This is a genomic window from Rhodococcus sp. G-MC3 (assembly GCF_030063335.1).
Lineage (GTDB): Bacteria > Actinomycetota > Actinomycetes > Mycobacteriales > Mycobacteriaceae > Rhodococcoides.
In genome coordinates, this window is sequence record NZ_JASISW010000001.1 from 57,672 (window position 1) to 115,342 (window position 57,671).

Here is a 57,671-nt window from a genome sequence, read left to right on the forward strand (position 1 = left end):
ACCAAAGCTCTCATAGCAGGAATTCCCACGCGCGAACGTATTGCCCTCGGCCAGAACCCGTACGGGAGCATCGATGCGATGCTCGACGACTGTCGCAAGACTGCGGTGGACGAGTCCATGGACGCGCACGGTGGCCCGGTTCGATCTGCGGACAACTTCGCACGCCTGTCCACAGCGGTCAACACCGACACAACCGAGCGCACCTCGCGCATCGTGTCGCTGGTTCGTCCCATCTTGACCGACGCGCTCGATCTGCGTGCCGTGCTGGAACGCACACGGGGCGACGCCGCCGATGACGTACGGGAACAACTCGCGGGCCTGGTCTTCGACGGGTTCGTCCTCGAATTCGGTTCGGACCGACTCGCCGACCTTCCTCGCTATCTCAAGGCCGCCAAGGCCAGACTGACAGCGCTACCCAGCAGCGCCGCCCGTGACGAACAGGGAATGGACGTGCTGGACCGCGTATACGACGCCTATGACCGACTCTTGAAGATGCTGCCGGAAGCTCGGCGCCAGAGCACCGCCGTCCAGGACGTGTTCTGGATGATCGAGGAACTCAGAATCGGTCTCTTCGCGCAGGGAATCAGAACCGCCTACCCAGTGTCGGAGAAACGCATACTCAAAGCAATCGACGTCGCTGGTCGCCGATGAGCTGACTCGGGCGCCGACCACCGATATTTCAGTCTGCGGCGGGGTCAGTCGACGGCAGTCGTCTCTCGGTGGGCGCGAAGGTCCTGAATTTCCTTTTCGAAATCTTCTGCGGAGCTGAACGAGCGGTACACGGACGCGAACCGAAGATAGGCGACCTCATCGAGATCGCGAAGCGGACCCAGAATCGCGAGCCCCACCTCGTGGCTGGGAATCTCGGCCGAACCCGAAGCGCGCACGGCATCTTCGACCTGCTGCGACAACAGGTTCAGCGCATCGTTGTCCACGTCGCGTCCCTGGCACGCGCGTCGGACGCCTTTGACAACCTTTTCGCGGCTGAACGGTTCGGTGACGCCACTACGCTTGACCACGGCAAGTACCGCGGTCTCCACCGTGGTGAACCGACGCCCACATTCCGGGCACGAACGCCGACGACGAATCGCCTGCCCCTCGTCCGCCTCGCGCGAATCCACCACACGAGAATCGGGGTGCCTGCAGAACGGGCAATGCATGAAGGAGCCTCCGTCGTAGCCGATGCATTCCCCCTGTTGATGCTGGGGAGGTGCAAGCTTCGAGGATACTCGGAGCGTCACATACGCCACTCGATCACCCAACAGCTCCAGCGATCGACTGCGCGCAGGCGTGACACTCGCGGCCATGAGAACGGAAACCTAGTACTCGGTAACTCAGCGCTCGGTGGGCGAGACGAGCTCTTGTCCGGCGGACACCGACGCCGAGTCCATGTCGTTGAGCGCGAGCATGCGGTCCACGACCTGCTGCACCGGCTCACCGGGAGCGACACGCGCGGCAACGTCGCTGAGAGTCTCGCCCTGCTGAACAGTGACCGCCCCCGGTTGCGACGCACCGTCGAGCGACTCGGCACGCACGTTCGCAACGAAGACGAACGCCAACATGACCACCGCCGTCGCCAACACGCCGACGGCGGTTGCCTTCCACGAGATCTGCTGATCAGGACCGGACTGCTGCTCGGCATGGGACTGCTCCGTGCAGGTATCGGCGAATTCGCCAAAACGGAATCCCTGAGGTGCCGTAGCTCCCACGTAACGCCTGCGCTGGGCTGTGCCACGCCGCTGGGCAGCTGTGTCCCGGCGCGGAGCTGTGTCCCGGCGCGGGGCCTGAACACCGGCAAACTCTCGAGTCGAGACGGGCTGCTCGGTCGTGATGCTCATCGGAACCTCCACTGGGTATTCGAACATTGCAGTAGTCGAACACTGCATATTCGGTTCATTCGATCAGGCGTTCGATGAACGCTTGTTCGAAAGTTCTATCACGCCACTCCGACAAAGTCAGCAGAAAACGCGACACGGATCGAACAGATGTTTGATCGAACAGCGTTGACGGGCTAGATTCGTGTCAGAAACCACACGTCACATCCACACCACGCGTTCGATCCCGAGACATTCACATCGGGATCGACGTACACCGACATCGGTGCTTTCGCACCTGCCAGCTACACAGCCGGATCACAGAACCGCAGACAGACGGCTGCACACAGACAGACGGCAGGCGCAGACGCAGATGACAGTTCCCACAGGACTCAGGAGGACGCACAAATGAAGGACGACACCTCGCCGGGTTCGACGAAGTCGACGCCGAGATCGGACGGTTCGACGAAGTCGACGCCGAGATCGGACGGTTCGACGAAGTCGACGCCGAGATCGGACGGTTCGACGAAGTCGACGCCGAGATCGGGCGCACAGTCGACAGGAAAGACTGCGGGCAAGCCCGCTGCAGTCCCGACCGCGAAGGCGTTCGAGGGCGAGGGCACCGACATCAACGCGGGACTCACCGATCGCCAACGCAAGGTACTCGAAGTCATCCGCGCGTCCGTCACCGAACGCGGCTACCCACCGAGTATCCGCGAGATCGGCGATGCAGTGGGACTGACCTCGACGTCGTCGGTCGCGCATCAGCTGCGCACTCTCGAACGCAAGGGCTTTCTACGCCGCGATCCGAACCGGCCACGCGCAGTGGATGTTCGTGGTCTGGACGAGGTACAGGCCGATCATGCGGCGGCCGTCGCAGACGGGTCGGCCGCGGCCGAGGACCAGTTGCCTACCCCGACCTTCGTGCCGGTGCTGGGCCGTATCGCGGCAGGTGGACCGATTCTCGCCGAACAGGCGGTCGAGGACGTCTTCCCTCTTCCTCGTGAGCTGGTCGGCCAGGGCTCGCTCTTCCTACTCAAGGTGGTCGGCGAGTCGATGATCGATGCCGCCATCTGCGACGGTGACTGGGTCGTGGTTCGTCAGCAGAGCGTCGCTGACAACGGCGACATCGTTGCAGCGATGATCGACGGCGAAGCCACGGTGAAGACGTTCAAGCGAACCAAGGGCGACGTGTGGCTGCTGCCACACAATGCCCTGTTCGAACCGATTCCCGGCAACGACGCCGCCATTCTGGGCAAGGTTGTCACGGTGATGCGCAAGCTCTGACGATCGAGCCTCCCAAAATATAGACTCCGAAATTCGAACGCAGGAGTAGCGAGAAGGGCCCGCAACCTCGTGGTGGTTGCGGGCCCTTTCGTCGGTCTCGAAGTGTTCTACAGGTTCAAGCCCCGGCCGATGATCTCCTTCATGATCTCGGTCGTACCTCCGTAGATCGTCTGTACACGAGAATCCATGTACGCCTTGGCGATCGGGTATTCCTTCATGTATCCGTAGCCGCCGTGCAACTGCAAGCAGCGATCGATCAGCTTCACCTGATTCTCGGTCGTCCACCATTTCGCCATTGCTGCTTCCTGAACCGTCAAGGTTCCGGCGTTCAGCAACTCGATGAACTTGTCGACCATGATGCGAGTGGCGGTAGTTTCGGTCGCCAGTTCCGCGAGCACGAAGCGAGTGTTCTGGAACTTCCCGATCGACTTGCCGAATGCTTTCCGGTCGCGGCAGTACTGAATCGTCATCTCGAGTGCCGATTCCATCGCGGCGGCTGCGACGACTGCAATCGAGAGGCGCTCCTGCGGAAGGTTCTGCATGAGGTAGATGAAGCCCATTCCCTCTTCGCCGAGGAGATTGGCTGCAGGCACCCGGACGTCGGTGAAGCTGAGTTCGGCAGTGTCCTGCGCCTTCATGCCGATCTTGTCGAGGTTTCGCCCCCGCTCGAACCCGGGTGCGTCCCGCTCGACCACGAGCAGACTGAAGCCCTGGGCTCCCTTGTCCGGGTCGGTGCACGCAACCACGATGACGAGGTCGGCGTTGATTCCGTTGGTGATGAACGTCTTCGACCCGTTGAGTACCCACTCGTCGCCGTCGCGCACTGCGCGGGTTTTGATGCCCTGAAGGTCGCTACCGGTTCCGGGTTCGGTCATGGCGATCGCGGTGATGATTTCGCCGGAGCAGAATCCGGGGAGCCAACGCTGCTTCTGCTCCTCGTTCGTCAGGTCGATGAGGTAAGGGGCCACGACATCGTTGTGAAGCGTGAAACCGATCCCGCTGTAGCCGCCGCGAGTGGTCTCCTCGGTGACGATGGCGTTGTAGCGGAAGTCCTTGACGCCGCCGCCGCCGTACTCCTCGGGTACCGCGGTACCGAGGAAGCCTTGCTTGCCTGCCTCGACCCAAACGCCGCGGTCGACGATGTTCTGCTCTTCCCACTGCGCGTGGTTGGGGGCCACGTGCTGGTCGAGAAACTTGCGGTACGACTCACGAAAGAGGTCGTGCTCGGCTTCGAACAGTGTGCGGTCCACTTTTTCTCCTTCGAAATGCTGGTCATGCCTGCTTCGACACTACGACCGTGAGAGCGCACCAGTCGATGACCGAGTCGTGCGCGATCGGTGACCGAACTAGCGACTCCGGATGCGAGAAACTGCTTTCAACACTGGATAGCCGACGAGGATGCCCACCGATCCCCACGCGATTCCGCCGAGTTCGACGGACCCGACCGTCAACGTCAGGTCGCCGATACCCGCCACCAGTGCGGCGGCAACGACGGTGAGATTGACCGGATCGGTGAAGTCCACCTTGTTGTCCGTCCAGATACGAACACCCAGAAGGCCGATCAGGCCGTAGAGCACGAGTGTTGCTCCGCCGATGACGCCCGACGGGACGGTGAAGACGAGAGCGCCGAACTTCGGCGAGAACGCCAGTACGACTGCGGTGGCGGCGGCAACCCAATACGCCGCGGTCGAGTACACGCGGGTGGCGGCCATGACGCCGATGTTCTCGGCATAGGTCGTCGTGCCCGAGCCGCCCGCAGCTCCGGCAAGGGTGGTGGCGAGGCCGTCCGCGATCAGGGCGTCGCCGGCGAGGTCGTCGAGGGACTTGCCGGTCATGGCCGATACCGCTTTGACGTGCCCGACGTTTTCGGCGACGAGCACGATTACGACGGGTAGGGCGATGAGGATCACCGACAGATCGAACGTCGGTCCGCGAAACTCGGGCAATCCTATCCATGCCGCCTCAGCCATGGCGTCCAGTTTGACGGAGTCGATCTGCCCGATCACCGCGGCGAACACCCAGCCGATGACGACGCCGACGAGGATGCCGAGACGGCCGAGCAATCCTGGGCCGGCGATGGTAACGACGAGAATCGCCAGCAAGGTCACGGCCGCGACGAGTGGTTGCGCCTCGAAGGACGACGTTGCCGCGGGCGCCAAATTGAGCCCGATCAATACGACGACGGCACCGGTGACTACCGGGGGCATGACCGCCTCGATAATCCGGCCGCCAGCGAACTTGACGATGAATCCGATTCCCGCGAGCACGATTCCGACGGACATGACGGCGCCCAGTTGAGCTGCTGGTCCGTCGGCCTGCGCGGCACCGAGTGGCGCAATGAACGCGAAGGACGAGCCGAGGTAGCTCGGGATCCTCCCCCGCGTGATGACCAGGAACAGCGCGGTTCCGATTCCCGAGAACAGCAATGTGGTGGTGACGGGGAAGCCGGTGACCGTCGGAACGAGCAATGTCGCACCGAACATGGCGATGACGTGCTGCATACCGATCCCGACGGTCCGCGGCCACGACAGTCGCTCGTCGGGAGCCACGACAGCACCCGCGGCTGGTGTTTTTCCGTTGCCGTGCAGGGTCCATCCGAAATTTCGACTCACGGCATCGAATCCTAGAGCCAGCCCGGTCCCGAGCTTGCGGTCAGTTCAGAATTGCAGCAACGGCGGCTCGTGCTGCGGTAGAGCTGTCCGTCTTCAACGCGGCTGCCGCCGCCTCTTTGCACTGCGCGAGGTTGACTGTGGACAACTTTGCGCCGACATGAGCGACCGCGGCCGACGCCGCCGACAGCGATGTGATGCCGAGACCGACGAGGACGCAGGCCAACAGCGGATCTGCTGCCGCTTCCCCGCAGACACCGACAGGCTTGCCCACGGCAGCTCCAGCCTTTGCCGTGTGCGCCACCAACGCGATGACAGCGGGCTGCCACGGATCGGTGAGCGCGGCGAGCTGTGAGGACATGCGGTCGGCCGCCATCGTGTACTGAGCCAGGTCGTTGGTACCGATGGACAGAAAGTCGACATGCCGAAGAATGTGCTCGGCGAGCAATGCCGCTGCCGGAACCTCGATCATGACGCCTGGTTTGAGCCCGCGGGCGCGGGTGTCCGCGGCGAAGGCCTCGGCCTCGGCCGCTGTCGCAATCATTGGTGCCATCACCCACGGGGCTGAACCGGTGGCTGCTGCGGCGGCGGCGATACCGTCGAGCTGGCGATAGAGAATTCCTCTGTCCTGCTCGGCGATCCGTATTCCACGGATTCCGAGTGCGGGGTTCGCTTCGGCCGCGTGGTTGGCAAACCGCAGTGGCTTGTCCGAGCCCGCATCGAGGGTTCGAATGACCACCTTGTGGCCGGCGAACGCGTCGAGCACCTGTCCGTATATTTCGGCCTGCTCGTCGACGGTCGGTTCCGTGTCTCGGTCCAGAAAGCACAGTTCGGTACGAAACAGACCGACACCGTCCGCGGCGGTCATGCGAGCGGCGCGCGCACCGGCACCGTCCTGCACGTTGGCAAGGATATCGACGGAATGTCCGTCCGAAGTTCTGCCGGGGCCCGTCCACTGCGACACGCGGTCGAGTTCGGCGCGAGCTGTCTTCACGGCAGCGTCAGCGAGTGCGGCATCGGGTTCGAGGACGATGTCTCCGGTGATTCCGTCCACCACGGCTGTGGTCCCCTCCGGCACGTCGTCGAGTCCGACTACCGCGACGACACAGGGAATTCCGAGCTGACGCGCGATAATCGCCGTGTGGCTGGTGGGGCCACCGAGCGATGTCGCAAGTCCCACGATCAACTCCGCATCGAGTCCCGCAGTATCCGCGGGTGCAAGATCGTCGGCGAACAGTACGGACGGGACCGTAGGCGTGGGTACGCCTGGCTCCGGTGAGCCGAGAATCTCGGCGACCACACGGTCGCGGATGTCGCGTAGGTCGGTCACTCGTTCGGCCATCAATCCGCCTACCTTGACGAACATCGCGGCGAACTGCTCGGTCGCGGCATCCGCAGCGGCGGTCGCCGGGCTACCCGTTCCGATGAGCTTTTCGGCCGCTTTGAGCCACCCACGATCTTGTGCCATGGCGGCATTGGCCGAGAGCACCTCCGACGCTGCTCCCGTAGCCAACTCCGCACGACCGCGCAGTCTTCCTGCCACGACAGCGGCCGCGGCGCGGAATCGCTCCAGCTCGGTGCCACGATCGAGTTCGTCCACCACCGATGCGGCGGAGGGCACCTCGGCGCGGCGACCCGGCCGAATGACAGGCCCGTAGCCGACGCCGGGAACCACCGGCGCGCCCCGCAACACCGACGAGCCCCGCAGTGCCGAGGGCCCCGATAGCGATGCGCCGGTTCCCTGAGTCTCGGTTCGAAGCGTTCCCGTCATATGTCCTCCTGAAAGTCGGGTGTGGCCCAGCCGGTTGTAATCGACTTGTTGTGATCAAGATTACTCTTTGGTCTTGACATGTCAACAGATACGGGCGTAAAACAACATAAGACAACATTAATTCGGAGGGAGGCGCAGGTGTACGCAGAAGAACGTCAGCAGTCCATCGCAGAACTGATCAGCAGCCGCGGCCGTATCTCCGTTGCCGATCTGTCCTCAACTTACGGTGTCACCACCGAGACAGTGCGGCGCGATCTGGCTGTACTCGATCGGATCGGCGTCGTACGCAGGGTTCACGGCGGCGCAGTTCCGGCGTCGGCACTCACCTCCTCCGAGCCAGGAGTTGGCGAGCGTGAAAACACCCGCGCCGAACAGAAGGACGCCATCGCAGCGGCTGCATTGGCATTTCTCCCGCCCTCCGGTGGTAGCGCAGTGCTGGACGCAGGCACCACCACGGGTCGCCTCGCTGCGCTGCTGACAAGCGACCGAGAACTCACGCTCATCACCAATTCGATTCCAATCGCGGCACGAGTCGCGCCTTTGAACGGTATCGCTCTTCGTATTCTCGGCGGACGAGTACGTGGCACTACACAGGCAGCCGTGGGTGAGGAGGCACTCGCAGCCCTCGAGTGGCTGCGCGTGGACGTGGCGTTCATCGGCACGAACGCGCTCAGCGTCGGCCACGGCCTGTCGACACCGGACAGCGACGAGGCAGCCGTCAAACGCGCCATGGTCAAGACCGCCAATCACGTGGTGGTACTGGCCGATTCGACCAAGATTGGGCGCGAGCACCTCATGAGCTTCGCCCGCCTGAACAACATCGACGTACTCGTCACCGACGAAGAGATCGACGACACCGACCACAAGAGCTTGACCGACAACGGAATCGAGGTGGTGATCGCATGATCGTCACATTGACGGCCAACCCCAGTATCGACAGAACCGTCGTGCTCGACTCGGAACTGATCTGCGGCGGCGTGAACCGTGCACGTGCCTCCGTGAGCGACCCCGGAGGGAAAGGCGTCAACGTCGCTCGCGTACTCACCGAGGCGGGTGTGCAGGCGATGGCAGTGCTGCCTGTTTCCGACGGTGATCCGCTACTGAAGGCTCTGACCGCGAGGGGCGTTCGCCACTGCGCTGTCCCCACCGACGGACTCGCCAGGACGAACATCACCATCAGCGAACCCGGCGGAACGACAACCAAAATCAACGAACCCGGTGCCACTCTCACGGAAGCGACTAAAACCGCTCTGTTCGACACGATCGTCGACCTGGGCAGAGATGCCACCTGGGTTGCGCTTTCCGGGTCACTCCCCCCTGGCGTCCCCTCCCACTGGTACGCCGACCTGGTGCGCGCGCTGCGCAGCACTGCATGCAAGGTGGCAGTGGACACCTCGGACGCGCCCTTGCTGGCGCTCGCTGCGTCCTTTCCCGAGTCCGCCCCCGACCTGATCAAGCCGAACTCCGAGGAGCTCGCTCAGCTCACCGGCGCCGATGCCGGCGAACTCGAGCGCGCAGCACGAGCCGGAGACCCGACTGCCGCCGTCGAGGCCAGCCGAATCCTGCTGGCACGTGGCGTCGGAGCGGTACTGGCGACCTTGGGCAGCGCCGGGGCCGTACTCGTGACCGACGAGGGCGCATGGTTCGCGAGTCCGCCGTCTATCGATGCGATCAGCACTGTCGGTGCGGGTGACTCGTCTCTGGCCGGCTACATCCTCGCCGACATCGAGAGATGCGCGCCCGGGGACCGGATCCGCCGGGCAGTCGCCTACGGAACTGCCGCGACAGCACTTCCCGGCACCACACTTCCCACTCCCGACCAAACCCACCCCGACGCGGTGACGGTGAGAGCACTCGACTTGCCCGGTCCGACATCTCTACCCGCACAATTGAGTTCACTTCCCAGTTCCACTCCGTTCGACACTCAGACACTCTCCTAGGAGCCGTGATGTCCACACCCACCAACGATCCCGCGATCATCGCGGAGGATCTCATCCTCCTCGATGCGGACCTCGGCGACACCAAAGATGCTGTCATCGAACGGCTCTCCGAACTGCTCGCAGCTGCGGGCCGCGCAAGCGAGGCCGCACCCCTGCGCGAGGCAGCCCTCGCCCGCGAGGCACAGTCCGCGACCGGCCTACCCGGCGGAATCGCCATCCCCCACTGCCGTGCCGAGGCAGTCACGTCTGCATCCCTCGGGTTCGCTCGACTTCGCCCCAAGGTCGATTTCGGAGCTCCGGACGGCCCCGCAGATCTCGTCTTCCTCATCGCGGCGCCCGCAGGCGCCGGCTCGGCACACATGAAGCTGCTCTCGAGCCTGGCCCGCGCCCTCGTCAAGCCGGAATTCGTGACGTCCCTGCGTAATGCGCCGACAGCAGCCGACGTGGTTGCGCTCGTCGCCGGCGTCATCAACCCGGCCGCTGCCAGCCCGAAGAAAGACGTGAGCACGACGAAAGCTGCGGTTCCCGCCGCAGCTGCATCGGCCGCGGCGTCCGCCCCGAAGCACATCGTCGCCGTCACGGCATGCACGACAGGCATCGCTCACACGTACATGGCAGCGGATTCACTCGTGGCAGCGGGCGATCGAGCAGGCGTCACCGTCCACGTCGAGACCCAGGGATCCAGCGGCAGCACCCCGCTCGACCCAGCCCTGATCGCCAGCGCCGAGGCTGTCATCTTCGCCACCGACGTCGGAGTCAAAGGCAAGGAGCGGTTCGCAGGCAAGCCCGTCATCTCCTCGGGCGTCAAGCGTGCCATCAACGAGCCCGACGTCATGGTCACCGAAGCTTTGCGTGCAGCGAACGACCCCAACGCATCACGGGTATCGGGAACCGCCGCGGAGGCAGGCGGCTCGAACTCTGGTACAGGTGAGTTGGGCTGGGGAACGCGGATCCGTCAGATCCTGCTCACCGGCGTCAGCTACATGATTCCGTTCGTCGCGGCCGGCGGCCTGCTCATCGCACTTGGCTTTCTGCTCGGCGGATACGAGATCAAGGACGTCGCCGAGGACATAGTCGTCAACAATTCGCTTACCGCGCTTCCGGACGGTGGGCTCGCTGCGTATCTCGGCGCAGTACTGTTCGAAATCGGCGCGCTGTCGTTCAGCTTCCTGGTCCCCGCGCTGGCCGGCTATATTTCGTATGCCATTGCCGATAGACCGGGCTTGGCACCAGGATTCACCGCAGGTGCCGTAGCTGTTCTGGTCGGCGCAGGTTTCATCGGTGGTCTTGTCGGTGGTCTGATCGCAGGCTTCGTGGCTCTGTGGATAAGCAAGTGGAAAATCCCCGCAGTCCTCCGCGGCCTCATGCCGGTCGTGATCATCCCGCTCTTCGCCACCCTGATCGTCGGCGGCATCATGTTCCTGGTTCTCGGCAAGCCACTCGCCGCGATCACCAGTGGTCTCACCAACTGGCTCAACAGTCTCAGCGGAAGCTCGGTCATCATCCTCGGCATCATCCTTGGCCTGATGATGTGCTTCGACCTCGGCGGACCGGTCAACAAAGCAGCTTATGCCTTCGCAACGGCAGGCCTGTCGGTCACCGACACTGCGTCACTTCGCATCATGGCCGCCGTCATGGCCGCCGGTATGGTTCCCCCACTCGCGCTTGCTCTGGCTTCGGCTGTGCGCCCGAGGATCTTCACCGAAGCGGAACGCGAGAACGGCAAGGCAGCATGGTTCCTCGGTGCCGCGTTCATTTCCGAAGGCGCGATCCCGTTCGCCGCAGCCGACCCGCTGCGCGTGATCCCCTCGATGATGGCCGGCGGAGCAGTGACCGGCGCTCTCATCATGGCCACCGATGTCACGCTGAGTGCACCGCACGGAGGAATCTTCGTGTTCTTCGCCATCGGACAACTGGTCTGGTTCCTCGTTGCCCTGGCAGTCGGCACAATCGTCTCGGCCTTCCTCGTCGTGTTTGCCAAGCAGTTCATCAAGGGTAAGAACTCTCCTAGCGAGGCAGCGCTCGATCCCGACGTCGTCGCCGTCTGATTCACCCCGGTACATCATCACCACTTCAGAAGGAGACCCGAATGCCCAGCACCACAGTCACCGTCGGATCCGCGGTCGGCCTGCACGCACGTCCCGCAGCGTTGATCGCCGAAGCAGTAGCCGACGCAGGAGTCGACGTGACACTCGCAGTCGACGGTGAGGAACCGGTCGACGCCGGATCCGCGCTCATGATCATGACCCTCGGCGCCGTCAAGGGAACCGAAGTCACCGTCGAAAGCGAAGACCAGGCGGCACTGGACAAGGTCGCGGCACTCGTCGCTGCCGATCTCGACGCCTGAGACCTCGGTCAACCACGGCTTTCGTCAACCAGGGCTTTCGTCAACCAGGGCTTTCGTCAACCACGCCTTCGCGCCAGTCCGAAGACGTAAACGATCGACACCAACGCAAGAACACCGGCGGCGGCTATCGCGCCGAGCAGCCATCGACCACCCGATGGCGACTCGGGCGGTACCGCCGCCGGTGTCGTAGGGACCAAGGACTGCGCGCCGGGGAGAAGTTGGATCGGCGGCAGCGGTCCATCCGCTGCTTCCGAGGCGACCAGGAGATTCCCGTCGTCGTCGAACGTGATTGCTTCCCCCTGCGGCTGCGGGGGTAGCGCGATGACGGTCGGTTCGGCAGTCAGAGCCTTCGCGACGTTTCCGCCGGGGACGGGAAACAGGTAGATATCGTTGTACGTGCGAAGCGCCGCGACCGAACCATCGCGGCTCACCGCTCCCCCGGTGGCAAGGATCGACCCGGTGATGAATGCAGGCCCGCCCACGGTCGGGGTGCGCTCGAATGCGAACTCCCCCACCTTCTTCAGCGGAGTCGGCCCAGGCGATGGGAGTTGGTCTACGCTTTCATCTTCGCTCGGAACATAGATTCCGCTCGCACCCGAGACTTCCTTGGTAACGATCACCGGTCGGCCACCCGGCTCGATCAGCAGCGTCTCGGCATCGTGCGGACCATCGGGATATGTGAAGCGATGCAGTTCGCCCTCGCCGCCGGCAGGATCCATCCGGGTCAACGCAACGGTGTCACGCCGGGCGAGGTTGTCCCCCGTGTCGGCGAGCCACAGCTGACTGCCGTACGAGCTCAAATCCTCGACGTCGTAAGGATCGACAGGGACGTCGATCCATCTCGCGACCGAGCAGTTTTCGCCGAGTACTGCGAGCCGATGATCTGTTCCGCTGTCTCCGATCGCGTAGAGAACGCCGTCGATCGACGTCAACCCCGAAAGTTCTTCGAGCCCGGAATCCTGTGGAGTGCAGTACGTCTCGAATTGCGCTTGTTGAATCTCCGGTGCCGCGGCAGCCGGTGCTCCTATCAGAGTAAGTGCACCGACCACTACGGAAACAGCAAACCTACGCATCCGTCAGGCAGTGACGGCGTCGTACGCGAACTCCGTCAACACCGACGCCAGCGCGGTGGGCACGCGTGCCTCGACCCGTGTGCCGTCAGGCTCGTGCGAGGACTTCGAGATTCGCCCCTCGGTATGGATTCGGGCAACCAAATCGCCCCTGGTGTATGGAACGAGGACGTCGACCTCGGCCTCCGGCCACGCGAGGATCTCCCCCAGATGGTCGCGAAGCTCGTCGATTCCCTCCCCGGTGCGGGCCGAGACGAATCGAGCGCCCGGCAGAAGACCACGCAACTGGGTCAGCTGAACCGGATCCGCAGCGTCGATCTTGTTCACCACGATGAGTTCCGGTGGCATCGTCGATTCACGTTCCTTGACGACATCGACGACTACCTCTCGCACAGCCTTGATCTGATCGACCGGGAGTGGATCCGATCCATCGACGACGTGCAACAGCAAGTCCGCGTCGGTCACTTCTTCCAGCGTCGAGCGAAACGCTTCGATCAACTGTGTCGGCAGATGTCGGACGAACCCAACGGTGTCGGTCAGGACAATCGCACGACCGTCTTCGAGCGTGGACTTGCGTGAGGTCGGGTCCAACGTCGCGAAAAGGGCATTCTGAACCAGAACCCCCGAACCGGTCAGCGCATTGAGCAAGCTGGACTTACCTGCGTTGGTGTAACCGACGATCGCGATCGAGGGAACGGTGCTCTCGAGCCGACGTTCACGCTTGGTGTCGCGGGCCTGCTTCATTCCCTTGATTTCGCGACGCAACTTGGCCATCCGCTCGCGGATACGGCGACGGTCGGTTTCGATCTTCGTTTCACCGGGACCGCGCAGACCGACGCCGCCGTTGCTGCCAGCTCGGCCACCGGCCTGCCTGGACATCGACTCACCCCAGCCGCGTAGACGCGGGAGCATGTATTCCATCTGCGCGAACGCGACCTGTGCCTTGCCTTCACGAGAGGTCGCATGCTGAGCGAAAATATCGAGGATCAGGGCCGTCCGGTCGATGACCTTGACCTTGACGACCTTTTCGAGAGCATTGAGCTGAGCAGGCGTGAGCTCACCGTCGCAGACGACGGTGTCGGCACCGCTCGCCAGCACAACATCGCGAAGTTCCTTTGCCTTACCCGAACCGATATACGTCGCCGTGTCCGGTTTGTCACGACGCTGCACGAGCGCATCGAGCACTTCGGAACCTGCAGTCTCGGCCAACGCAGCGAGCTCGGTCATACTGCTCTCTGCTTGGGCGGCCGTGCCGGTGGTCCAGACGCCGACCAATACCACCCGTTCCAGGCGCAGCTGGCGGTATTCGACTTCGGTGACGTCGGTGAGCTCGGTGGACAGCCCTGCGACTCGCCGGAGGGCGGTGCGCTCCTCGAGCTGCATATCGCCGGATGACGGCGAATCTTCGTCAGGTATCGATACCGAATCATCTGCCGGCAGCGGAGAGCGAGAGATGCGCCGCGACCAGGCCTCGGACTCTTCACGAGTCCATGCCGAGCCGCTGTCCGACTCCAAATTCTGACGTTCTGAATCCGTTATTTCGTCAATCCTTAGTTGTAGGAGTCGTCTGCCGGTGCTGCTCGCACGGGTGTATTACTCACGGTGTGTGTCTCCAACCTTCATGATCCACGAAAAGACCGGCGCATGCACGCGAGTTTCACTGCAGGCAGACGGGCCAGGTCCGATCAGGCCAGTTCGCGCCACCACGCGTCGCCGATCGTGCCGTGGGCCAGCAACACCGACGGGCCACGAAGCGCCGCACCGGAGTCGTCGATCGACACGGTGACTTCACCGCCGGGAACGCCGACGACGACCTGGCCGGAATCGAGTCCCTCGTAGGACAGCGCCGCCGCTGCTGCCGCCACAGTCCCAGTGCCACACGACCTGGTTTCGCCCACACCGCGTTCGAACACTCGCATATCGACTCGGCCGAATTGAAGCCTGGTCAGGATCTCCACGTTGGCGCCTGCAGTGAAAAAATCCTCGTCGAGGCCGGGGGCAACCGACAGATCGAGTGCGCGGAGCGAGTCGATGTCGATCATCGGATCGACACACGCCAAGTGCGGATTTCCGACGTCGATTCCGATACCTTCGAATGATCTGCCGCCGAGGGTGGTTGCACTAGAGCCCATCAGCCGCACATCGCCCATGTCGACCGTGACGTCGGCAGTGGTCTCGTCGAACGAGTGCACAGTCACCGGCCTCGCGCCCGCACGGGATCCGACGACGAAACGGTCTTCGGTTTCGAGTCCGCACGCACGCAGATAGTGCGCGAAGACACGGACGCCGTTGCCGCACATTTCCGCGATGCTTCCGTCGCCGTTGCGGTAATCCATGAACCAATCTTCGATGCCGACACCGACCGGCAGTCTGTCCAGCACGCCCGCATCGCGGAGTGCGCCCGCCCTTGCCACCCGCAGGACGCCGTCGGCGCCGAGCCCGCGACGGCGGTCGCACAGCGCCGCCACCCGGGAACGAAGAAGTTCGATCTTCACGTCCAGATCTGGAAGGACGACGAAGTCGTTCTGGGTTCCGTGGCCTTTCGCGAAATGCATTCTGCGAATTCTACGGGGGGAACGCGGGAACTATGCGCTCAGCGCCGCGCGCGCCGATTCCAACAGACTGGGATCCCCACCGTCGAGCCAGCGCACGCGGGGATCGCGCCGAAACCACGATCGTTGCCTGCGCACATAGCGCCTCGTCCCGATGAACGTGCGTTCGCGCGCATGATCCAGATCGGAACCGCCATCGAAATAGTCGAGCACTTGGGCGTACCCGATGGCACGAGAGGCCGTTACGCCGCCTTTCAGCCCGACCTCGAGCAATGCCCTCACCTCGTCCACCAGTCCGCCGTCGAACATCGTCTCGGTTCGCCGCGCAATCCGCTCGTCCAGTTCAGCGGTCTCTCGGTCGACCCCGAGAAGCACGGTCCCCCAGCGCGGCTCACCTATCCGAGGCGCCGACGCCGCGAACGGAAGTCCCGTGATCTCGACTACTTCGAGTGCTCGGACCATCCGTCTTCCGTCGGTCGGAAGGATCGCTGCGGCCGCAGCCGGATCGCGAACGACCAACGCTGCGCGCACCGCGTCGGTGCCGCCGTCGGCCAGCACCTGCTCCCACCTCGCCCGAACGAGAGGATCCGTGGCGGGGAATGCCCACTCGTCGAGCAGCGACTGGACGTACATCATCGAACCGCCGACGATCACCGGGACCTTCCCCCGCGCGATGATGTTCTCGACGTCGCGAACCGCGGCCTCCTGGTAGCGCGCGACCGTTGCCGTTTCGGTGACGTCGAGAACGTCCAGACGGTGATGCGGGATCCCGCGCCGCTCGTCGACGGTCAACTTGGCAGTTCCGATATCCATGCCGCGGTACTGCTGCATCGCGTCGATGTTGACGATCTCGCCGCCCAGGCTCTCGGCGAGATCGAGCCCGAGATCGGATTTGCCCGTTGCGGTCGGGCCGATGACGGCAATGGGGCGGATCGTGTCGGGGCTGCTTGCATCAGTGTCGGTCATGGCTGTGGCTCCCAGCTGCCGACGAAATAACCCACTCCGAAGGGGGCTCCGCGGTACAAGGTCTTGGCCGAGATGCGATCGTCGCCGACGAGGCCGGCGAGAGCCTGCCACGCTGCCCATCCTCGAACACCCAACTCTGCACACACGTCACGATCGAGAGATGCCAGCGCCTCGACGTCGGCGAATGCAAGTGCATCGTCGATTCGCTTCTGCACGCTCACGGCGCGTTGGTCGAAGGAACCGGGCGCCTTCGCGGTGAGCGTGGTTGCGCCGTCTCCGACGACCAGCAGCCCCCAGTTGCTCGGCTCCGCGTCCATCTCAGATCGCAACGATGCACCGAGGTCACGGCACTGCAGTAGAGAAGCGTTCGCGCCGACGAGTACGACGTCCACCACGGCGCGCGGCGCGACCTCGCCTCTGAGCCATCCGGCGATCAACGCTGCAAGCGGAAGAGCTTCGTCGCGCTCCGACGCGGCGGGAGACAACCGCACCGGCACATCGACCCCGAAGCCTGCGAAACTACCACTCGCACGCGAGGAGATCCTGGTTGTCTTCTCGGCGGATCCGACCGCGATCCACCTGTCCGCCACCGAACCCAACTCGGCGGCCACCGCCAGCGCAGCGTCGCGAAGCAACCCCGATTCTCGAATCAGCGAGTCGGCGCCGGACCCTCGTCCGGTCAACTCGGGAACCAGCAGGGGCGGGGACGGTACAAGGGCGACAGCACGAAACACCGGGCCAACGCTAGCCGGTCCGCATCGAGCATTCCCGACACGGCCGAGATGGCCGACCGAGACAGACACACCAGGCCTGAATCTGCGGACGGCCACACCAATCTGCGCTGCACCTGTTTGAATGGTCCGATCGGCCGAGACATCGACTTCGACGATGTCACCCGAGAGCTATTACTTGCGCGATAGAGGCAGCCGTGACGCGCGGCAGAGATGAGGAACCGATGACCGACCCCAGCGGCACCAGCACCCCCGAGAGCACCAGCACCGAGAGCACCAGCGCCTCCGAGAGCACCAGCGCCTCCGAGGGCGCCCGTGCCTCCGAGGGCGCCAGCGCCCCCGAGAGCACCAGCGCAGGCACGCCCACCTCCAGCCCCTCCCCGGACGCGTCCGAATCCGGAGCACCCAAGCCCGGCGGACCCAAGCCCGGCGCACCCAAGCCTGGAGGTCTGAGGCCGGGCGGGTCGGCAACACCGGGGCCACGCGGTTCGGTCAAACCACACCCTGTGTCGTCTCACGTCGCCTCTGTCACCCCCGCGGTGGCACCACCGAGCGATCCCAGCAAGTTCGGTCGCGTGGACGAAGACGGCACCGCGTGGGTGACCACAGCCGACGGCGACCGCCAGGTCGGTTCATGGCAGGCAGGCGACGCCGCCGAGGGCCTTGCACATTTCGGGCGCCGCTACGATGACCTTTCGACCGAGATCGCGCTGCTCGAGGCGCGGCTGACGGCTGGCTCGGGAGATGCGAAGAAGACTAAGACTGCCGCCGAGACGCTGGCCGAGACGCTGCCGAATGCAGCGGTCATCGGCGACATCGATGCTCTCGCTGCCCGGCTGACCCTGGTGATCGAACATTCGGAGACCGCAGCGATTGCGGCCCGCCAGGAAAAAGAGCAGGAACGCGCCGCGCACACTGCCCGCAAGGAGGAGTTGGCGGCGGAGGCGGAGCAGATCGGCAGCGATTCCACTCAATGGAAACACGCGGGCGATCGGCTTCGAGAGATCCTCGACGAGTGGAAGACAATTCGCGGCGTCGATCGCAAGGTCGACGACGCATTGTGGAAGCGCTACTCCAAGGCTCGCGAAAACTTCAACCGCCGGCGCGGGGCACACTTCGCGGACCTCGACCGTGAACGCGGCGCAGCGAAAACACGCAAGGAAGAACTCGTCACTCGAGCCGAGGGTCTGTCGTCGTCGACGGATTGGGGCCCGACGGCCGCAGCATTCCGAGATCTTCTGGTCGAGTGGAAAGCAGCGGGCCGGGCGCCGCGAGACGCCGACGATGCCTTGTGGAAAGACTTCAAAGCAGCTCAGGACGTGTTTTTCGCGGCGCGCAACTCCGCTACACACGAGCGAGATGCCGAGTTCGATTCCAACGCTGAAGCGAAAGAGGCTCTGCTTGCGAAGTACGGCAGCATAGACGCGAGCGCAGACCTCGATGCTGCTCGTGCTGCGCTTCGAGACCTGCAGGAAAAATGGGACGCCCAGGGCAAGGTGCCGCGCGAGAAGATGCAAGACCTCGAAGGTCGCCTGCGCGCCATCGAGAAGTCCGTCCGCGATGCGGTCGACGCTCAGTGGCGCCGCACCGACCCCGAAGCGCTTGCGCGTGCTGCTCAGTTCCGTGAGCGGGTCGCTCAGTTCGAGGAGCAGGCCGCCAAGGCCACCGCTGCGGGCAAGGACAAGGACGCCAAGCGTGCTCTGGACCAAGCGCAGCAGTGGCGCGAATGGGCAGAAGCCGCCGAAGGGGCTGTCGGAGAACTGTAAGAGGTCAGCGCTTGCGGTCGGTCGGACGTCCGAGAACAGGTCCGGCCCACTGCGAGTTCTTCTCTGCGTCCACCGACGCAGCCCGTCGTCGCTCCTGAGCGTCGAGTTGCGCAGTGGTCTTGTCCCAGACGGCTCTGAGCCAGTGGAAGGTCAGGGCAGCAACCAGTATCCAGCCGATGATCAAACCGATACCGGGGCCGCTTGCCGTCGAATCAGCAGGCAACGTCTGCCTCGACCAAATGGACAGCATGCCGAACACCGTTGCGATCGCCGAGCCGGCGAGTGCAATCCACGCCAGTGCCCAGACCCTCGTCACGAGTGCCAGCACCGACATGATCACCCCGAACACCACCACGAACCACACGAAAATACGTGACGGCAGTGCCACCGAATCTGCCAATGCGTCGCCGTTGCCGGAGAGCACGTCGAATCCGTTCACCGAACCCGTGTGTGGAAGAGCGAGCGTCAGCAGAAGCAGCATCACCAACACTGCGACCACGACCGCGCGGACACCAGGATCGATCTCGGAGTCGATGAGCTTCTCGGCGACGTCGTAATCCGGCGCAGCATGATCAGGCGCAGCGTGATCATGCCCCGGGCGATGAGCCGCCGATTCGGAATCGGTGTTGCCTGCAGCGGAGTCGGTCATACGGAGCATCCTGTCGTGACTGGTATGGGTGCGGGAGCGCCGATCGACGGCAGCCCGAGCCCAACGCCGATGGGAGGGGTTTTCGGAAGGATTCCACGCTCGTAGGCATCGCCTGCCGCAGTACGGCGATGTGAGGCAACGCCCGCATCGGCGATGAGGTGATAGGGCGCGGCAGCGGTGATGCTGGTGGTCACGACGTCTCCGGGCCGGATCGCGGCCAGTTGATGTTCCTCGGCCCGAAAGTGCACCAACCGTCCGTCGCGCGCACGTCCGCTCTTGCGGTGCGTCGCAGCATTCTTTCGGCCCTCGCCGGTCGCAACGAGAACCTCGACCTCGGTACCGATCAGATTGCGGTTCGCTTCGAGCACGATCTCTTCCTGGAGCGCAATCAACCGGAGGTACCGTTCCTGAACAATCTCCTTCGGTATCTGATCCGGCATGTCGGCAGCCGGCGTGCCGGGGCGCTTCGAGTACTGGAACGTGTAAGCATTCGAGAACTTCGCTCGGCGCATGACCTCCAGCGTCTGCTCGAAGTCTTCCTCCGTCTCCCCGGGGAACCCGACGATGATGTCGGTGGTTATTGCGGCATCGGGCATTACCGCACGCACTTTGTCGATGATGCCGAGAAACTTGCTCTGCCGGTATGAGCGGCGCATGGCCTTGAGTACCCGATCGGAACCCGACTGCAGCGGCATGTGCAGTGTCGGGCAAATATTTGCAGTGCTCGCCATGGCGTCGATGACATCGTCGGTGAACTCGGCCGGATGTGGCGAAGTGAAGCGCACTCGCTCCAGTCCGTCGATGGCTCCACACGCCTTGAGCAGCGATGCGAAGGCGCCGCGATCACGTGGCATCGCGGGATCTGCGAACGATGCGCCGTACGCATTGACGTTCTGGCCCAGAAGAGTGACCTCCAGGACTCCCTGATCCACCAGGGCCTGTACCTCGGCCAGGATGTCATCCGGCCTTCGGTCGATTTCCTTGCCGCGTAGGGCAGGCACGATGCAGAACGTGCAGGTGTTGTTGCAGCCGACCGAGATGGACACCCAGCCCGCGTAAGGCGATTCCCGCTTCGCGGGCAGCGTCGACGGGAACGCATCCAGCGATTCGAGGATCTCGACCTGAGCTTCCTCGTTGTGGCGGGCGCGTTCGAGCAGAACCGGTAACGATCCGATGTTGTGGGTTCCGAATACGACGTCGACCCAGGGAGCCTTCTTCACGACCGTGTCGCGATCCTTCTGCGCCAGACACCCGCCGACCGCGATCTGCATGCGAGGATTGCGCCCTTTTGCCGGACGCAACATGCCGAGGTTGCCGTACAACTTGTTATCCGCGTTCTCGCGCACCGCGCAGGTGTTGAACACGACCAGGTCGGCGTCGGCACCCGATTCGGCAGGAATATATCCGGCTTCTTCGAGCAGACCGGCAAGTCGCTCCGAGTCGTGCACGTTCATCTGGCATCCGTGCGTTCGTACCTCGTAGCTCCGCGGGGTGTTCGGGTCACTCGTTTCCACCCCACCAGGGTACGGCCCGGCACTTCCGCCGAACGCCCGGGACCTCGCCCGTCCTGGGCCAATACAGACCCACAGTAAAGTTTCCATTACATAATCCGAATTGTCGGGTGAAAAGCGCTGTCGACAACCAAACTACGAATAGGGTTCTGCCCTATGACGCACGCCACCGACGCGCCGGCTTCCGGCGCTCTCGCCGATCGACCCCCCATGATTTTCCTCAAATCGGTAGACAAGCACTTCGGCGATCTGCACGTCTTGAAAGACATCAACCTCGAAGTTCCTGCCGGGCAGGTTGTCATCGTTGTCGGACCGTCCGGGTCGGGCAAGTCCACCCTGTGCCGGACCATCAACCGGCTCGAACCCATCGATTCGGGTTCCATCGAGGTCGACGGAGCGGTTCTACCCGCCGAAGGAAAGGCGCTCGCTGCATTGCGCGCCGACGTCGGCATGGTTTTCCAATCGTTCAACCTGTTCGCGCACAAGACAATTCTCGAGAACGTCATGCTCGCGCCGCAGAAGGTGCGCAAGCTCAAGAAGGACGAGGTACGCAAGACCGCACAGGGCCTCCTCGAACGCGTCGGCATCGCCAACCAGGCGGACAAGTACCCAGCACAACTCTCTGGCGGGCAGCAGCAGCGCGTTGCCATCGCGCGCTCGCTCGCCATGAACCCCAAGGTGATGTTGTTCGACGAGCCGACGTCGGCGCTCGACCCCGAGATGGTCAACGAGGTGCTCGACGTCATGACCTCGCTCGCCAAGGAAGGCATGACCATGCTCGTCGTCACCCACGAGATGGGCTTCGCCCGCAAAGCAGGCGACCGAGTGATCTTCATGGCCGATGGCGCCATCGTCGAGGACACCGATCCGGAGTCCTTCTTCACCGCACCCGAATCCGCACGCGCCAAGGACTTCCTCGGCAAGATTCTCGGGCACTGACCAGCTTGTTTCGCTCGCACAATCACCGGCACCGCACCACAACATGGAGGAACTTTCAGTGAATCTCAATCGCTCGCTCCGTCACCGCTCAGTACGTCTCGGCATCGGTCTCGCCGCACTGGCCGTCGTCGCTTCGGCGTGTGGCGGTAACGAAGAACGCAGTGTCACCTCCAGCGCGGAGAACGGCAGCCTCATCGTCGGCATCAAGTACGACCAGCCGGGCCTCGGACTGCGCAACCCGGACGGATCGTTCAGCGGGTTCGACGTCGAGGTCGCCAAGTACGTCGCCGACAAGCTCGGCGTACCGGCCGACAAGATCACATTCAAGGAAGCACCGTCCGCGCAGCGCGAGACACTGATCCAGAACGGCGAGGTCGACTACGTCGTCGCCACCTACTCGATCACCGACAGCCGCAAGGAGAAGGTCGGTTTCGCCGGGCCGTACTTCGTTGCCGGACAGTCACTTCTGGTCGCGGATGGGAACACCGACATCACCGGTCCCGACTCGCTTGCAGGCAAGAAGCTGTGCTCGGTCACAGGCTCGACACCGGCTCAGAAGATCGCCGACGAATACCCGGACGTGCAGTTGCAGCCGTTCGACACCTACTCCGCTTGCGTCGAGTCGCTCCGCAACGGCGCTATCGACGCCGTTACCACCGACGACATAATCCTGGCCGGCTATGCCGCGCAGTACCCGGGCGAGCTGAAGGTTGTCGGCGAGCCCTTCACCACCGAGAACTACGGGATCGGCCTTGCCAAAGACGACACCGATGGTCGCAACAAGATCAATGATGCGATCGAGGAAATGGTGTCCAGCGGCGCATGGGAGAAGTCGTTCGACGAGACCGTCGGCGCCTCCGGCTACCAGTTGCCTGCGGCACCCACCGTCGACCGTTACTGACGCTTCGCCCCAACCGTGGTCGAGTGTCATTTCTTCGACACTCGACCACGGTGACCGGCCCGTTCCAGCCGATTGGACACCCTTACCTTGAACCTTTTGAGCAAGTACGGCGATCAAATCGTCGACGCGTTCATCATGACGTTGAAACTGACGGTTCTGTCCGCGATCGGCGCGCTGATCATCGGCACGATCATTGCCGCGATGCGCGTCTCACCGATTCCGGTCGCCCGTGCCCTCGCTACCGGTTACGTCACGATCTTCCGTAACACCCCGCTGACTCTCATCATCTTGTTCACCTCGTTCGGGCTTTACCAGACGATGGGTGTTGCGTTGGCGCCGGAGGACTCGCCGACCTTCCTCGTCGACAACAACTTCCGGCTCGCGATCCTCGGCTTGAGTATCTACACGGCCTCGTTCGTGGCCGAGTCACTACGGTCGGGCATCAATACTGTGCCTGTCGGGCAAGCAGAAGCCGGCCGATCGCTAGGGATGACCTTCACCCAGAACATCACCATCGTCGTACTCCCCCAGGCTTTCCGCGCGGTGATCGGACCACTGGGAAGTGTGTTGATCGCCCTCACCAAGAACACCACCATCGCGTCGGTGATCGGCGTCGCCGAGGCATCGTTGCTCATGAAGACGATGATCGAGAACGAGGCGGCAATCTTCACTGTCGGTGGAATCTTCGCCCTCGGCTTCGTCGTCCTGACGCTTCCGACCGGACTGCTGTTCGGGTACCTCAGCAAGCGATTGGCGGTGAAGTGATGAGTGACGCCGTAGCTGTTCTCTACGACGTTCCCGGCCCGAAGGCCAAGGTTCGCTACCGAATTCTGTCCGGTGTCGTTCTCCTGGTCTCGCTCGGAATCGCCGTGCTGGTGTACCTCGCGCTCGATTCGAAGGGCCAGATCACGGCCGCCAAATGGGAGCCGTTCGTCACCGCGAGCACGTGGACGACGTATCTACTGCCGGGAATCCAAGGCACTCTGGTCGCGGCAGCGCTCTCGATCGTGTTGGCACTCGTCCTGGGTGCGGTGCTCGGCATCGGCCGACTGTCGGACCACCGATCTGTTCGAATCATCAGCGGCATTTTCGTCGAACTGTTCCGTGCGGTGCCGGTTCTGATCCTGATGATCTTTCTCTACGCGGTGTATGCCGAGTACGAAGTCTTCAAGGTCAAGTACCTCGCACTGGCAGCGGTCGTGACTGGCCTGACGCTGTACAACGGATCGGTCATCGCGGAAATTGTTCGAGCAGGGGTCAATTCGCTACCGAAGGGCCAAACCGAGGCCGCGTCCGCGCTCGGCATGCGCAAGGGCCAGGTCATGACGATCGTGCTTCTTCCGCAGGCCGTGACCGCGATGCTGCCGGCCATCATCTCTCAGATGGTCGTTGCGCTGAAGGACTCTGCACTCGGTTACCTCATCGGGTACGTCGAAGTTGTTCGTGCTGGTCAGCAGGTCGGCGCGTTCTACGGCAACTACCTGCCGTCCCTGATGATCGTCGCGATCATCATGATCGTCATCAACTCGCTGTTGACCAAGCTCGCGACAGTGGTCGAGGGACGGATGCGGCAGAAGAAGCGCAAGACCGGCGGCGGGGTTGTGGCGCTGCAGGAGGTTGGCGCCGATCCTGCCGGGGCTTGATCACACCCCGTCTGATCTCCCCCGCTTGCTTTCGGACGAACACACGACGAGGCCCGCAACACCGTGAAGGTGTTGCGGGCCTCGGCTGTTCGACGGCTACCTACTTCGAGTGGACGATCACCCGAGGTCGCTGCCATCGAAGTCTTCGGTATCGGCTCCTGCACGGTCGAGCTCCGACTTCACGACACCGAAGGCCATTCCCTGCGAGTAACCACGGCGGGCAAGCATACCGACCAGCTTGCGAACGATCTTGTCTCGCTCGGAGCGCGCATCCGGATGAGATGGATCCGGCAACATCAGAGTGCGACAACGCTTCTGGACCAATTCTGCTGCCCGCTCACGCTCGTCCTCGGCGTCGATCTGATCCAGTGCTGCAACCGCATCCTCGTTACTGACACCCTTGGTACGGAGCTCTCGACTCAGAGCCTGTTTGCCTTTGCCCGAGTAGGTATGTCGAGAATGCACCCACTGCTCGGCGAATGCGGCATCGTCGACCAGATTGGCGACTGCCAAGCGATCCAACACCACTGCTGCTACGTCGGGAGTGAAACCCTTCTGTGCCAGTCTGGACTCGAGCTCGTACCTACTGCGCGCTCGGGCGGCCAGCAGCCGAAGGCAAGCGTCTTTGGCCTGAGCTTCGGTGCCGCCGCCTTCGGTGGGCTTTTCCACCATGAGGGCCGCTTAGAACTCGACTGGCGCTGCTGCGTCCTCGGTAGCCGTGACATCGGCACCGATCTGCAGCTTCTCCATGATCTTCTTCTCGATCTCGTCGCGGACATCAGGGTTCTCGAGCATGAACTTGCGGGCATTTTCCTTGCCCTGACCGAGCTGATCACCGTCGTAGGTGAACCACGAGCCGGACTTGCGGATGAATCCGTGCTCGACACCCATGTCGATCAACGAGCCCTCGCGGCTGATCCCCTTGCCGTAGATGATGTCGAATTCTGCCTGCTTGAACGGCGGCGCAACCTTGTTCTTGACGACCTTGACGCGGGTGCGGTTACCGATTGCATCGGTGCCGTCCTTGAGCGTCTCGATACGACGAATGTCGAGGCGAACAGAGGCGTAGAACTTGAGAGCCTTACCACCGGTCGTGGTCTCGGGTGAACCGAACATGACGCCGATCTTCTCGCGCAGCTGATTGATGAAAATGACCGTGGTGCCGGAGTTGCTCATGGCACCGGTCATCTTGCGCAGCGCCTGACTCATCAGACGAGCCTGCAGACCTACGTGACTGTCACCCATTTCGCCCTCGATCTCGGCGCGGGGCACCAGTGCTGCCACCGAGTCGATGACCAGGATGTCTAGGGCGCCCGATCGGATCAACATGTCCGCGATCTCGAGAGCCTGCTCACCGGTATCGGGCTGTGAGACCAGCAATGCGTCGGTGTCGACGCCCAACTTCTGGGCGTAGTCCGGGTCGAGAGCGTGCTCCGCGTCGATGAATGCGGCGATTCCGCCTGCCCGCTGGGCACTGGCCACTGCATGTAGTGCGACGGTCGTTTTACCCGAGGACTCAGGGCCGTAGACCTCGACGACACGTCCACGCGGCAACCCTCCGATGCCGAGTGCGACGTCCAGCGCAATGGAGCCGGTGGGGATGACCGCGATCGGCTGACGAACTTCGTCGCCGAGCCGCATCACCGATCCCTTGCCGAAGTTCTTGTCGATCTGAGCAAGTGCGAGGTCGAGCGCTTTGTCGCGATCGTATGCAGCCATCGTGATCTCCTTGTGTGGTCTCGTTCAGCGTGTGGCGGTAACGCTAGAGCGAGGTACCGACAGACTCTGTTCTCCGGTCACTTCGCAGGCTCCGCTCCCGCATTTTTACGGTCACTTCGCAGGCTTCGCTCCCGCGTGTCCTGGTCACTCGCTCCAGCTATTTCCGCTCACGCAGAATCACCGAATGACACGAGCATAGGGGAACACCTGTTCGACTACGGAACCGACACGCCGTAAAAGAAAGGAGGAGCCTGCGGGAACAACCACAGGCCCATGTTCACCACCGAGAACGGGGAACGTCGAATTCCCGGCACAGCGCGCGCCATACCTCACGCGGATCGACACCAGCTTCGATCGCCTGGGCACCTGTGAGGCCGTTCAGACTGGTGATGACGTGGTCCACAAGGATCGAATCCCCCTGCATTCCGCCGAACTCGTCCACGAGCAGTTCCCGAAATTCAGTCAAGCGCACGGCGCAACCGTACCGAACACCGCTCAGCTCAGCACACGGCGGCAGATGGCGACGGGGTCCTCCACGTTGCTCCCGCTGGCAGACGCCGCAGCCGCTGCCTTCGCGTATGCGGGGTCCGACAACACCTTCATGACCGCATCACCGATCGACTTCGAGCTGGGCGGACGAACAAGCACCGCGCTCCCCTGCCGCTGCGCCCGGTTGGCCAGCTCCCATTGGTCACCGCCGCCTGGAACGGCGACGACGGGAACTCCATGCATGAGGGCCTTGGCCAGAAGGCCATGACCACTTCCGCAGACGACGACATCGGCGTGACGAAGTAGATGGTCTTGCCTGCCGAGCCCCGCGGAGGCCCAGTCGGGCAGTTCCGCGGGCGGTGTGTCGAGCATCGAAGCCACGAGACGGGTACCACTGCCCTCCAACCCTTCGAGCGTGCACTCGAGCATTCCTTCTGCGCCGGTGAACGCGGTCGAGGGGGCGACCATCACCACTGGTCCCGCGCCTGGCGGCGGCGTGAGAACGGCGTCGGTCGGCTCCCACAGCAATGGCCCGACAACGAATGCTTCGGCAGGCCAGTCAGGCCGCGGCACTTCGAGCGCCGGGATGGTTGCGATCAATCGCGCCACCGGTCCCGGGTCCTCGGCAGGCAAGCCGATACCGACCCGCGCGGCGCTGCGTTGCGCCTTTCCCTGCGCGATAGATCGTCCCGTCGCTGCGCGCATCAACGTGTCCCTGAGCCGGCCACGGATGCCGGTGCCAGGGGCAAGTCCGCTGCCGATGGGCGGTAACCCTCGCGACGGCGCATACAGCGGGTGTGGCGACAGCTCCACCCACGGAACTCCCAACCGCTCTGCCGCCAAACCGCCGCCTGCAGTGAGAATGTCCGACACCACCAGGTCGGCATCGACCTCCACGAGGTCCGGCAGCAGTTCGGTCGCGATGAATGCCGCTCGCGAGTGAATTCGTTGGCCAGCGTCCATGTCGTCGTCCTCGGGCCGGGGCGTCAGACCCTTGAGGAGTCGGGTGTCGATCCCTGCTTTGGTCGCACCCTCGATCCACCGCGCACCGGTGAACAGCACCGCTGTATCTCCCGCTGCGATGAACGCGAGACACAGCGCTATTGCTGGAAAGGCATGTCCGGGGTCGGGACCGGCTACGACCGCTACTCGCACGCGCTCAGCGTGCCACAGTTCACCGATTGTCGAATCGATAGCCGGTCTTGATACGCACACGTCGATGACGTCGGCGATGGAATCGAAACCATCAGTAATCGCCGCGGACAACTGTTCGATCAACCGTGCCTGGTCCCGAATCAACGAACTGCCATCGCTCGATACACCTGCGATACGAGCGGACCGCGTGGTCAGGATGCCTCGAGCGACCGCGCTTTCACGTGCGACCACCATCGACCTGAGGCGAGGGGGTCGCAACCCTCTGGTCGTTGCAACGCTTGCGATCCCGGCGCCCCACTGCGTCGAGTCCGGAGTCGAACCGGGATGTCACGAAGCACGCGGCCGCAGATATGCGTCGACGGCATAGGTGATTTCGGTGACGAGTTCGTCTCCGGGGATACGCGCAGCGACCATGCCCGCGGACTGTGTTGCCGACTGCACCATCAACAGCACCACAGTGGCGAGGTGAATCGGATCGCCGTCACGGACCGACGAATCTCGCTGTCCTCGTTCGATTACAGGTAACAAGGCATCGATGATCGAGGACTGACTCGTTCCGAGTCGGTGCAGGATGTAGGTCGCAAGTATGTCGGGGTCGGACTGCAGGATCTTCACGAACAACGGATGCGTTCGAATTGCGTCGGCCGCGGCACCCGCCGCAGAAGAGATCTGCAGGCGCGCAGACGGAACAGGAGCAAACGACGGCATGAGAGATCCGATTTCGCGGGTGAGCAGGCTTGAAACGACCGCTCGTGTGTCCGCCCAACGCCGGTACACCGTGGGGCGACTCACCTTGGCATGCCGAGCGATCTCTGCCAACGTGGTGCGCCGAACGCCGTATTCCAGAATGCACGATCGGGCGGCATCGAGGACTTGGTCTTCGACGGAGACGGCCCCTGCGTCTGGAGAGGGCACAGGGTCGGGAGAGGCCGCAGGGTCGGGAGAGGCCGCGGGATTGGAAGGGTCGGGAGAGGCCACGGCCTGCTCGGTCTGCCACACCTCGTTCACTGCCACACCCCGTTCACGTAGCTGTCGGTCAACGAAACAGGCAACCGGAGACCGGGTTACACACATGCAAGTTTTGTAACACCATAGATCATGCGTGAAGAGTGCCGGTGGACCTGCTCGGTGCGTCGTCACCGACGATGACATGGAATTCGTGAGGCACCGCGGAAACCAACATCCCGTCGGCGTCGGGCCCAGGTCGGAACGGCACCTACGATCTATGAAAATTGCGGTAGACCCGGGCGTTGTGCCGAACCCTGGCAAGCTGATGCCGTGAACCGAAATTCGCGGGTCCGAAGCCGTCGAAACCGATGACTGCAGTGACGGTCCTGACCAATCCGACGGCAGGCAACGGGCGCGCCCCGAGAGTGTCGGAAGCAGTGATCGCGCGACTGCGCGAACGTGGAGCGCACGTCACTACTATCGAGGGTCGAACTCCGGGAGATGCGCTGGAGTCAACGAGACGCGCCGTTCGGGCGGGTTGCGAGGCTCTTGTCGCTGTCGGTGGCGACGGGCTGGTCAATCTCGCGCTTCAAGCCGTCGCCACTACGGCGACAGCTCTCGCTGTCGCCCCAGCGGGTACCGGCAACGACTTCGCACGACTGCTCGGGGTACCGCTCGACTCTCCGTCTGCGGCGGCCGACATCGTCATGGACCACACAGTGCGTTCGATTGATTTGGGCCGGGCCCAGGATCGGTGGTTCGCGACAGTGCTTTCGACTGGATTCGACAGTCTCGTCACCGAGCGAGCCAACAGAATGCGGTGGCCGACCGGTCCACTGCGGTACGCCCTGGCAGTGATGTTGGAGCTGACCAAGTTACGGCCGATTGCTTACCGGATGGAAATCGACGGCCGGGTGCTCGAATTCGACGCGACCCTGGTCACCGTCGGCAACGGCCCGACGTACGGCGGCGGCTTGGCCATCTGCCCTGCAGCTGCCGTCGACGACGGATTGCTCGATGTCACGATCGTCGTGGCGTCGAGCCGCACCCGGCTTGTTCGACGTTCCCCCACCTTGTTCCAGGGCACTCACGTATCGCTGCCCGAAGTGGAGACCCATAGGGCGAAATCGGTCCTGCTTGCTGCCCCGGGGATGACCGCCTACGCGGACGGTGAGCGTTTCTCCGCGCTCCCCGTCCGCATCGAGTCCGTTTCTCGTGCCGCCAACGTACTTGTGGGCCGTTCGTCGCCGCTCGCATGAATCCCGCGTCGATTCACAGAGTGGTCAGGTCCCTTTTCTCGCCCGCAGTGATCGCCTTGTAGAGCCAGTAGATGCCGAACACGATGGCACCGGCCACTGCGACCCAGAACAGCCCCTTGATCACGGCTCCCAGGACGGCGAACGCGAGCCAAACGAGGACGATGATGCCCAGGATTTTCCAGATCATTCGTTTCCCTTTCCCTTGTGTCACTTCCGATCGTGGCACGAGCGGACCGTGAAATGACCAGGTCGCCGGTGATTTCAGGGAAAGATGGGTGAACACCCTGAGGGAAACGACTTACATGTGTCGGCCGCGAATCTCGGCCAGTTCAGCCAATGCGCTGGCCCATCCGTCGAGTCGATCCGTTGCCGAGACGAGCTCGGCTCTGCGTCGGTCTACCGCGGTCGACGGCACGCCGCCGGGGCTGGTGAGTCGAGCAGCGGCAGCCACCAAGTCCTCGTACTGATCGACACCCGAGAGAAGTTCACCGGCAGCGCCGGCGATGGTGGTCACAAGGTGTGCACCGGCCCGGGCGTTCGCATCCGCTGCGCGTTCCATGGCGACGATATCGGAGGCCATCTCGGTGAGGGCACGTGCGGCGGCGGCGGCCACATCGTTGGTTTCGGTCAGCTCTACTTGATCGACGAATTCCGATCGAGCAAGAATGCCGGACAGTTCGAACAGGCTCTGCTGAGCACCGACGAGCCGATTGATCGGCTCGTACGCCGCCGACGATCTAGAGGGCAAGACCGTTTTCCTCGGCCTCTCGACGGGAAGTGGTTGCCCCCGCAGGCGCCGAAACCTATTGAACGCGAACACTGCTGGTATCGCGAACACCGCTGCGGTACCTCCGGTTGCCAGCATCGTCCACTCCGGAGCTGATGCTGCGGCGAGTCCTGCCGTCGATACTGCCGAGACTCCCGAGGCAGACCCGAACCATGACCCCCGGCGCCGAGCACGACGGATTCGCCGAATCTGCTTCTGCCGCGGGTCGTTCCAACGGCTCACGGCCGCCGCTGCAGATTCGCCGATCCGCCTGGCGTTGCCTGCCGCGTCGCGTACCACCGATACTGACTCCGAAACGGGCATGGCCGACCACGTCCGTGGTCGGCCATGCTGTTCGTTCGTCATTTTCCCGCTCCGGAACGTCCTGCGTCAGTTCTGCGCGGGAGGTTCGGGGGTTGCGTTCGGGGACTTGGCGATAGACGGCTTGGGAGCCGCCGAGTTGCCCGACGGAAGTGAATCGCCTGCCATCGACGCACGGATCTGTTCGAGGCGGCTGTGGCCTGCCATCTGCACGGATGCCTGCTGGACCTCCATCATGCGGCCCGACACAGTGTTCTGTGCCAGCTCCGCCGAACCAAGGGCATCGGCATAACGACGCTCGATCTTGTCGCGTACCGCATCGAGGCTCGGGGTGTTTCCCGGCGCCGACAGAGTGCTGTCCATGGAACGCAGAGACTCGCTGACCTTCTCCTGCATCTTGGCCTGCTCGAGCTGGCTCAGGAGCTTGGTTCGCTCGGCGACCTTGGCCTGGAGCGCCATCGCGTTCTGCTCGACGGCCTTCTTCGCCTGGGATGCCGCCTGCAGCGACTGGTCGTGAAGAACCTTCAGGTCTTCGACTCCCTGCTCGGCAGTGACAAGTTGCGCCGCAAATGCTTCTGCAGCATTGGTGTATTGGGTTGCCTTCTCGACGTCGCCTGCGTTCGCTGCCTGATCGGCGAGAGTGACTGCCTGCCGAGCGTTGGCATTGAGCTTTTCCACCTCGTCCAACTGGCGACTCAGTTTCATCTCCAGCTGGCGCTGGTTGCCGATCACCGACGCGGCCTGCTGTGACAGCGCCTGGTGCTGTCGCTGCGCGTCCTCGATCGCCTGCTGAATCTGAACCTTGGGGTCAGCCTTCTCGTCGATCTTGGAATTGAAGAGCGCCATCATGTATTTCCAGGCTTTGACGAAAGGATTAGCCATGGGTTGATCCTGCCTCCATCTTGAGCGCCATTACACGCGTAGGGGGTCGGCTGACGTGTGCAGCGACCATCGATGAACTGCCCGTGTCACGAGGATACTGGCCGAGTCGGTTTGACGTGAGAACTGCTTCCACCCTAGTGGTAGCACCTTCGCTCCCGCTCAGGCAGCCGCAAGGGCGCGCGCGGGAGCAGGGATCACCACACGGGTGTCGCCGTCGATACGCGGCGACGGCTTTGCCGTTTCGCTCGTGGACACCGACAAAGATTCGCTGACGTCACTCATCACATCGGCCAGCGGAACCGCCAAGGCCTCGCAAATCGCGGCGAGCAATTCACTCGACGCCTCTTTGCGTCCACGCTCGACCTCGGACAAGTATCCCAGGCTGACACGTGCAGTATTGGAGACCTCGCGCAGCGTACGACTCTGCGCGACGCGAGTGCGCCGCAGACTGTCGCCGAGCGCTTCACGCAGTAACAGCGCCATCTCGCTCCTCCTCATTCACGAACGAACCATTCGACATCGTCCTGCTCGAAACCATTTTGTCCGAAATCATGTTTCGACCGTGTTCTCGTACTTCTTTATCGACCATCTTCAGCTACAACGCGGGACAGGGTTCGATTGGTTCCCGACCTTATACGGCTGTGGGGACACCCACCCGTCGAAGCAGTAACGACACGGCTTCGCGGACTGTATCGCGCCGAATGGTCCAGCGGTCTCCCGACAGCAAGCTGGTGGAGCGACGTACCGCCCACGAGCGGATCGCTCATGAGCTCACGCCTCGCCGCAGACGAATGGCTTGCACCAAGTAGTCCAATCCGGTGTAGACCGTCAGGAGGACGGCGAGGCCCATCAGCGTCACCGAGGCGAAACGAACGTCGTCGGGAAGCGGCAACAGATACATCCCGATGGCGACACTCTGAACAAGTGTCTTCACCTTTCCCCCGCGCCCCGCTGGAATGACGCCGTGCCTGATCACGGCGAAACGAGCCAGCGTGATTCCAATCTCCCTGGCTGCGATGACGATGGTTACCCACCACGGCAGGTCCCCGAGTATCGAGAGCCCGACGAGCGCAGCGCCGATGAGCGCTTTGTCGGCGATCGGGTCCGCCATTTTTCCGAAATCGGTGACGAGGCCGTACTTGCGTGCCAGTTGGCCGTCGATGCGATCGGTGATCGCTGCCACCGCGAACACGACCGTCGCTCCTACTCGCCACCAGGTGTCATGGCCGTCGCCGACAAAGAGGACAACGAGAAACACCGGAACCAAGGCAATGCGTAGGACGGTCAAGATATTGGCGATGTTGACGATCGGAACCGGTTCGGTAGCGCCCGTAGCAGAGTTACCGTGCGGAAGCTGCGGCGACTGGGGCCCACGTTCGGTCATAGCGACTCGCCCTCGACCGCACACCGACTGGACTGCCGAAGGTGGACGGCGGCGAGTTCGGTGAGGGACACACGAGAAGAATATCGGTTGGCTCGTTGGTTACTGTTCACCACATGACTTCTGCGCCGAATCGGGCGAGTCGACACGACGTCGACGCGGCCGACGACCCAGCTCCGGACATCACCTCGGCCGTACGCGGCGGCGACGAGTTGGTCGTCAGACGAGCACGTACCTCGGACATCCCCGAGATCAAGCGGCTCATCGACATCTATGCGGGCAAAATTCTTCTCGAGAAGAACCTCGTCACGCTGTACGAGGCCGTTCAGGAGTTCTGGGTGGCCGAACGCGCCGGAACGGTGCTCGGTTGCGGCGCGCTGCACGTACTGTGGGCCGACCTCGGCGAGGTCCGCACCGTTGCTGTTGACCCGTCCGCCAAAGGTCATGGAGCGGGCCACCTCATCGTGGACACGTTGGTTCGGGTCGCACGCGAGCTAGCATTGCAAAAGCTTTTCGTGCTGACGTTCGAAATCGATTTCTTCGCACGCCATGGATTCGCGGAGATCGAGGGGACACCGGTCACCGCAGAGGTGTACGCGGAAATGTGCCGGTCCTATGACACCGGCGTCGCCGAATTCCTCGACCTGAGCTTTGTGAAGCCGAACACCCTGGGCAACACAAGAATGTTGCTCTCTCTCTGACAAGATTTCGGATGTCCTCACGTCCTCGACTTGAAGAAGGAAGCTTTCATGGCACTGTTTGCCGTTCACTACACCTACTCGCCCAGCACCACAGACGGACGCGACGCCCACCGCGCGAGTCATCGCGCCTGGCTCGCCAATCTTCTCGAACAGAAGGTCCTGGTCTCGAGCGGGCCGTACGTGGATGGGAGCGGTGCGCTGATCATCGTGGAGGGCACCGACGTGGAATCCGTTCGGGGGCTATTTGCTCAGGATCCGTTCGCCGTCGAGAACTTGGTCGAAAGCTCCAACATTGCCGAATGGAACCCGGTCATGGGCGCGTTCGCCTGATCCAGCTTCGCCGCACGTGAGTGGGTAGATGGGTGGTTCTGAGACCCACTGCCCACCCACGACCGGATCATTCGTCGTTCGACGGCGCAGCGTCAGGGTCTCCGCCCTTGATGGACCACAGCAGACCGTCGAGTTCGTCCGGTTTGACGAACACCTCGCGGGCCTTGGACCCTTCGCTCGGGCCCACGACACCCCGGTTCTCCATCAGGTCCATCAGTCTGCCTGCTTTCGCGAATCCGACCCGAAGCTTTCGCTGCAGCATCGACGTCGACCCGAATTGACTTGACACCACCAGCTCGACCGCCTGCAACAGCACGTCCAGATCGTCGCCGATATCCGGATCGACATCCTTCTTCTCCGAAGCCTTGGCTGCGGTGACGGTCTCGTTGTACTCGGGCTCCGCCTGATTCTTGGCGAAGTCGACGACTGCCGAGATCTCCTCGTCCGTGATGAATGCACCCTGCAGACGCGTCGGTTTACCCGCACCCATCGGCAGGAACAATGCGTCGCCCATGCCGATCAGCTTCTCGGCACCGGGCTGGTCGAGAATGACTCGCGAGTCGGTCAGCGACGACGTCGCAAACGCCAGTCGCGACGGCACGTTGGTCTTGATCAGACCAGTGACGACATCGACCGATGGCCTCTGCGTTGCCAACACCAGGTGGATACCCGCGGCTCGGGCCTTCTGCGTGATACGCACGATGGCGTCCTCGACGTCACGTGGTGCGGTCATCATGAGGTCGGCGAGCTCGTCGACGATGGCGAGGATGTACGGGTACGGCCGGTAGACGCGTTCGCTACCGAGCGGCGCGGAAATATCGCCCGAGCGAACCTTCTTGTTGAAGTCGTCGATGTGGCGAACCTTGTTGACCTGCATGTCCTGGTAGCGCTGCTCCATCTCCTCGACGAGCCACGCCAACGCCGCCGCAGCCTTCTTCGGTTGAGTGATGATGGGAGTGATGAGGTGTGGAATGCCCTCATAGGGCGTCAGCTCGACCATCTTCGGGTCGATGAGGATCATTCGAACCTCGTCCGGCGTCGCACGAGCGAGCAACGACACAAGCATCGAGTTCACGAAGCTCGACTTACCGGAACCCGTCGAACCGGCCACCAGAAGGTGGGGCATCTTGGCGAGGTTGGCACTGACGAAATTGCCCTCGATGTCCTTTCCGAGACCGATCACCAGAGGGTGGTGATCCTTGCGTGTCGACGATGCGGTCAGCACGTCGGCGAGCCGCACCATCTCGCGGTCCGAGTTGGGCACCTCGATCCCGACTGCAGACTTGCCAGGAATAGGTGCCAGCAACCGCACATTGTCGGTGGCGACGGCGTACGCGATGTTTCGGTGCAGCGCGGTGATCTTCTCGACCTTGACTCCCGGCCCGAGCTCGACCTCGTAGCGGGTTACCGTCGGCCCACGCGTGAATCCGGTGACCGCAGCGTCGATCTTGAACTGTTCGAGAACCTCGGAAATGGCCTCGATCATCGTGTCGTTCGCCTGGCTGCGAGTCTTGGGCGGGTCACCTTCGATCAGCAGCGACAGCGACGGCAGCGTGTAGTCCCCGTCGACGACGCGATCGACAACGATCTTGTCGTCCTCGGCAGGCTTGAGTTCCGCTGCCTTGACGATCGGCTTGGGCTTCGGTCGCGGCGCGGAAGGTGCCGCTGCGCCAGCAGGAACCACAGCGCCAGCAGGAACCACAGCGGCAGCAGGAACCACAGCGGCAGCAGATTCCATTACCTCGGTCGGAGCCTCGGGCGGCGGAGTCCTCCGGGCGCGGGGCTTCTTGACCGGGACGTACTCCTCGGTCGGGTAGTTGCCGTAAGGGTCCGTGCCTCGGCTGTCCACGGGGTACCCGTCGGCATCGAATCGTGCGGCGTCGTACTCGCCGTTGTCGTCGTCTCCGAAGTCCGATCCGTAGTCCGCCGGGTCGTACTCGCCGTACTCGTCGCCGCGACTGTCCGTGCCGAACAACGAGCGAAGTCGATCGGGTACGTCGCGGACAGTGGTCCCGGTCAGTAGCAGCACGCCGAACAGGCCGGCGAGCAGTAGCAGAGGCACAGCCAACCACACGGTCAGACCGTCAGCGATCGGTCCTCCGGCTACATAGCCGACGAAGCCGCCCGCCGTGGAGCGTCCCTTTGCATCGGCAGGCGAACCTGCTGCCATGTGCCAGAGCCCGAGGATCGGCAACGTCACCAGAATCGATCCGAGCACCAGACGGGGACGAATCTCGGGGTTCGGTTCGGAACGCATCAAGAGCACCGCAATGCCTACCGCGAGCACTGGGACGAGGTAGCCAGCCCCGCCGACGACGCCGCGTACCGCGATCTCGATGCCGCCGCCCACCGGACCGCCTGCGCTGAACCATACGGCGGCGGCCACGATGACACCGAAGGCGAGAAGACCGAGGGCAAGGCCGTCACGGCGATGACCATGCTCGATGTCCTTCGCTTTGGAGACGGTGCGGGTGGTCGCACCGACGCCTTTGGCGGCCATCGACCACGACGAGGAAATACCCCGTCCGACTGCAGACAGGGCGCCACCGTTCTTCTTCTTGCCGGGCCTGCGTGCTGCCGCGGATCGCGTGGGTGCGGCGCGTGAGGGCGCCTTGCGGGGCGCAGTAGGCTTTTTCGGAGTGGTCACCGTCCGTGCGGTACGCCCTCCGGAAGGCTTGGTCGATCCCCCCGACGCACGCGATGTCGACGAGCCACCGGCGCTGCCGGCTCTCGAACTTCGGGTGCTGGTTCTTCCTGCCATGGCCTCAGGCTAGTCGCAACGGCACCTTCATAACCATCCGCAACACGAGTAACAGCGCATCCGAGTTGCCCGAACAACGGGTCCGAGACCTCTCAGAAGCTCCGATCGAGCGCCTGAACAGCGTCGACATCGCCGGGTTCGCCTTCGAAGTCGATCTCCACAGCACTGCGGCCGAATGCATATAACAGCAGTTCGGACGGTCGTCCGGTCAGAACGACATGCTTACCTCGGCCTCTTTTCACCGATGCAGTTCGGCCGTCCAGAGTCAACAGGTCCACCCCGACCGGAGAAGCTCGGTACGCCCGTCTGCCGATCAACCCGGCCAAGAACCACAGCCGGTTCTGCAGATCCATCGACACCATCCGCGGAGACCATTCGGGACCGGCCCGTCGTAGATCCTCGTGATGGACGAACATCTCACCGACATTGATCAACGGATCGACGATCTTGAGCGGCGACCACAGCGGAGGACCCGAACGAACGTCGTCGACGAGGTCTGCGAACGGTCGCTGCGCGACGCGCTCCTGAACCTTGTTCGTGTAGCTGGATAGAAATGGAAGAAGTATCCCCGGTGCTGCGTCCAGCCTTCGCTCGCGGACGACCAGGTGCGCCGCGAGATCACGGGCTGTCCAGTTTCCGCAGAGTGTGGGAGCGGACTCCCCCACCGCTGTCAGGGTCAGTACTAATTCGGCGCGTTCGTCCTGTGCAAGGCTCACATCGATCCACGGTACGTGCCCCGTGCGCGGAAGGTGACCCGTGCACGATGTGTCGCGCGGCGATCCGTAATCTCGGATCAGTGCCGATCTCTGAAATTCTCGTCATTCTCGTTGCAGGATTCGGCGCAGGCGCGATCAACGCGGTCGTCGGCTCCGGGACACTGATCACGTTTCCTACATTGGTGGCGTTCGGATACCCACCTCAAATCGCCACCATGTCCAATGCGATAGGCCTCGTCGCGGGCAGCATCTCCGGCACGTGGGGTTATCGCCGCGAGCTGCGCGGTCAAATGGACCAACTGAAGTGGCAGATGCCTGCCTCCTTCTTCGGCGCACTTCTCGGTGCGTGGCTGCTGCTGCATCTACCGCCGTCGGTGTTCACTGCAGTGGTACCGGTGCTGTTGATCGGTGCACTGATTCTCGTTGTGGCACAACCCCGGATTCAAGCGTGGGCCAAACGCAGATCCGAGGCGGCGGGAGTGGCGGTCGACCACGTCAGCCGAACGAAGCTGTCGCTCTTGGTATTCGGCACGTTTGCTGTCGGAATTTACGGCGGCTATTTCACTGCAGCACAGGGAATTCTACTGGTCGGTGTCATGGGAGTGTTGCTATCGGACTCGATGCAGCGGATGAACGCGGCCAAAAACTTGCTGTCTCTCATCGTCAACGTCGTCGCGGCAGTGACGTACACAATCGTCGCGTTCGACGACATCAGTTGGGCGGCCGCAGGTTTGATTGCCGCAGGCTCGCTGGTCGGCGGTTCGGTCGGCGCCCGCTACGGCAGGCGGCTGTCCCCGTGGGCCCTTCGCGGCACCATTGTCGTGATCGGCCTGATCGGTCTGTGGCGCCTGCTCGCCACCTAGGGAGGGAACGACTCGACGCTCACACAGCTCACCCCGCCTCACGTGTATGAGACGGGGTGAGAGATCAAGAACCTACTTCTGCTTGACCGCCATGATCGTCGGTACGATCATCGGCTTGCGTCGGTACTTGTCCGCGACCCAACGGCCGACCACCCGGCGCACTGCCTGGGCGATGCGATGGGTGTCGGTGACACCGTCGGATGCAAGGCGCTGCAATTCCGACTCGACGAGTTGCCCGGCTTCCTTGAGCGCGGCCGGATCGTCGGAGAAGCCGCGACCGGACACCTCGGGAGCGGTGATCGCTCGGCCCGTCGTCGAATCGACGGCGACGGTGATGGCGATGAATCCGCCCTCCCCCAGCACCAGACGATCCGAGAGTGTGGAATCTCCGACGTCACCGACCGACAGACCGTCCACGTACACATGCCCCACCGGCACCTGTCCAGTGATGCGCGCAAGACCGTCGACCATGTCGACGACGACGCCGTCCTCGGCCAGCACGACGCGGTCCTCGGCGACACCGGTCGCCTTGGCGAGCGCAGCGTTGGCGCGCAAATGCCGCCACTCGCCGTGCACCGGCATGGCGTTGGTCGGGCGGACGGCGTTGTACAGGTACAACAGTTCGCCTGCGGACGCGTGCCCCGAGACGTGGACCTTCGCGTTCTGCTGCGTCACCACCGTGGCGCCGCGCTTGGCCAAGCCGTTGACCACCGCGAACACGGAGTTCTCGTTGCCGGGGATCAGCGAGGACGCCAGCACTACCAGGTCGTTCGCCTTCACGTTGATCTGGCGGTGTTCGCCGCGTGCCATCCTCGACAATGCGGACAGCGGCTCTCCCTGAGATCCGGTCGAGATCAGCACGAGTCGGTCGTCGGGCAGCGTTGCTGCCGTGTCGACGTTGACCTCGAGGCCCTCGGGCACGCGGAGGTAGCCGAGGTCCTGAGCGATCTGCATGTTTCTTACCATCGATCGACCGACGAAAGCGATTCGGCGGTTGTAGCGCTCCGCGACGTCGATGACCTGCTGGATTCGGTGAACATGGCTGGCGAACGACGCCACGATCACGCGCTGCTTGGCCTTGCCGATAACGGTGTCGAGCACTCCACCGATTTCACGCTCGGGCGTGACGAATCCGGGAACCTCCGCGTTGGTGGAGTCCACCAAGAACAGGTCCACCCCTTCGTCACCGAGTCGCGAGAACCCGGCGAGATCGGTCAGTCGTCCGTCGAGCGGCAGCTGATCGAGCTTGATGTCGCCAGTGTGCAGAGCGAGTCCGGCTTCGGTCCTGATCGCGATAGCCAAGGCATCGGGAATGGAGTGGTTGACCGCGAAGTACTCGCACTCGAATGGGCCATGCGTGGTTTTTTGGCCTTCGATGACCTCGACGAGGTTGGGGCGAAGGCGGTGTTCGCGGCACTTTGCTGCGACCAGAGCGAGTGTGAACTTGGACCCGATGACGGGCAGGTCAGGACGCAAACGAAGCAGGAACGGCACGGCGCCGATGTGGTCCTCGTGACCATGCGTCAGAACCACAGCTTCAACGTCGGCCATACGGTTCTCGATATGCCTGAAGTCGGGCAGGATCAGATCCACACCTGGCTGTTGATCCTCGGGGAAGAGCACACCGCAGTCGACGATCAGGATCTTGCCCTGATGCTCGAAGACCGTCATGTTGCGGCCGATCTCGCCGATGCCACCGAGGGCCACGATTCGCAGGCCCTTGAACGGCGCCTTCGGCGGGCTGCCGAGGCGGTCGGTCGGGTCGAACTCTTTCCGTGTTTGATCGCGGCGAGGGTCCGGACGCTGGGTGCGCGCCGAATTCTGCACGACGGGCTTGGAGCCCTGTGCGGGTTTGGAAGCCTGTGCAGGCTTGTCTGCTGGAGGGCCTGCGCTTCGTGTTGCGCGGCCGCGTGATCGTGCTGGTCTGCTCATACAAGTACTCCTGCTGCTCGCAGATCTGCTGCAAGCAATTCGATTTGGTCGATGCTCGGTGGCACCTGGGGAAGTCTGGGTTCACCGACGTCGAGTCCGATGAGTCGTAGTCCCGCTTTCGCGGCGGTGACGCCGCCGAGGCGCGCCACCGATCTGATCACCGGGATCAGGCTTACGTTGATGGCCTGGGCGCGTGCTATATCGCCCACCATGAATGCGGTGTGCAATTCGCGGAGCCGAGCAGGCACGAGGTGCCCGATCACGCTCACGAAGCCGGTGGCACCGACGGACAACCACGGGAGGTTCAATGGGTCGTCCCCCGAAAAAAACTGCAATCCCGTCGATGCGATCAATTCGGCGCCGGCGTTCAGGTCACCTTTTGCGTCCTTGACTGCACGGATTCGCGGGTGTTCGGCCAGTCTACGCAGCGTCTCCGTTTCGATCGGCACAACCGAGCGTGGCGGAATGTCGTACAGCATCACCGGGAGATCGGTTGCGTCGGCGACTGCGGTGAAATGGGCGTACAAACCCGCCTGCGGCGGTCGCGAGTAATAGGGGGTGACGACGAGGAGTCCGTGAGCTCCCGCGCGTGCGGCATCGCGGGCCAGTTCGACACTGTGTGCGGTGTCGTTGCTGCCGGCACCCGCGATGATTCGCGCTCGGTGACCGACGGCGGCAATGACAGCGCGCATCAGTTCAAGCTTTTCGTTCTCGGTCGTGGTGGGCGATTCACCGGTGGTGCCTGCCAGTACCAGTCCGTCGTGACCCTGCTCCACGAGGTGATGAGCCACGCGCACTCCCGCGTCGATGTCCAGCTTTCCATCTGCGGTGAACGGGGTGACCATGGCGGTGAGCACCGTGCCGAACGGCAACTGGACCGGAGGAGCAGCGTCACCGTATGTCATGGTCAGAAAGGTTACCCGGTGCAACGGGGTCACTCTGCCGGTGGGACTCCGTCGCCGTGACCGACGACACCAGGACCTGCATCAGACCTCCGTGACGAACGGACTGTGGGCGACCTCGGAGCCGTCGGGCAGTGCCGAAATCTCGAAGTCGCCGAATACGTCGGGAGCCACGACCGCGAGTTGACGCAGACATTCGACCGCCACGCGTCGGATTTCGATGTCGGCGTGCTCCGACGCTCGCATCGACACGAAGTGACGCCACGCCCGGTAGTTGCCGCTGACCACAACCTTGGTCTCGGTTGCGTTCGGCAGTACCGACCGTGCCGCTTGGCGCGCCTGTTTGCCGCGTAGCGCAGCGTTCGTGACGGCGTCGAGTTTGTGTTCGAGCGCTGTGAGGAGTTCGACGTACGCCGCCCGACTCGCATCCGTTGCCTTCTCGAACAGCGCTTCTAACTCGGGATCACCATCGACAGCAGGAGGAACGATCACTTTTGCGTCTCGCTCGGGTACGAAACGCTGCGACAGTTGAGAGTAAGAAAAGTGTCGATGCCGGATCAACTCGTGCGTGCACGATCGCGAGATGCCGGTTATATAAAAACTGACGGACGCGTGCTCGAGCACCGACAGATGGCCGACGTCGAGCAGGTGCCGCAAGTACGAGCCGTTTGTCGCAGTTCGGGGATTCGGCTTCGACCAGCTTTGATAGCATGCGCGGCCGGCGAACTCGACGAGCGCCTGGCCACCATCGGCATCGGTATCCCAGGGAATGTCCTGCGGTGTGTTGAATTCGGTCTTCGCAACCAACTGCACCTTCAGTGACACCGTGTTCGACACCGTCGTCCTCCCCTCGAGCTGCTGAAACCTTCCGACCGACTCTATCGGTGCGTCGAACACTGCTTGCATGACGCCACATATGACGTCACACTGGCGTCATGGAACTAGACAAGTACACCGCGTCGCTGCGTGCCGACCTTCTCGCTGCCGCCGCTCTCGGCGATGAGCACACACGAGCGACGGCCGAAGCGTTGGGCGCCGCTGCCCAAGCGTCGGCCAGGCTCATGTTGCTCCAGGCACTCTCCGACTTCGCGGACGAGATTTCGGAAAATTTCGACGGTCATTCAGTCCACCTACGGCTGACAGGAACAGGAGCCATCGCTGACGTCACCCGTGACGTCAATTCCGACGAGGTGGGCGCAGGGAAACTCGGCTCCGACAAGGTCGGGCCGGACTTTGCGGACGAGTATCCGACGATGGACGATGTCACCGGTGAAATGCGCCGGGTCACTCTGCGCATGGTCGAACACGTCAAGGAGCGTGCGGAGGAAGCGGCCGGGGCGAACGGCATCTCCCTCAATTCGTGGCTGTCGCAGGCCGTCCAAGGCGCTCTGCGCGATCAGATGCGCAAGGAACGTCCGTACTGACCTACTTCCTTTCCCGCCAGGCTCGCTCGAAGGGCAACCGCCACGCGTTCGGCGCGATCAACTGGTGGATCGCATTCGGCCCCCACGACCCCGGTGTGTACTGACGTACGGGCGGTGGGTCGGCCAGCAACGGTGCGGACACTTCCCACAGCCGCTCGATGCCTTCGGCTGTGGTGAACAGAGTGTGGTCGCCGTGCATCGCGTCGAGAATCAACCGTTCGTAGGCTTCGAGCACGTCGGATACGCCTTCGGTCTCCTGGATCGCGAACTGCATGCTCAGCTTGTCCAGCCTCATACCGGGGCCGGGCCGCTTACCGTAGAACGACAACGACACTTTCGATGCGTCGGCGAGATCGAAAGTGAGGTGATCGGGGCCCTGGGCCCCGACACCCGACCCGGTGGGGAACATGCTTTTGGGTGGTTCCCTGAATGCGATCGAGATGATGCGCTGGCCTTCGGCGAGTCGTTTGCCGGTTCTGAGGTAGAACGGCACCCCGGCCCATCGCCAGTTGTCGATCTCACATCGAAGGGCGACGAACGTATCCGTGTCGGAGTCCGGCGCCACGCCCGGTTCGGACTTGTAGCCGGAGTACTGGCCGCGCACCACGTTTCGTGGATCGAGCGGAAGCATCGAACGGAATACCTTGTTCTTTTCCTCGCTGATCGCGCGAGGTTCGAGCGCCGTGGGCGGTTCCATTGCCATGAATGCGAGTACCTGGAACAGGTGTGACGACCATGTCTTTGAAGGCGCCAGTCGACTCGTAGAAGTTCGCTCTGCCATCGAGCGTCAGCTTCTCCGGGATGTCGATCTGGATATGGTCGATGAAGTTTCGATTCCAGATGGGCTCGAAGAGACCGTTCGCGAATCTGAACGCCAGAATGTTCTGGGCCGGTTCCTTGCCGAGGAAGTGATCGATACGGAAGATCTGATCTTCGTCGAACGTTTCGTGCACCTTGGCGTTCAACGCGATCGCACTTGCCAGATCGGTACCGAACGGCTTCTCCATGATGATCCGCGACCGTTTGACCAGATCGGCAGCACCGAGCATTTCCACCACTGCCAACGCGGCCTTCGGCGGAACACTCAGATAGTGAAGCCGTTTCGTTCCCGGTCCCAGCTCGAGTTCGGCGAGCGAAACTGCCTCACCGAGAGCCGCAGGGCCCGCTTTCTGCGAGACGTAGGTCAGCTTGCTCGCGAATTGGCGCCACTGATCCTCGGACACTTTTCGGGTGGAATACTCGTCGATCGCTTCGAGAGCCATCTGACGAAACTCGTCACTGCTCATCTCTTCGAGCGAGGTTCCGACAACGCGTATACGCGGGGCCAGGTCCGACAACGCGAGATGCATCATGCCGGACAGCAGCTTTCGGCGGGCAAGATCGCCTGTGGCTCCGAAGAGCACCACAACCTGAGGCGGAAGTTCGTTCGACTGCTCAGACACACGCGAGGTCACATAAGCGATGGTGTCACCTGGAAACGATTCTTGCTGAACGAACTCAGAAAAGCTCACCCATCGAGACGAGAGCAGGTATCAGATCTCCACGCTCCCCTGGTACGACTGTCTCGAGTTCGAGCCAGTCGGCCATTTCACGAAGCACCGGACTGAGCGCCTGGGCGATGATTGCCGCGTCTCGATCACCCTCGACGAAGGCCCCGAGAACCTGAAGTTCGGACCGCACCCGATCTTGTTTGAGATCTACTCTGGCGACGAGCTCGCCGTCGAGTAAAAACGGGAAGACGTAATACCCGTGGATACGTTTGGGCTGCGGCGTGTAGATCTCGATGCGGTAGTGGAAGTCGAAGATTCGTTCCACTCGCGGCCGAAAGAAGATCATCGGGTCGAACGGGCACAGCAGAGCTGCGCCGCGAGCCATTCGTGGGATTCGAGCGTCGGTGTGCAGGTACGCCGGTACACCCCAGCCTCGAACTTCGACGGGTTCGAGCGCGCCCTCTTCCACGAGTTCGGCGACCGCTCGCTTGGCCTGCTTCTGCGAGAGCCGGTAGTAGTCACGTAGATCCGGTTCGGTCGCGATACCGAGCGCAACGGCCGAACGACGGATCAAGCTGCGCACCGCATCGGGCTCGGATACTTTCTGCGCAAGGACCTCTGCAGGAATTACCCGCTCGGTCAGGTCATAGTGTCGAACGAAGCCGACGCGCGTCGCAACCGACACCACACCCGCTGCGAACAGCTGCTCGCAGACGACCTTGACCTCGCTCCGATCCCACCACAGTCCTTTGCGTCCCGGTTGTTCCACCTCGAGGGCTCGTTCGATCTCACCGGCGCTCGCCGGTCCGCCATCGGCGATCACGTCGAGCACGTCGTCGGTCAGCGTGGGATTGCGTTCGAGAATCGACTTGGCTCCGCCCCACCGTCCGTGCTCGTACAGTTCGGTGCGCCACCGCATCAACGGCCAGTCCTCAACCGGGATCAATGCGGCCTCGTGGGCCCAGTATTCGACCATCTTGCGAGGCCTGCGCGCGGTGTCCGTCCATGCCGCTCTGTCCAGCACAGCGCGGTCGTACTTGCCGACGCGGCTGAATATCGGCGCATAATGCGCTCGGACCAGCACCGACACCGAGTCGATCTGAAGCAGCTTTGTGCGGTCGATAGCCGCGTGGACCGCACGCGAGGATGCACCCTGCTCGGTAACCGAATGTGGCGACGCCAAACCCTGAGCGGCCAAAGCTGTCCGCCGCGCCATCGCCGCACTCATCTCGCGCATGTGGCAACCTTGCCACGGCGCACCGACAGAATCCCGCGGCGCGCCTTTCACACCAGCTTCAGCCCATCAGCGTCGCCGCGAGCGTGCCGCCGAGCTCGTAACAGGCTTCGCGGGCAACTTTGTCGACTGACGTCAGTTCCACTGCGGCACAGGCTTGGTCGAGCCCCCACCCCACCGCGATCTTCGCTACCGCAGATACTGCACCCACCGTGTCGTTGTTTCCGTGCACCCAGACTCCGTACGGCCGCCCGGCGACGGCGCCGAAGCACGGGTAGTAGGTGGTGTCGAAGAAATGCTTCAAAGCGCCGCTCATGTAGCCGAAATTCGCGGACGTTCCGAACAGGTAACCGTCGGCGCCGAGTACATCAGGGATCGTTGCTCCGAGTGCCGGGACACTCCGGACGGTCACTCCTTCGATGTCCGGATCCCCGGCACCTGCCAGAACCGACTCGAGGAGTTCCCGGGTGGCCGGGGACGGAGTGTGATGGACCACGAGGAGTGTGGGCATCTCAGGAAGCGGACTCGTCGCGTTCGAGCGCCACTGCGCGCTTCATCGTCTCGCGCGCACGACCTCGGTCACCCGCGTAGTCGTATGCCCGGGCCAGTCGGTAGGAACTCCGCCAGTTGTCGGGGTCCTTTTCCCACTCGCCCTTGACCTGCTCGAACATCGTGTCCGCTGCCTCGCGAGATATCCTGCCCGACGGCATCTTCGGCATCTCCGAGACGTCCAACTCGAGATCTTCGTCGTGAATTCTGCGAGCAAGATGCTGATGATCGAATCCGGCCTTCAGTGTTGCCCACACGATCCAGATGCCGATGATCGGGAGCAGGATCACACCGATGCCCAGACCGATGCTCACCGGCCCACCAGTCTGGATCAACGAGACTCCGCGGCTCCCCAGCAGGTAGAAGTAGAAGCCGAGCACCAGCACCATCACGCCGATGATGCACACGACCTTGGTTGCTTTGTTCATTGCGATCACAGATCGAGGAACGAATCGAGGCCGACGGTCAGGCCAGGCCGTCCGGCTATCTTGCGCACACCGAGGAGCACGCCGGGGGCGAACGACGTGCGGTCCAGTGAATCGTGACGAATGGTCAACGTCTCACCGAGCGTGCCGAGAATGACTTCTTGATGGGCCACGAGTCCGGCGAGGCGGATCGAATGGACGCGCACGCCGTCGACGTCGGCGCCGCGCGCCCCGTCGAATTCCACGGTGGTGGCATCCGGACTCTTGGCGACGCCTGCTTCCGCTCTCGCTTCGGCAATGAGTTCGGCCGTCCGATATGCCGTGCCGGACGGAGCGTCGGCCTTGTTCGGGTGATGGAGTTCGATGACTTCGACCGAATCGAAGAACCGGGCGGCCTGCTGCGCGAAACGCATGGACAGGACTGCACCGATCGCAAAGTTCGGCGCAATCAGTACCCCGGTTTCGGGCGAAGATTCAAGCCACGACCGAACCGTCGCCAATCGCTCGTCGTCGAAACCGGTGGTGCCGACAACCGCATGAATGCCGTTCTCGATGAGGAACTGCAGGTTGTTCATGACGACATCAGGATGCGTGAAGTCGACTACTACCTGAGTCGATGCGTCGATGAAAGTCGACAGCGGATCGCCCTGATCCACCGAAGCCACGAGTTCGAGTCCGTCCGCTGCTTCGACGGCGGCGGTGATCGCTTGCCCAACCTTGCCTCGGGCACCGAGCACACCGACTCGGATGGATCCTTCTGAACTCACGACTGCTCCACTCTCGTTCTGCGACTCTCCTGACACCGGCCCAATCTTACTGACTTCGGTGGATCCCCAGTACGGCGGTAACGGATCGGTCGAGATCGTTGTGCGGATTCCGACTTCGCCGCGCCGACCTGACTCACACTGTGCGCCCTAGCCCGGCGGGATCGACGGACGGCGATACGGTCGATCTGTGAGTACCGAGACCAAGACCGTTCTGCGCGCCGACAATGTCGACCTCATGAGAAACGGGCGCTACCTTCTGCGAGATGCATCGGTTCGCGTCGAGCAGGGCGAACATTGGGTTCTCCTCGGCGCGAACGGTGCAGGCAAGAGCACCCTGCTCAGCTTGCTCGGCGCATTCGTCCACCCGACCCACGGAAGCGTGCATGTGCTCGGCCACAGGCTCGGACGCGTCGATATGAGGGAGTTGCGTACCCACATCGGTCACGTGGACCCACGCCTTCGGGTCGAGCCGTCACTGACTTTGTTCGAGACGGTGTTGACCGGCCTCACGAACACCCCGGACCTGATTCCACGCTGGTCCGCGACCGACGAAGAAAGGGAACGGGCCCATGCACTGATCTGCTCGCTCGGTGTCGAACACCGGTTGCAATCACCTTGGTACACCCTGTCCCAGGGTGAGCGCGGCAGGGCACTCATCGCGCGGGCACAACTTTCGAACCCGGCACTACTGTTGCTCGACGAGCCATCCACCGGATTGGATCTCGCTGCGCGAGAACAACTTCTGACAGCCCTGGACAGCCTGCGCGCCAACCACGAGACCCTCGCCAGCATTCTCGTCACCCACCATCTCGAGGAGATACCGACCTCGACAACACATGCGGTGCTCATCCGTGGGGGCCGAATCACTGCCAAGGGACACGTCGATGACGTCATCACAACCGAGAACATCAGCCAGTGCTTCGATCACCCGATCGACATCAGCCGTGTGGGAGGTAGATGGATCGCAACGGCCAGCTAGAGCTCACTGATCGAACGTGATGACCTGACGGATGGCATTGCCGTCGGCGAGTTCGTCCATGCCGCGGTTGATCTCGTCGAGACCGATGCGTGAACTTATCAGCTTCTCCACCGGCAATCGGCCCTCGCGCCACATTTGGGCGTACTTCGGAATGTCGCGAGCCGGTACCGCCGAACCCAGGTAACTTCCGATGATGGTGCGAGCTTCCGCTACCAGCCCGAGTGGCGAAATCGACGACCGGGCATCCGGTGCCGGCAGACCGACAGTGATTGTCTTGCCACCGGGTGCCGTTGCTGCCACCGCGGCCTCGAATGCGCGTGCGTTACCCGCGGCTTCGATGACGATGTCCGCCTTGATTCCCTTCTCCTCGCGCTCGGCAGGCGAATACGTTTGTGTTGCACCGAGTTCACGAGCCGTCGCGAGCTTGGCGGGCACTCCGTCTACACCGATGACCTCGCCGACGCCGACGGATACCGCGGTCAGAACGGCAGCCATCCCGACGCCTCCGAGACCGACGACCATGATCGACTGACCTTCGCGAGGCTGCCCTGCGTTGAGCACTGCTCCCCCGCCCGTCAGCACCGCGCAGCCGAGGACGGCAGCAACATCGGCAGGAATGTCGTCGCCGACCGGAACGACGGACTTACGGCTCACCACGGCATAGGTGGCGAAGCCGGATACGCCGAGATGGTGTTTGACATCGTGTCCGTCGCGGGTCAGCCGTTCGCCGCCACCGAGGAGAGTGCCGACGTTGTTCGCCGCACTGCCCGGAACACAGGGCATCTGACCGTCGGTCAGACAGCCTGCGCATTCGCCGCATCTGGGGAGGAACGTCATCACCACTCTGGTCCCTACGGGCAGGTCGTCGACACCGGCGCCGACCGATTCGACGCGCCCCGCTGCTTCGTGACCCAGCAGCATCGGCACGGGCCGAACGCGATTGCCGTCGACTACCGACAGGTCCGAATGGCACAGCCCGGCAGCCTCGATGCGGACCAGGAGCTCACCGTCTCCGGGGGGTGAGAGTTCGAGTTCCGAAATCGAAATCGGCCGAGATTCTGCGAAGGGCCTGGATCGTCCGATTTCCTCGAGTACTGCGCCGCGGATCTTCATGACATCACTCTAGGTGAGCACGGAAAGTCGTTTACAGCGGAAGGCGCGGATGCAACAGATGGGCCACCAGCCCCGTCCATCCGGTCTGGTGGGACGCGCCGAGTCCCTCCCCGGTATCGCCGTCGAAGTACTCGTTGAACGTCGGGTGGACGCTCCACAGCGGATCGTCACTGGACTCGATCCGTTGCCCGTCAGCGGGTCGTTTGCCGTCGACGGGCCGGAACAACGCCGACAACCCGTTGTCGATGAGATCGGCGGCGTCGGTCAAGGTGCAGTGATTACCGGAGCCGGTCGGGATCTCGATAGTGAACGAATTGCCGTAGTGACGGCCATACGCTCGCAGCTTGTCAGCCAAGAGCACATTGACCGGGAACCAGATGGGACCTCGCCAGTTCGAGTTACCACCGAACATGCCGGTCCGCGACTCGCCCGGCTCGTACTCGATGGACAAGCTACGGCCGTCGATTTCATACGTGACACCATCGCGATACGACGCCGACAACGACCGAATACCGAACTGCGACAAGAACTCCTCGGAGTCGAACATCCGCGCGAGCACTCGTCTGAGGCGTTCGGGTTCGACGAGCGAGAGCAGGATGCGCACTTCGTCGCCGTCCTTGCGAGCCAGCAGCGGCGAGACCATCTCGGGCCTGCGACGTTGAATCCAGCGCAGCCGGGCCGTCAAATCGGGGCACTCCTTCTCCACCCACGACGGAATCTCGGTAGCACCGAGGATCGGCAACAATCCCACCATCGATCGCACCCGCAAAGGCACCGCATCCCCCTGCGGCGGCACGAGGACGTCATAGAAGAACCCGTCTTCCTCGTGCCACAGCGAGATATGTTGCGAACCGAAGGATTTGACGGCACGAGCAATGGAAAGGAAGTGCACGAAGAACTTGGTGGCGACGTCGTCCCACGCGCGGTCGTGACGCGCGAGTTCGAGCGAAATCTTGAACATCTGTTGGCAGTAGAAGGCCATCCAACTCGTCGCATCCGACTGCTCCAGCCGGAATCCAGGGGGCAACGGTGCAGAACGGTTGAACAGGCCGATGTTGTCCATACCGAGGAAGCCTCCCTCGAAGATATTCGAGCCCTCGGAGTCCTTCCGATTGACCCACCATGCGAAGTTGAGCAGCAATTTGGTGAAGACCCGGACCAAGAATTCGCGGTCACGATATCCGTCGATGCGATAGACGTGCCATGCCGCCCACGCGTGCACCGGTGGGTTGACGTCACCGAACTCCCACTCGTAGGCCGGCAGTTGTCCGTTGGGATGCATCGACCACTCGCGGCACATCAGTACAAGCTGCTCCTTGGCGAAGTCCGGATCGACATGCGCGAGCGGAATCGTGTGAAAGGCCAGGTCCCAAGCCGCGAACCAGGGATACTCCCACTCGTCGGGCATGGAGATGACGTCGGCAAGCGAGAGGTGCTGCCAGTGTGTGTTCCTAGCTCCTGGCCCGCGTCTCGAATCGGGGGCAGGTACACCGACCTTGTCGCCCTCGAGCCACTGTTCGACGTCGTAACGGTACAGCTGTTTCGTCCAGAGCAAACCGGCATAGGCGCGGCGCGCGATGTGGCGATCGCTCTCATCGATATCGGCACCGATGACGGCCCCGTAGAACTCGTCGGCCTCGGCCCGGCGATCGGCAACCACTGCGTCGAATCCGCGTCCGAACGTCTGCTCATCCGGTTCGTTGGTGGACAGGCGCAATTTCACTTCGACGGTGGCACCGGGCGCAATATCGTCGAAGCTGAACCAGAATGCTGCTTTGGTCCCCGTCTTGTCCGGATTTACGGTGGTGCCGTCGCCGTCGATCACTCGGTGGCCGATGCCATCCTTGCTGTAGCCCGTGCGATTCTCCTGGCCCCACAGTTCGGCAGCGTTGGTCTCGTTGTCGCAGAAGAGGACGTCGGGCTTGCCCTCGGCACTCAGGAAGTACTTTCCAAGGAAGCTGTGCACGGCTTCGACAGCCTTGATACCCCCCGACTGCAATTGGGGAGGAACCACTTCGCTCAGCAGACCGCCACGTTCGTCGCGCCCCCACGCCCAGGTGTTCCGCAGCCACAGATGCGGAAGAAGATCCACCGATGCGGCCTCGGGACCGTGATTGGTGATCGAGATGACGATGCAGATATCGTCGGGAGACGCTTTCGCGTAGGTCACCTGAACGTCGAAAAATCTGTTCTCGGCGAGGATTCCGGTGTCCGAAAGTTCGTATTCACGCTCGTCACGTCCACGTTTCGCGTTCTCCTCACGAAGCTGCTGGTACGGGTACTCGGCGTGGGGGTACCGGTAGAGCCACTGCATCCAACTGTGTGTCGGGGTCCCGTCGACGACCCACCAATATTCCTTGGCATCCTCGCCGTGATTGCCTTCACCGTTGGTCAGCCCGAAGAGCCGTTCCTTGAGGATCGGGTCCTTTCGGTTCCACAGCGCGAACGCGAAATTCAGGAACCCGAAGCGGTCACTGATGCCTCCGAGACCGTCTTCACCCCACCGATAGGCACGGGCATTGGCCTGATCGAACGGGAAGGACTCCCAAGCATCTCCGTCCGCGGAGTAGTCCTCGCGGACGGTCCCCCACTGCCGGCCAGCCAGGTACGGGCCCCATTGTCGCCACGGTCCACTGACGCCTGGCGATTCGGCGAGCCGCGAATGCTCTGTCGTCGGCGATGGTGCGGTCGTGTCAGCGGCGTCGGTCACGGCATCAGTCTGCTATCCCGAGCTCACAGTCGCACGCCGACGTTGCTCGCCAGGAAGCCGACGCGTCGTTGGACAGCGGCGATTTCACGGACTCCATCGCCGAGCAGGCTCCGCTCGAGCGCAGAAAGCTCGGCCATCACCACCACGTCCCCGGGAGGCACTCCCGCTTCGACCTGCTTGATCTGGTGCCCGAGCCTCAACCGTTGCAGCAAGTCGAAGACCTCGGTCAGTATCTCCACGTCTCGGTCCGTCACCAGCCCATTACCCGACGCTGCCGCGAGCCTGGCGGGCGTCGACGCCGAGGCGACACCGACGGACAGTCCGCCCCAACGAGCGAGGTTGACGATCGGGGTGATCGCATGAGACTTCAGATCGAAGGTCCCGCCGCGTCGGGCCAGCACGTCGCGCATCGATCGGAGCCGCGCACGCGCCGCGAGCGCGGCGCGCAATTGAAGACGGAGTGCATCCGGGTGATCCAACGCCATCGATCGGTACACCTGCGGCACCGTGTGCAATTCGCGATTTCCCCACACGACTCTGCCGTCGACGAGAAGCGAGGACATGATCAGGCCGGAGTCACTCGCTGGATTACTTCGGTCGCCGAAGGGGGTGCTGAGCCAGTGCCGTGCTGCTGATCGCCACTGTTCAGCCGACCTCGCGAACCTGGGCGAGCTGGCCACAGCCCCGTTGGAGTCGGCAGGCAGTCCGCACGAGTCGAGAGTCCGATGCACTCTGGCCGCCAGGTCCATCAGAGCGGTATCCCTCGTGCGATCACCGTCGGCCGGATCCGGTAACCGATCCGACCACGTCAGCGCGCTGTCCACATCCGAGGACGGCATGGCCTCACGGCGAGCGACGCTGCCGAGCGTCAGCCACGCCACCTCGCTACGAGGCACTTCGGGATGGGCGGACCATTCCAGTTCCAAGGCACGTCGTACAACACTGTCGATCACCACCGAGAGGATGGCGCTGACTGCGAGGGCTTCGGTTCCACCCCGAAACAGGTCGACGGCCAGGCGCGGAATTCGGCGCGCGGCCTCGATCAGATCGCCCGAGTTTTCAGCAAGCGCCACCGATCGACGGAGGACGAAGCTCCGCCGCGTCGAAGCCGCGTGCAATTCGGCGTCTTCGATGACGCCGAGAACTTCCCCACGCGCACTCACGACGGGCATGTGCCGGAGTCCCCGTTCGAGCATGTCCACCAGCACGGTTGCGGCCAGCCGATCCGGGGTGACCGTCTCGGCCGGGGCGGACATCACCGCCGAAATCGGGGTGTCGACGCCTATTCCTGCTGCTACCACTCGAATACGAAGGTCACTGTCGGTGAAAATCCCCAAGGAGCCGTCGCGAAGAGGTACGACGACGCAGGAGGCACCACGCTCGGTCATCTCTCGTACCGCATCGCGGACCGAGGTGTCGGTGTCGACCACAACCGCGGGTCCCGCGATCAATTCGCCAACGGTTCTCTTGGTCGTCTTGTCGGTCGGGCCACCGAGTTGCGCCGTCGCCGAGGCCACAGCGTCGGCGAGGAACGCCAGCCCTGCCGGCTTCGCAAACAACGGGCGCATCAGTGCGCCGGGAAGCTGAAATATCACACTGGGTTCGCTTGTGCGAGCGACGAATCCGATTGTCGCACCCGACAGCATGGCCGAGAAGCCGAAAACCCCGCCCGTCTCGATAACGTCGATGGGAATCGCTGTCGGCGATGATTCGTCGGGCTGCAGAACCACCACTCGGCCGCTTCGAACCACCCACACGGAATCTACGTCACGCATGTCGACGTCGAGAATCTTCGCGCCCGTCGGATATTCGACTCGTTGTGCACTCCCGGCGAGCTCGGTAAGCTCGCCGGGAGTTGCCGTGAGGAACGGCGGGTACCGGCTCAGGAATTCAGCTGCGTCGTCCACGAACCAGATCTGCACATTTCTCCGCCATCGTCATGACGGTGATGTTGGGATTGACCGACGGTAGCTTCGGCATCGCCGATGCATCCACCACGCGTAGATTTTTGACGCCTTTGACTCTGAGTTCGGGGTCCAGCACCGCCATTGCGTCGTCGAGTGCGCCCATGCGCGCAGTACCTGCCGGGTGATACACCGTGTTGTGTGTCTTGTGAACGTAATCGAGGAGGTCGTCGTCGGTGACAGCGTCGGGACCTGGCGCTAGTTCGCGTTCGATCCACGAGGCCATTGGATCTTCTGCTGCGATTTTTCTGGCCAACTTCAGTCCGGCAAGCATCACTGCGTCGTCGTGCCCGTCCGGATCCGTGAAATATCGCGGATCGACCTTCGCGCGATCCCGGAAGTCGAGGCTTCGTAGTCTGACGGTTCCTCTCGATTGTCCCTGAGTGACGTTGGGCGTCAGGCAGAATCCATTGTCGGTGGTCGGGTATCCCCACCGCAGTGTGTTCATGTCGAACGGAACACTGCCGTAATGCATCATCAGGTCCGGATAATTCAGGTTCGGTTCGGTCGTGGCGAAGACGCCGATCTCCCACCATTGCGAGGACGTTGTCACCATCGGCCGCGACGCCTCCCAGAACACGAGGCCTTCGACGTGGTCGTCGAGATTCTCACCGACTCCGGGCGAATCGACGCGCACCTGAATACCCATACTGCGCAATTGCTCCGCCGGTCCGATACCGGACAACATCAACAGCTTCGGGGTATCGATTGCGCCGGCAGTGACGATGACCTCGCGGCGAGCAGTGACGGTGTCGTACCCAGTGAGGTCAGGCCGCTGGTAGCGGACTCCGGTCGCTGTCACGGACTCGTCGATGAGGATCTCACTGATCCAACAGTTGGTTCGCACCTCCAAGTTGGGGCGTGAACCCAGGATCGGATGCAGGTAAGCATGCGAGGTGGACATGCGCTTACCGTCTTCACCTGCATTGATCTGAAACCATCCGGCGCCGTTGAGAACAGTGTCGCCGCGGTTGAACCGAACGGTCGGCAGACCGACTTTCGCAGCGGACTGCAACACTGCTGCACCGCAAGGATCCTCGGGCGGAATGTCCCTGATCCGCACCGGGCCAGCGTGCCCGCGTCCGGTGTCGTTGTTCTCGACCCGCGCCACGAACGGGAGGATGTCCTTCGACCCCCACCCGGTTGCGCCTGCTGCTTCCCAGTCGTCCAGGGTTGCGGCCGGTGGATGAAATGCGATGCACGAGTTGTGCGACGAGCATCCACCGAGCACTTTCGCTCGGGCGTGGCGCATGAAGCTGTTGCCATGTTCCTGCGGCTCGATGGGATAGTCCCAGTCGTAGCCGGAGTCGAGCAAATGCATCCATTCGGAGAGTTCGAGAATGTTGTCGTCGCCGACGTCGGTGGGGCCTGCTTCGACGAGACACACTGTCACGTCGAGGTCCTCGCTCAACCGGGCCGCGAGAACGCATCCCGCCGTGCCGCCTCCTGCTATGACGTAATCGAAGACCGTATCGGTCACGCTGTGCTCCTCTCCTCACCGGTGGATGCGTGCGACTTCAACGTACCGATATGGTGACGACCCTTGATCCCGTACCAGGCCAGGCCCAGTAGAAGAATGGCGCCGATGTAGACGAATGCACCCCACGTGTTGTACCAGGGGCTGCCGTATACCGCGACCCGTGGCCAAGCCAGATTGAGTGCCATGGCGGCTCCCCAAACGACGGCGACAATGTTCACGAACATGCCGAATTTCCCCATGGTGAAGTAGCCGCCCGGCTTCAGATCCTTCGGTGGCCACTCACCCTTGAATCGCTTGACGAGGAGCGGTCCGGTGACCATCAGGTACGCGAGGTAGATCATGATGATTGCGATCGAGGTCAACACCGTGAAGATCTGCGGCTGACCGACGTTGACCACCAGGATCAAAATTGCAAGGACCCCGATCGTGATCGCAGGCACGACGGGCGTCTGAGTCTTGGGGTTGACCCTGGCCAGGCTTTCGCCGAACGGCAGCGCGTTATCTCGGGCCATTGCGAACGTCAGTCTGATCGCGGCTGTGTGCACGGCCAGCGAGCAGACGATCACGGCAATCACGATGCAGATCAGGAAGATCGTGCCCAGCGGTCCTCCCATCACCGATTCGACGATCGATTGAAGACTCCCCTCGGGTGTACCGAGCGCCGGATCCTCCAGATCCGGTGCTGCCATGACTGCAAATACCAGGATGGCACCACCGATCACGAACGATGCAAGGATTGCCCGCAAAATTGCCTTGGGAGCGGTGCGCCTCGGTTCGACGGTCTCCTCCCCGAGCGAACTCGCCGTGTCGAATCCGTACATGACGTAGCCGGAAGCCAGGGATGAGACGAGGAACGCCCCGAGGAACCCACCGCTTTCGCCTGCGCCGTAACCGTTCGTCGAGAAGAACACCTCAGGTCCACGTGTGATGTTGGCTGCGAGAATGATCGCGATGAGGACTGCCGCGATGAGCTCGATGAACACCCCGGTGCTGTTGATCATCGCCATGAGTTTGACCCCGAGAGCGTTGATCGTCGTGGTGATTGCGATCATGATCGCGCCGAGTAGAACTGCATTGGTGGCGAAGTCGTTGTCGCCGCTCCCATCGCCGATTATCTGGAATCCACTCCAGATCCTGGGAAGGTTCAACTGCAGCGCCAGCACGACGGCGGAGAGAGTCACGATCGAGGCGGTCAACATCAGCCACCCTGCCGACCAACCGACGATACGACGACCAAGCAGTTTGGACCAGTTGTACACCGACCCCGCTACCGGGTACTTCGCTGCCAGCTCCATGAAACACAGTGCGACACAGAGTTGGCCGACGAACACCATCGGCCACGACCAGAGATATGCCGGGCCCGCGGTACCGAATCCGAAATAGAACAGCTGGAACGTTCCGGTGAGGATCGAGATGTAACTTACGCCTGCCGCAAAACTAGCGAATTTTCCCAGGCTTCGATCGAGCGATTCCTTGTATCCGAAATCGTCCATACCGCTGTCGGTATTGAGTGTCATATTGTGCACTGCCTCTCTGTGGCAGAACCAAGGGTAACTATCGGGTTTCGAACCAACCTGCCGCCGTTGGCGAGGTGTTGTGCCAAATGTGCTTCGCTTCTTGATACTCGGACAAACCGGACGGGCCGAGTTCTCGCCCGTTACCCGAACGCTTGAAGCCGCCCCATTCCGCAGCGGCTGTATAAATGCCGAAATCGTTGAGCCACACCGTCCCATGACGGAGACCGCGCACCATCCGCTCGCCTCGTGCACTGTCCGACGTTCGGACACCCGCAGCGAGGCCGTAGTTCGTGTCGTTGCCGAGTCGCAATGCCTCCTCCTCGGTTGTGAAACGCTCAACAGTGAGTATGGGGCCGAATGTCTCCTCTTGCACGATTTTCATCGTCCTGTCACATTTG

At 62.8% G+C, this 57,671-nt stretch carries 54 protein-coding genes and 1 pseudogene (2 of these 55 cut by a window edge); 17 read left to right on the forward strand and 38 right to left on the reverse strand.

Translation table 11 applies throughout. From position 1 onward, the window contains the following. Positions 1-651 carry the final stretch of an ATP-dependent RNA helicase HrpA gene (gene hrpA / locus QMK17_RS00265; protein ID WP_283506347.1) on the forward strand. The gene continues 3,249 nt to the left of window position 1, outside the view, so the window shows 651 of its 3,900 coding nt (coding positions 3,250-3,900); the start codon falls outside the window, past its left edge; its stop codon occupies positions 649-651. 44 nt (positions 652-695) lie between these two features. On the opposite strand, the gene nrdR is transcribed toward hrpA, so the two are convergent. Both nrdR and QMK17_RS00275 read right to left on the reverse strand, forming a co-directional pair. Beyond that, positions 696-1,160 (reverse strand): transcriptional regulator NrdR, encoded by a 465-nt coding sequence (nrdR, locus tag QMK17_RS00270; RefSeq protein WP_115961400.1) that lies wholly within the window; start codon positions 1,158-1,160, stop codon positions 696-698. 174 nt (positions 1,161-1,334) lie between these two features. Further along, the gene (locus tag QMK17_RS00275; protein WP_283506348.1) at positions 1,335-1,838 is read right to left on the reverse strand and encodes a LysM peptidoglycan-binding domain-containing protein; all 504 of its coding nucleotides are present in this window, start codon (positions 1,836-1,838) and stop codon (positions 1,335-1,337) included. A 384-nt stretch (positions 1,839-2,222) separates the two neighbouring features. On the opposite strand from QMK17_RS00275, the gene lexA reads away from it, so the two are divergent. Further along, on the forward strand, positions 2,223-3,101 hold the full coding sequence (gene lexA, locus QMK17_RS00280) for a transcriptional repressor LexA (protein WP_442972656.1): 879 nt from the start codon (positions 2,223-2,225) through the stop codon (positions 3,099-3,101). A 107-nt stretch (positions 3,102-3,208) separates the two neighbouring features. Here the strand turns inward: lexA and QMK17_RS00285 are convergent, their stop codons facing one another. The 3 genes from QMK17_RS00285 to ptsP form a co-directional block, all read right to left on the reverse strand. Further along, positions 3,209-4,351: an acyl-CoA dehydrogenase family protein gene (locus QMK17_RS00285; protein WP_283506349.1), complete on the reverse strand. Its 1,143-nt coding sequence runs from the start codon at positions 4,349-4,351 to the stop codon at positions 3,209-3,211. 96 nt (positions 4,352-4,447) lie between these two features. Beyond that, the gene (locus tag QMK17_RS00290; protein WP_283506350.1) at positions 4,448-5,713 is read right to left on the reverse strand and encodes a uracil-xanthine permease family protein; all 1,266 of its coding nucleotides are present in this window, start codon (positions 5,711-5,713) and stop codon (positions 4,448-4,450) included. A 40-nt stretch (positions 5,714-5,753) separates the two neighbouring features. After that, on the reverse strand, positions 5,754-7,481 hold the full coding sequence (gene ptsP, locus QMK17_RS00295; protein ID WP_283506351.1) for a phosphoenolpyruvate--protein phosphotransferase: 1,728 nt from the start codon (positions 7,479-7,481) through the stop codon (positions 5,754-5,756). Positions 7,482-7,619: 138 nt separating this feature from the next. Here ptsP and QMK17_RS00300 point away from each other — a divergent pair, with 138 nt between their 5' ends. The 4 genes from QMK17_RS00300 to QMK17_RS00315 are packed head-to-tail and all read left to right on the forward strand — an operon-like array spanning position 7,620 to position 11,768. After that, positions 7,620-8,387: a DeoR/GlpR family DNA-binding transcription regulator gene (locus QMK17_RS00300; RefSeq protein ID WP_283506352.1), complete on the forward strand. Its 768-nt coding sequence runs from the start codon at positions 7,620-7,622 to the stop codon at positions 8,385-8,387. Beyond that, entirely contained in the window at positions 8,384-9,421 is a 1,038-nt protein-coding gene (locus QMK17_RS00305) for a 1-phosphofructokinase family hexose kinase (protein WP_283506353.1), read from the forward strand. The genes QMK17_RS00300 and QMK17_RS00305 overlap by 4 nt, the downstream gene beginning before the upstream one ends. An 8-nt stretch (positions 9,422-9,429) precedes the next feature. After that, a complete protein-coding gene (locus QMK17_RS00310; protein WP_283506354.1) occupies positions 9,430-11,469 on the forward strand; it encodes a PTS fructose transporter subunit IIABC in 2,040 nt (679 codons plus the stop codon). Positions 11,470-11,510: 41 nt separating this feature from the next. Beyond that, a complete protein-coding gene (locus tag QMK17_RS00315) occupies positions 11,511-11,768 on the forward strand; it encodes an HPr family phosphocarrier protein (RefSeq protein WP_283506355.1) in 258 nt (85 codons plus the stop codon). Positions 11,769-11,824: 56 nt separating this feature from the next. On the opposite strand, the gene QMK17_RS00320 is transcribed toward QMK17_RS00315, so the two are convergent. The 5 genes from QMK17_RS00320 to QMK17_RS00340 all read right to left on the reverse strand — a co-directional run bounded on the left by QMK17_RS00320 (position 11,825) and on the right by QMK17_RS00340 (position 17,090). Next, entirely contained in the window at positions 11,825-12,841 is a 1,017-nt protein-coding gene (locus QMK17_RS00320; RefSeq protein ID WP_442972657.1) for a hypothetical protein, read from the reverse strand. Between the two features lie 3 nt (positions 12,842-12,844). After that, positions 12,845-14,293 (reverse strand): GTPase HflX, encoded by a 1,449-nt coding sequence (hflX, locus tag QMK17_RS00325; protein WP_283506652.1) that lies wholly within the window; start codon positions 14,291-14,293, stop codon positions 12,845-12,847. A 230-nt stretch (positions 14,294-14,523) separates the two neighbouring features. Then, entirely contained in the window at positions 14,524-15,393 is an 870-nt protein-coding gene (gene dapF, locus QMK17_RS00330) for a diaminopimelate epimerase (RefSeq protein ID WP_283506357.1), read from the reverse strand. A 30-nt stretch (positions 15,394-15,423) separates the two neighbouring features. Then, positions 15,424-16,356, reverse strand: a complete 933-nt coding sequence (gene miaA / locus QMK17_RS00335; RefSeq protein WP_283506358.1) for a tRNA (adenosine(37)-N6)-dimethylallyltransferase MiaA — start codon at positions 16,354-16,356, stop codon at positions 15,424-15,426. Next, positions 16,353-17,090, reverse strand: coding sequence for a class III extradiol dioxygenase subunit B-like domain-containing protein (locus tag QMK17_RS00340; RefSeq protein ID WP_283506359.1), 738 nt, complete (start codon positions 17,088-17,090; stop codon positions 16,353-16,355). Before QMK17_RS00340 ends, miaA begins: the two co-directional genes overlap by 4 nt. A 221-nt stretch (positions 17,091-17,311) precedes the next feature. Here QMK17_RS00340 and QMK17_RS00345 point away from each other — a divergent pair, with 221 nt between their 5' ends. Next, positions 17,312-18,853 (forward strand): DUF349 domain-containing protein, encoded by a 1,542-nt coding sequence (locus QMK17_RS00345; protein WP_283506360.1) that lies wholly within the window; start codon positions 17,312-17,314, stop codon positions 18,851-18,853. 4 nt (positions 18,854-18,857) lie between these two features. On the opposite strand, the gene QMK17_RS00350 is transcribed toward QMK17_RS00345, so the two are convergent. Together QMK17_RS00350 and miaB are read right to left on the reverse strand one after the other, a co-directional pair. Further along, positions 18,858-19,502: an Rv2732c family membrane protein gene (locus tag QMK17_RS00350; RefSeq protein WP_283506361.1), complete on the reverse strand. Its 645-nt coding sequence runs from the start codon at positions 19,500-19,502 to the stop codon at positions 18,858-18,860. Next, complete coding sequence (miaB, locus tag QMK17_RS00355) at positions 19,499-21,016, reverse strand: tRNA (N6-isopentenyl adenosine(37)-C2)-methylthiotransferase MiaB (RefSeq protein ID WP_283506362.1); 1,518 nt, start codon at positions 21,014-21,016, stop codon at positions 19,499-19,501. The genes QMK17_RS00350 and miaB overlap by 4 nt, the downstream gene beginning before the upstream one ends. 207 nt (positions 21,017-21,223) lie before the next feature. On the opposite strand from miaB, the gene QMK17_RS00360 reads away from it, so the two are divergent. The 4 genes from QMK17_RS00360 (at position 21,224) to QMK17_RS00375 (ending at position 24,496) form a co-directional block, all read left to right on the forward strand. After that, on the forward strand, positions 21,224-21,952 hold the full coding sequence (locus QMK17_RS00360; protein ID WP_283506654.1) for an amino acid ABC transporter ATP-binding protein: 729 nt from the start codon (positions 21,224-21,226) through the stop codon (positions 21,950-21,952). A gap of 58 nt (positions 21,953-22,010) precedes the next feature. Continuing rightward, entirely contained in the window at positions 22,011-22,853 is an 843-nt protein-coding gene (locus QMK17_RS00365; RefSeq protein ID WP_442972658.1) for a glutamate ABC transporter substrate-binding protein, read from the forward strand. 87 nt (positions 22,854-22,940) lie between these two features. Next, positions 22,941-23,618, forward strand: coding sequence for an amino acid ABC transporter permease (locus QMK17_RS00370; RefSeq protein ID WP_283506364.1), 678 nt, complete (start codon positions 22,941-22,943; stop codon positions 23,616-23,618). Continuing rightward, entirely contained in the window at positions 23,618-24,496 is an 879-nt protein-coding gene (locus tag QMK17_RS00375; protein ID WP_283506365.1) for an amino acid ABC transporter permease, read from the forward strand. Before QMK17_RS00370 ends, QMK17_RS00375 begins: the two co-directional genes overlap by 1 nt. A 117-nt stretch (positions 24,497-24,613) precedes the next feature. Here QMK17_RS00375 and QMK17_RS00380 read toward each other — a convergent pair whose 3' ends face one another. The 5 genes from QMK17_RS00380 to QMK17_RS00400 all read right to left on the reverse strand — a co-directional run bounded on the left by QMK17_RS00380 (position 24,614) and on the right by QMK17_RS00400 (position 28,774). After that, the gene (locus tag QMK17_RS00380; protein WP_283506366.1) at positions 24,614-25,168 is read right to left on the reverse strand and encodes a regulatory protein RecX; all 555 of its coding nucleotides are present in this window, start codon (positions 25,166-25,168) and stop codon (positions 24,614-24,616) included. Positions 25,169-25,177: 9 nt separating this feature from the next. Beyond that, on the reverse strand, positions 25,178-26,215 hold the full coding sequence (gene recA, locus QMK17_RS00385) for a recombinase RecA (RefSeq protein WP_283506367.1): 1,038 nt from the start codon (positions 26,213-26,215) through the stop codon (positions 25,178-25,180). A gap of 277 nt (positions 26,216-26,492) precedes the next feature. Next, positions 26,493-26,687 carry a DUF3046 domain-containing protein gene (locus QMK17_RS00390; RefSeq protein WP_283506368.1) on the reverse strand — a complete coding sequence of 65 codons (195 nt, stop codon included), beginning with the start codon at positions 26,685-26,687 and terminating at the stop codon, positions 26,493-26,495. A 23-nt stretch (positions 26,688-26,710) separates the two neighbouring features. After that, the gene (locus tag QMK17_RS00395; protein WP_283506656.1) at positions 26,711-27,859 is read right to left on the reverse strand and encodes a glycosyltransferase; all 1,149 of its coding nucleotides are present in this window, start codon (positions 27,857-27,859) and stop codon (positions 26,711-26,713) included. Positions 27,860-28,186: 327 nt separating this feature from the next. After that, positions 28,187-28,774, reverse strand: coding sequence for a TetR/AcrR family transcriptional regulator (locus QMK17_RS00400; protein WP_336620118.1), 588 nt, complete (start codon positions 28,772-28,774; stop codon positions 28,187-28,189). A gap of 401 nt (positions 28,775-29,175) precedes the next feature. On the opposite strand from QMK17_RS00400, the gene QMK17_RS00405 reads away from it, so the two are divergent. After that, the gene (locus tag QMK17_RS00405; RefSeq protein ID WP_283506370.1) at positions 29,176-30,066 is read left to right on the forward strand and encodes a diacylglycerol kinase; all 891 of its coding nucleotides are present in this window, start codon (positions 29,176-29,178) and stop codon (positions 30,064-30,066) included. Positions 30,067-30,079: 13 nt separating this feature from the next. Here QMK17_RS00405 and QMK17_RS00410 read toward each other — a convergent pair whose 3' ends face one another. The 5 genes from QMK17_RS00410 to pgsA form a co-directional block, all read right to left on the reverse strand. Further along, positions 30,080-30,253 carry a hypothetical protein gene (locus QMK17_RS00410; protein ID WP_283506371.1) on the reverse strand — a complete coding sequence of 58 codons (174 nt, stop codon included), beginning with the start codon at positions 30,251-30,253 and terminating at the stop codon, positions 30,080-30,082. Positions 30,254-30,364: 111 nt separating this feature from the next. After that, a complete protein-coding gene (pspM, locus tag QMK17_RS00415; RefSeq protein ID WP_283506372.1) occupies positions 30,365-31,156 on the reverse strand; it encodes a phage shock envelope stress response protein PspM in 792 nt (263 codons plus the stop codon). A 66-nt stretch (positions 31,157-31,222) separates the two neighbouring features. Further along, positions 31,223-32,035: a PspA/IM30 family protein gene (locus tag QMK17_RS00420; protein ID WP_283506373.1), complete on the reverse strand. Its 813-nt coding sequence runs from the start codon at positions 32,033-32,035 to the stop codon at positions 31,223-31,225. Between the two features lie 159 nt (positions 32,036-32,194). Continuing rightward, positions 32,195-32,518 (reverse strand): helix-turn-helix domain-containing protein, encoded by a 324-nt coding sequence (locus QMK17_RS00425; RefSeq protein ID WP_283506374.1) that lies wholly within the window; start codon positions 32,516-32,518, stop codon positions 32,195-32,197. A 280-nt stretch (positions 32,519-32,798) separates the two neighbouring features. Further along, positions 32,799-33,419 carry a CDP-diacylglycerol--glycerol-3-phosphate 3-phosphatidyltransferase gene (pgsA, locus tag QMK17_RS00430; RefSeq protein WP_283506375.1) on the reverse strand — a complete coding sequence of 207 codons (621 nt, stop codon included), beginning with the start codon at positions 33,417-33,419 and terminating at the stop codon, positions 32,799-32,801. 113 nt (positions 33,420-33,532) lie between these two features. Here pgsA and QMK17_RS00435 point away from each other — a divergent pair, with 113 nt between their 5' ends. After that, the gene (locus tag QMK17_RS00435; protein ID WP_442972659.1) at positions 33,533-34,117 is read left to right on the forward strand and encodes an amino-acid N-acetyltransferase; all 585 of its coding nucleotides are present in this window, start codon (positions 33,533-33,535) and stop codon (positions 34,115-34,117) included. Positions 34,118-34,165: 48 nt separating this feature from the next. Further along, entirely contained in the window at positions 34,166-34,447 is a 282-nt protein-coding gene (locus tag QMK17_RS00440; protein ID WP_283506376.1) for a YciI family protein, read from the forward strand. Positions 34,448-34,514: 67 nt separating this feature from the next. Here the strand turns inward: QMK17_RS00440 and QMK17_RS00445 are convergent, their stop codons facing one another. Further along, positions 34,515-37,208: an FtsK/SpoIIIE family DNA translocase gene (locus QMK17_RS00445; RefSeq protein ID WP_283506377.1), complete on the reverse strand. Its 2,694-nt coding sequence runs from the start codon at positions 37,206-37,208 to the stop codon at positions 34,515-34,517. A gap of 92 nt (positions 37,209-37,300) precedes the next feature. Continuing rightward, positions 37,301-37,924 carry a TIGR03085 family metal-binding protein gene (locus tag QMK17_RS00450; RefSeq protein ID WP_283506378.1) on the reverse strand — a complete coding sequence of 208 codons (624 nt, stop codon included), beginning with the start codon at positions 37,922-37,924 and terminating at the stop codon, positions 37,301-37,303. 47 nt (positions 37,925-37,971) lie between these two features. On the opposite strand from QMK17_RS00450, the gene QMK17_RS00455 reads away from it, so the two are divergent. Then, positions 37,972-38,787 (forward strand): sulfite exporter TauE/SafE family protein, encoded by an 816-nt coding sequence (locus tag QMK17_RS00455; RefSeq protein WP_442972660.1) that lies wholly within the window; start codon positions 37,972-37,974, stop codon positions 38,785-38,787. 72 nt (positions 38,788-38,859) lie between these two features. On the opposite strand, the gene QMK17_RS00460 is transcribed toward QMK17_RS00455, so the two are convergent. From QMK17_RS00460 to thyX, 3 genes are all read right to left on the reverse strand, one after another. Further along, positions 38,860-40,719, reverse strand: a complete 1,860-nt coding sequence (locus tag QMK17_RS00460; RefSeq protein WP_283506380.1) for a ribonuclease J — start codon at positions 40,717-40,719, stop codon at positions 38,860-38,862. Further along, complete coding sequence (gene dapA, locus QMK17_RS00465; protein WP_283506381.1) at positions 40,716-41,624, reverse strand: 4-hydroxy-tetrahydrodipicolinate synthase; 909 nt, start codon at positions 41,622-41,624, stop codon at positions 40,716-40,718. The genes QMK17_RS00460 and dapA overlap by 4 nt, the downstream gene beginning before the upstream one ends. Positions 41,625-41,705: 81 nt before the next feature. Continuing rightward, positions 41,706-42,458 carry an FAD-dependent thymidylate synthase gene (gene thyX, locus QMK17_RS00470; protein WP_283506382.1) on the reverse strand — a complete coding sequence of 251 codons (753 nt, stop codon included), beginning with the start codon at positions 42,456-42,458 and terminating at the stop codon, positions 41,706-41,708. Between the two features lie 98 nt (positions 42,459-42,556). On the opposite strand from thyX, the gene QMK17_RS00475 reads away from it, so the two are divergent. Continuing rightward, positions 42,557-43,045, forward strand: a complete 489-nt coding sequence (locus tag QMK17_RS00475) for a hypothetical protein (RefSeq protein WP_283506383.1) — start codon at positions 42,557-42,559, stop codon at positions 43,043-43,045. A gap of 1 nt (position 43,046) precedes the next feature. Here the strand turns inward: QMK17_RS00475 and zwf are convergent. The 5 genes and pseudogenes from zwf to dapB form a co-directional block, all read right to left on the reverse strand. Next, positions 43,047-44,499: pseudogene (zwf, locus tag QMK17_RS00480) on the reverse strand (glucose-6-phosphate dehydrogenase). A 43-nt stretch (positions 44,500-44,542) separates the two neighbouring features. After that, a complete protein-coding gene (locus tag QMK17_RS00485; RefSeq protein WP_283506384.1) occupies positions 44,543-45,772 on the reverse strand; it encodes a winged helix-turn-helix domain-containing protein in 1,230 nt (409 codons plus the stop codon). 58 nt (positions 45,773-45,830) lie between these two features. Continuing rightward, entirely contained in the window at positions 45,831-46,280 is a 450-nt protein-coding gene (locus tag QMK17_RS00490; protein WP_283506385.1) for a flavodoxin family protein, read from the reverse strand. Position 46,281: 1 nt separating this feature from the next. Next, positions 46,282-46,746 (reverse strand): tetratricopeptide repeat protein, encoded by a 465-nt coding sequence (locus QMK17_RS00495; protein WP_283506386.1) that lies wholly within the window; start codon positions 46,744-46,746, stop codon positions 46,282-46,284. Positions 46,747-46,751: 5 nt separating this feature from the next. Further along, positions 46,752-47,510 (reverse strand): 4-hydroxy-tetrahydrodipicolinate reductase, encoded by a 759-nt coding sequence (gene dapB / locus QMK17_RS00500; RefSeq protein ID WP_283506387.1) that lies wholly within the window; start codon positions 47,508-47,510, stop codon positions 46,752-46,754. Between the two features lie 235 nt (positions 47,511-47,745). On the opposite strand from dapB, the gene QMK17_RS00505 reads away from it, so the two are divergent. After that, on the forward strand, positions 47,746-48,489 hold the full coding sequence (locus QMK17_RS00505) for an ABC transporter ATP-binding protein (RefSeq protein ID WP_283506658.1): 744 nt from the start codon (positions 47,746-47,748) through the stop codon (positions 48,487-48,489). Between the two features lie 3 nt (positions 48,490-48,492). Here QMK17_RS00505 and QMK17_RS00510 read toward each other — a convergent pair whose 3' ends face one another. The 6 genes in view from QMK17_RS00510 to QMK17_RS00535 are tightly spaced (at most 37 nt apart) and all read right to left on the reverse strand, a layout consistent with a single transcriptional unit that may run on beyond the window. Beyond that, the gene (locus QMK17_RS00510) at positions 48,493-49,602 is read right to left on the reverse strand and encodes an alcohol dehydrogenase catalytic domain-containing protein (RefSeq protein WP_283506388.1); all 1,110 of its coding nucleotides are present in this window, start codon (positions 49,600-49,602) and stop codon (positions 48,493-48,495) included. Positions 49,603-49,633: 31 nt separating this feature from the next. Continuing rightward, complete coding sequence (locus QMK17_RS00515; RefSeq protein ID WP_283506389.1) at positions 49,634-52,312, reverse strand: MGH1-like glycoside hydrolase domain-containing protein; 2,679 nt, start codon at positions 52,310-52,312, stop codon at positions 49,634-49,636. Positions 52,313-52,335: 23 nt separating this feature from the next. Further along, positions 52,336-54,219 (reverse strand): putative nucleotidyltransferase substrate binding domain-containing protein, encoded by a 1,884-nt coding sequence (locus tag QMK17_RS00520; protein ID WP_283506390.1) that lies wholly within the window; start codon positions 54,217-54,219, stop codon positions 52,336-52,338. Further along, the gene (locus QMK17_RS00525; protein WP_283506391.1) at positions 54,203-55,756 is read right to left on the reverse strand and encodes a GMC family oxidoreductase; all 1,554 of its coding nucleotides are present in this window, start codon (positions 55,754-55,756) and stop codon (positions 54,203-54,205) included. Before QMK17_RS00525 ends, QMK17_RS00520 begins: the two co-directional genes overlap by 17 nt. Beyond that, complete coding sequence (locus QMK17_RS00530; protein ID WP_283506392.1) at positions 55,753-57,273, reverse strand: APC family permease; 1,521 nt, start codon at positions 57,271-57,273, stop codon at positions 55,753-55,755. The genes QMK17_RS00525 and QMK17_RS00530 overlap by 4 nt, the downstream gene beginning before the upstream one ends. Before the next feature lie 37 nt (positions 57,274-57,310). Then, positions 57,311-57,671, reverse strand: partial view of an aldehyde dehydrogenase family protein gene (locus tag QMK17_RS00535; protein ID WP_442972661.1) — the final stretch only. Its footprint extends 1,169 nt past the window's final position; 361 of the gene's 1,530 nt are visible here — the last part of the coding sequence; its start codon lies off the right edge, out of view; it ends in the stop codon at positions 57,311-57,313.

What these genes read in the sequence shown, in the direction of transcription:
- nrdR (WP_115961400.1), bottom strand. Translation starts at nt 1,160, where the DNA reads ATGCATTGCCCGTTCTGCAGGCACCCCGATTCTCGTGTGGTGGATTCG.
- QMK17_RS00275 (WP_283506348.1), bottom strand. Translation starts at nt 1,838, where the DNA reads ATGAGCATCACGACCGAGCAGCCCGTCTCGACTCGAGAGTTTGCCGGT.
- lexA (WP_442972656.1), top strand. Translation starts at nt 2,223, where the DNA reads ATGAAGGACGACACCTCGCCGGGTTCGACGAAGTCGACGCCGAGATCG.
- ptsP (WP_283506351.1), bottom strand. Translation starts at nt 7,481, where the DNA reads ATGACGGGAACGCTTCGAACCGAGACTCAGGGAACCGGCGCATCGCTA.
- QMK17_RS00305 (WP_283506353.1), top strand. Translation starts at nt 8,384, where the DNA reads ATGATCGTCACATTGACGGCCAACCCCAGTATCGACAGAACCGTCGTG.
- QMK17_RS00310 (WP_283506354.1), top strand. Translation starts at nt 9,430, where the DNA reads ATGTCCACACCCACCAACGATCCCGCGATCATCGCGGAGGATCTCATC.
- QMK17_RS00315 (WP_283506355.1), top strand. Translation starts at nt 11,511, where the DNA reads ATGCCCAGCACCACAGTCACCGTCGGATCCGCGGTCGGCCTGCACGCA.
- QMK17_RS00320 (WP_442972657.1), bottom strand. Translation starts at nt 12,841, where the DNA reads ATGCGTAGGTTTGCTGTTTCCGTAGTGGTCGGTGCACTTACTCTGATA.
- dapF (WP_283506357.1), bottom strand. Translation starts at nt 15,393, where the DNA reads ATGCATTTCGCGAAAGGCCACGGAACCCAGAACGACTTCGTCGTCCTT.
- miaA (WP_283506358.1), bottom strand. Translation starts at nt 16,356, where the DNA reads ATGACCGACACTGATGCAAGCAGCCCCGACACGATCCGCCCCATTGCC.
- QMK17_RS00345 (WP_283506360.1), top strand. Translation starts at nt 17,312, where the DNA reads ATGACCGACCCCAGCGGCACCAGCACCCCCGAGAGCACCAGCACCGAG.
- QMK17_RS00350 (WP_283506361.1), bottom strand. Translation starts at nt 19,502, where the DNA reads ATGACCGACTCCGCTGCAGGCAACACCGATTCCGAATCGGCGGCTCAT.
- QMK17_RS00360 (WP_283506654.1), top strand. Translation starts at nt 21,224, where the DNA reads ATGATTTTCCTCAAATCGGTAGACAAGCACTTCGGCGATCTGCACGTC.
- QMK17_RS00375 (WP_283506365.1), top strand. Translation starts at nt 23,618, where the DNA reads ATGAGTGACGCCGTAGCTGTTCTCTACGACGTTCCCGGCCCGAAGGCC.
- QMK17_RS00380 (WP_283506366.1), bottom strand. Translation starts at nt 25,168, where the DNA reads ATGGTGGAAAAGCCCACCGAAGGCGGCGGCACCGAAGCTCAGGCCAAA.
- recA (WP_283506367.1), bottom strand. Translation starts at nt 26,215, where the DNA reads ATGGCTGCATACGATCGCGACAAAGCGCTCGACCTCGCACTTGCTCAG.
- QMK17_RS00405 (WP_283506370.1), top strand. Translation starts at nt 29,176, where the DNA reads ATGACTGCAGTGACGGTCCTGACCAATCCGACGGCAGGCAACGGGCGC.
- QMK17_RS00410 (WP_283506371.1), bottom strand. Translation starts at nt 30,253, where the DNA reads ATGATCTGGAAAATCCTGGGCATCATCGTCCTCGTTTGGCTCGCGTTC.
- pspM (WP_283506372.1), bottom strand. Translation starts at nt 31,156, where the DNA reads ATGCCCGTTTCGGAGTCAGTATCGGTGGTACGCGACGCGGCAGGCAAC.
- QMK17_RS00420 (WP_283506373.1), bottom strand. Translation starts at nt 32,035, where the DNA reads ATGGCTAATCCTTTCGTCAAAGCCTGGAAATACATGATGGCGCTCTTC.
- QMK17_RS00425 (WP_283506374.1), bottom strand. Translation starts at nt 32,518, where the DNA reads ATGGCGCTGTTACTGCGTGAAGCGCTCGGCGACAGTCTGCGGCGCACT.
- pgsA (WP_283506375.1), bottom strand. Translation starts at nt 33,419, where the DNA reads ATGACCGAACGTGGGCCCCAGTCGCCGCAGCTTCCGCACGGTAACTCT.
- QMK17_RS00435 (WP_442972659.1), top strand. Translation starts at nt 33,533, where the DNA reads ATGACTTCTGCGCCGAATCGGGCGAGTCGACACGACGTCGACGCGGCC.
- QMK17_RS00440 (WP_283506376.1), top strand. Translation starts at nt 34,166, where the DNA reads ATGGCACTGTTTGCCGTTCACTACACCTACTCGCCCAGCACCACAGAC.
- QMK17_RS00445 (WP_283506377.1), bottom strand. Translation starts at nt 37,208, where the DNA reads ATGGCAGGAAGAACCAGCACCCGAAGTTCGAGAGCCGGCAGCGCCGGT.
- QMK17_RS00455 (WP_442972660.1), top strand. Translation starts at nt 37,972, where the DNA reads ATGTGTCGCGCGGCGATCCGTAATCTCGGATCAGTGCCGATCTCTGAA.
- QMK17_RS00460 (WP_283506380.1), bottom strand. Translation starts at nt 40,719, where the DNA reads ATGAGCAGACCAGCACGATCACGCGGCCGCGCAACACGAAGCGCAGGC.
- dapA (WP_283506381.1), bottom strand. Translation starts at nt 41,624, where the DNA reads ATGACATACGGTGACGCTGCTCCTCCGGTCCAGTTGCCGTTCGGCACG.
- QMK17_RS00475 (WP_283506383.1), top strand. Translation starts at nt 42,557, where the DNA reads ATGGAACTAGACAAGTACACCGCGTCGCTGCGTGCCGACCTTCTCGCT.
- QMK17_RS00485 (WP_283506384.1), bottom strand. Translation starts at nt 45,772, where the DNA reads ATGCGCGAGATGAGTGCGGCGATGGCGCGGCGGACAGCTTTGGCCGCT.
- QMK17_RS00490 (WP_283506385.1), bottom strand. Translation starts at nt 46,280, where the DNA reads ATGCCCACACTCCTCGTGGTCCATCACACTCCGTCCCCGGCCACCCGG.
- QMK17_RS00495 (WP_283506386.1), bottom strand. Translation starts at nt 46,746, where the DNA reads ATGAACAAAGCAACCAAGGTCGTGTGCATCATCGGCGTGATGGTGCTG.
- QMK17_RS00505 (WP_283506658.1), top strand. Translation starts at nt 47,746, where the DNA reads ATGAGAAACGGGCGCTACCTTCTGCGAGATGCATCGGTTCGCGTCGAG.
- QMK17_RS00510 (WP_283506388.1), bottom strand. Translation starts at nt 49,602, where the DNA reads ATGAAGATCCGCGGCGCAGTACTCGAGGAAATCGGACGATCCAGGCCC.
- QMK17_RS00530 (WP_283506392.1), bottom strand. Translation starts at nt 57,273, where the DNA reads ATGACACTCAATACCGACAGCGGTATGGACGATTTCGGATACAAGGAA.